The sequence below is a fragment of the Arthrobacter tecti genome (assembly GCF_054511355.1).
In genome coordinates this window covers 402,312-459,982 of sequence record NZ_JBTNCT010000001.1, presented here as the reverse complement: position 1 = coordinate 459,982, position 57,671 = coordinate 402,312, and the positions used below count along the sequence as shown (strand labels likewise).

Below are 57,671 nucleotides of genomic sequence, written 5' to 3'. Positions count from 1 at the left end.
CTGGTAGGAGAAAGCGAGGGCGAGGCTGGGATCAACGCCCATCTTGCGTGCGGTGTCCGCCACGATGGCTTTCATCTGCGACTGTGAGGGGACCGGCAACCCATTGAGGGTGTGCTTGTTCTTGTTCGCCTCAGCCACGACGGCGTCCGGGTAGGTGTAGTGGAGGAAAGTGTTCGGGACCAGGTCCGCGGGCTTCTCTTCGGGCTTCGCTTTGGTAGCACCGGGGATTGTGAGCTTCTTGCCGGGGTGGATGATCGTGGTGGCAGTGAGCTTGTTGGCCGAGAGCAAGGCGCTCAGGCTGATACCGTGCCGGGCAGCGATCGCACCGAGCGTGTCTCCTGCCTTGATTGTGTACTGGCCGCCGGATGGCTGGGCAGGCGCCGGCTTCTTGGCGGGTGGGGTGGACTGGACGGCTACGCTCGAGCCGCCTCCCAGCTTGATCTTCTGTCCGGGATGAATGATTGAGTTCATCGACAGCCCGTTGGCGGAGAGCACCGTGCCGAGGCTGACGCCGTGGCGTGCCGCGATTGCGCCAAGGGTGTCTCCCGGTTTGATGGTGTAGGTCTCTGCTGGGCTCCCTGTTGACGGCTTGGGCGTTGCAGGCTTGGGTGCAGCCGGCTTGGGTGCGGGCGTGGACGTAGCCACACCCCCGACCTTGATTTTCTGGCCGGGATGGATGATCGAGCTCATCGAGAGTCCGTTGGCCTGGAGCACCGAGCCCAGGCTCACGTTGTGCCGGGACGCAATGCCGCTGAGGGTGTCGCCGGGTTTCACCGCATAGGTGCCCGCGGGTGTGTTGGCTCCTGCGGACTCCTTCTTCGGAGCCGAGGGCGAGCTGGCCGATCCGCTGAGCTTGATTTTCTGGCCGGGATGGATGATCGAGTTGATATTCAGCCCGTTCAGCTTCAGCACGTCATGCATCTTCAGCCCGTGGCGGGTAGCGATACCGCTGATTGTGTCGCCGGAACGAACAACGTAGGCCGTGGGCGTGCTCTGCATCGGCATGACCCGAGGAACCTGGGAAGCGACAAGCGCTGCGGGTACGAGTGCTGCGTTCGGCCCCTTGATAACCGGGATGAATTTCAGCGGCTGGTAGGCGGTGTGGTTCGGCGCCGTAGCTGCGGCGGCCGGCGCAGCAGCGAGGGCTACCGATGACAGTACGACGGCGGGAATCGCCGCGGTCGAAACCGCGATGTTGATTCCGCGGTTCCTTGGTGGCTGATTGCAGGCGGCGGATGCGTTCAGCGGCGATGACGGGCGCTGGGCGGTCATGTCTGGTCCTCGTCTATGTTGGCGGGCTGGCCCGCGCGTGGGAGGGCAGGAGCGCCAGTCAATGCCGCCGTGATCCCCTTGCCCCATGGTGCAGTTGAGACACAAGTTGTTAGTGTTACTCATGTGACTTATGTGAATCTACACTATTTGTCGCATACCACAACAGTTACTTCTCGCCCGATATTTTGGCTTCTTCCGCGTGTTGGGGAAGTGGGTGGAGTCCCGCGTATCCGCGTGGCACGCTTAAGGGGTGGATAACCTTGAGAATCTAGTCCCCGACTGGCTCCCGCTGCCCGATGTCGCGGAGGCCCTGAACGTGTCTGTCACGAAGGTGCACGGATTGCTGAACGAGCGCGCCCTCGTTGCAGTGCGCGTCACTGAGCGGGGAATCCGGTCCGTTCCGGCTGAGTTCATCGCCGATGGTCACGTGCTGGATAGTCTCAAGGGAACCATTGCGGTGCTGGGCGACTCAGGTTTCACTGACGAGGACATCATTCGCTGGCTTTACACAGATGACGACTCCCTTCCGGGCAGGCCAATCGACGCCCTGAAGGAAGGGCGCAAGACGGAGATTCGCCGTCGTGCGCAGGCGCTCGCCTGGTAACGGTTCCTGCTGTCTGTCAGCGGGCGGGTGTCCTACGAAACCCGAACAATGGCAGCTGTAGCCAGTGATGCGAGCGCTGCGCGACACAATGGGTTGAGGTCCATACTTTCCAGGGCGCTGGAGCTGGTGGCGGCCCGTTCGGTGATGAGCGCCTCCACCTCGTCCCGCGCTCCCGACCGGTCAATGATCGTGCGCAGAGTCAGCACCTCAGCGTCAGTAAGTCCGGAGAGCCCGAGTCCCGCGTTGAGGGCAGCGCGATCGGCCGGGTCACAGTGCTGGAGCGCCTTGGCGATGAGCACGGTCCGCTTACCTTCCCGCAGGTCGTCGCCCGCGGGTTTTCCGGTCATCTCGGGATCGCCGTAAACCCCGAGGAGGTCATCCCGCAACTGGAACGCTTCCCCCAGCGGAAGGGCAAAGGCTGAATACGCGGCCAGAACTGACTCAGATGCCCCGGCCAGCGCTCCGCCGATGCGCAGCGGATGTTCGGTCGAGTACTTGGCGGACTTGAAGCGCACGATGGTGAGGGCGCGATCGACGGCGTCCCCAGCATCCCTGCCCGGCCCCACCGCCTCCTCAAGCAGGTCGAGATACTGGCCCGCCATCACTTCGGTTCTCATGAGGTTGAAGATGGAGCGTGCGCGGCCCGCTTCGCCGGACGCGCCCGGTGTGCCGGCGAATGCCTCTTCGCTGAGGGCGAGGCACAGGTCGCCGGCCAGGATGGCCGCAGCAGCGCCGAAACGCTCTGGGTCCAGGCGCCATTCGCCGTCGATATGGCGGGCCTCGAAGCGCCTGTGTACGCTTGGCGCGCCCCGCCTGAAGTCGGAGCGGTCAATGATGTCGTCGTGGATGAGCGCCGCCGCCTGGAACAACTCAAGCGCCATGCCTGCGGTGACGATGCCGGGGTCGTCATCTGCTCCTCCCGCACCCCGCCACCCCCAATAGCACAGCAACGGGCGCAGCTTCTTGCCGCCGGTTGTCAGGTCCTCGATCGCGTCGACCAGAGCGACGCTGTCCTGGGCGATCGAGCCGAGAATTGTGCGCTGAGTTGAGAAGAATTCGCGGCTGGCCGTGGCGAGATTCTGCCTGAACCGGTCCTGCTCCATCTGGACGGCTGATGGTGTCAAAGGCGTCCCGGCAGTCATGGCTCCAAGCCTAACGGTAGGGTCCCGGCGCGAGCGTCAGCGAGTGCTGGGGGGCCGTTAGGCGCTAACGGTAGGGTCCCGGCGCGAGCGTCAGCGAGTGCTGGGGGGGCCGTTAGGCGCTAACGGTAGGGTCCCCGGCGCGAGCGTCGGCCGGCGGCGCAGCATCGAGGCATAGGATGGGCTCATGCCCGCTCGTTCCGACCTCGCGGGAATCGAGGACGCGGACTGCGCCATCCTGCACGTGGATATGGACGCGTTTTACGTGTCTGTTGAGCTTCTGTCCCGTCCGGAGCTTCGGGGGAAGGCCGTCATTGCCGGATCGCCGTCCGGACGTTCCGTAGTGCTTTCGGCGTCCTACGAGGCGAGGCGTTTCGGTGTGCGCTCGGCCATGCCGATGTCGACCGCCATGCGCTTATGCCCGCACGCGGTCATCGTAGAGCCGCATCATAACCGGTACGCCGAAGTTTCCGCCGCGGTGATGGAGATTTTCGGAACCATCACGCCCCTGGTCGAGCAGCTCAGCGTCGATGAGGCCTTTCTCGACGTGGCGGGTTCGATCAGGCGGCTCGGCTCGCCGCGCACAATCGGTGAGGAGATCCGCGCGAGGATCAGCAGGGAGCTCGGCATTACGGCCAGCGTAGGAATCGCCTCGACCAAGTTCGTTGCCAAGATCGCTTCGACGCGTGCGAAGCCGGATGGACTGCTGCTCGTTCCCGCGGCCAGTACCGTGGAGTACCTGCATACGCTCCCGGTGTCTGCGCTCTGGGGCGTGGGGGTCAAGACGCAGGAGGTGCTGGCAAGGCTCGGTATCTCGACGGTGGAGGATGTCGCTCGCACGCCGGTATCTGTTCTTCAACGCCTCCTCGGGGTATCTGGAACGCACGTGCACCAGCTCGCCTGGGGCAAGGATCCGAGGCCGGTGACGGTCACCCGCCAGGAGAAGAGTATTGGCGCTGAGGAGACGTTTGCGGCGGATGTGGCCGACGACGACATCCTGCGGGCCGAGCTGCTTCGGCTCTCCCACCGCACCGCTTCCCGGCTGCGGGCAGCCCATCTCCGGACGGGCGGCATCTCCCTCAAACTGCGGTATGCCGACTTCTCCACGTTGACACGCTCACGCAGGCTGGCGGAACCGGTGGACAGTGCGCATGCGCTCTATGGTGCGGCATGCCTGCTCCTGGATTCCCTTGGCCCGCGGCCGATGAGTGTCCGGCTGATCGGCATTCGTGCCGAACGGCTGGAAACAGGGGACGACGGTGCGCACCAGCTCACGATCGATCGCAGGGATGACAACTGGCGCGTTGCGGAGGAGACACTCGATAAGGTGAAGGGAAAATTTGGGGCCTCGGTGATCATGCCCGCGCGGTTGTTGGACCGACGGATGCCGGAAACCGGTGAGGGCAGGAATCCGCGGTCACATCGTTGATTTCGCGCAGAAGTAAGGGTCTCCACTTCAAATCTCCGGCTTTCGCTGGACGGCATTGCAATCTATCCTTATTACAAGGGGGCGAACCAGGTGTTGGCCCACTCAGATCAGCAGGCCGGTGCCATTGGCTGCAGTTCAGCCGGGAACCAGTTCCCGGCAATGCGCGTTGTTGGGTTGAGGGATTCGGTATTAGTAGCAAGGAGGCAGTGATGGCACTCTCGGAGCACGAGCAGCGGCTGCTTGACCAGTTGGAACAACAGCTTCATGCCGATGATCCCAAATTTGCCCACTCCATGGCGTCGAGCACGCCCCGCTCCATGTCCACGCGGCGCATTGTGCTTGGGTCGCTGGTTACGGTGGCAGGCTTGGCAGTCTTGCTGCTGGGAATCACCAACCAGTTCATTCCTGTGGGGGTGGCCGGCTTCCTGATCATGGGAGCAGGGGTGTACTACGCCACCACAAAGTCCAAGTTGAGCGGGTCTGCCCCGGGTGGCGGCAAGGACACGAAGACGGCCAGCGCTTCCCGCGGTAACGGCTTTCTCAGCAGCCTCGAAGAGAAATGGGATGAGCGCAAACGGGATCAACCGTAGCTTCACCCATTTGCTGGTAGCCAGCGCCCTCCACTTTCAACCACCGGACCCGCTTAGATAGCGGGTCCGGTGGTTTTTTTTCGTCCTCAGGCGCCTCGGCGCTCCTGAAACTGCAGGCCAAGGGCACTGCTCCTCCAATGGCGTGCCAAAGGGCGCCCGTCTTCCTCACTTCCCACCACGGGTGTACTTCCGCGCGTTTATGCGGTCCCGAGATCACATCCGGGAGAGAAACGGGACGGAGTGGATTGACGGGGGAGGAATGTGGAGTAAAGTGGTGGCTATAAGAGCGTAGTGGTTGCGCTTAGCCCTCCCGGACGGACAGGCGGTGGCAGATGTTCCTCGGAACACACACTCCCCGCCTTGACGAGAAGGGTCGGTTGATCCTTCCGGCCAAGTTCCGCGATGAGCTGAGCGACGGCCTGGTATTGACCAGGGGGCAGGAGCGCTGCATCTACGTTTTTAGTCAGCGGGAGTTCGAAAAGGTTCACGAGCAGATGCGGGAAGCACCTATATCTTCGCGTCAGGCAAGGGACTACATCCGCGTCTTCCTGTCCGGCGCCTCAGATGAGGTTCCGGACAAGCAGGGCCGGGTAACTATTCCACCTACCCTGCGGAACTATGCAGGGCTGGACCGGGAGCTGGCAGTGATCGGTGCGGGAAGCCGCGCGGAGATCTGGGACGCATCCGCCTGGAACAGCTATCTCGAAGAGAAGGAAAACTCCTTCTCCGAAACTGACGAAGATGCGCTGCCGGGCATTATCTGACAGTCGCTGCCAACCACCACAACAGGACATTCGACAAGCAAGTACCCGGCAGGACACCAGCGAGATCTTCTCTTGCATGAGACCTCCAGCCGCTTGGGCCTTGAACTACCTGACTCAACTTCCCCTGAGTCAGGCAGGCAAGGGCCCGGAGCGGATGGGGATCTGATTCAAGAAGAGGCCGCAGCGGCCAGTTACCGGGTGCGCATCTGGAGGAACGGCAGGAAGGAGCGGGCAGATGGGCAGGGAACGTCCCACCGAGGACCGGCATATCCCGGTACTGCGCAATCGTTGCCTGGCCCTCCTGGCGCCCGCAATCGAAACAGCCGGCGACGGCGCCGTCGTCGTTGACGCCACCCTGGGTATGGGCGGCCATTCTGAAGCTCTCCTCGAACGGTTCCCCAAACTCCACCTTGTAGGCATCGACCGCGATCGCCAGGCGCTGCAGCTCGCGGGGGAACGTCTCTCCGCCTATGAGAACCGGTTGGATCTGGTTCACGCCGTCTATGACGAAATCCCGCCAGTTCTCGAAGACCTTGGGATCCCGCAAGTGCACGGCGTGCTGTTCGACCTCGGAGTCTCCTCTCTGCAGCTCGATGAGCGTGAAAGGGGCTTCGCCTATTCCTTCGACGCCCCGCTGGACATGCGCATGGACACCAGCACCGGACAGACCGCCGCAGATGTAGTGAACGCCTATTCGGAGAATGAATTGCTTCGGATCATCCGCACCTGGGGCGAAGAGAAGTTCGCGGGACGCATCGCGTCCGCAATTGTAGGAGCACGCCAGGAGAAGCCATTCGCAACCACCGGCGAGCTGGTGGACGCGATCCGCTCCGTTGTGCCCGCGGGTGCGGCCCGCACAGGAGGGCATCCCGCTAAACGGACGTTCCAGGCATTGCGCATCGAGGTCAACGAGGAACTCACCGTCCTGACGCGGGCCATTCCGTCCGCGATCGACGTTCTCGCGGTACAGGGCCGTGTGGTTGCCATGTCCTACCACTCGCTCGAGGACAAGATCGTGAAGGCTGCGTTCGCTGCAGGGACACGCTCCTCTGCCCCGCCGGGCTTCCCGGTGGAACTCGAAGAGCACAAGCCATACCTGAGCGCGCTCACCCGCGGGACCGAAGCCCCCACCGACCAGGAGATAGCGGATAATCCCCGCGCCGCCTCCGCGAAGCTTCGAGCAGTGGAACGCACCAGACCAAGCACGAGAGACAGGAACGCGCGATGAGCACTTCTCTGAAGTCGAGGCCGGGCGTGACGTCGCGCCCGCATTCGAACGCCGGTCCAAATAGGCTGCGGGCCCACAATGAAGCGATGGGCGCGGTCGCCGGTAACACTGCCCGGGCGTTGTCCCTTCCTGCGGTACAGCAGCCGGAGCGCATACGACGCCGGACCCCTCTCTCCGTTGTGCCGGCCCGGCCCACGCGGGGCCGGGTCCCATTCGCTGTTTTCAGCATGCTCGCCCTTGTTGCCGCGCTGGTGGTGGTACTGATGCTCAACATCTCCGTTTCGAGCAGCCAGTACCGGCTTGTGTCACTCCGCGGCGAGGAAGTGGCTTTGGCACAGGAGAATCAGGCGCTTACCCAGCAACTGGAAAACCTGCGCGCGCCACAGAATCTTGCCGTCGCGGCGGGTGAACTCGACATGGTCGCCTCCCCGACATTCGGCTCCATTGATATAGATTCGTTGGCAGTCACCGGCAGCCCGGAGCCAGCCAAGGAGTCCGATGCACCGCCCGTTCTCATACCGGCACCAGCCGTGAGTACAACCAACGACGTCGGTACAGCACCTCTGCCCGCGGAGCCTGCCGACGCCGCCGGCGAGTCAGAGCTCCCGGCGGAAGCGCCGGAAGCACCGCCGTCATCCTCGGATGAGCCCCCGGCGAATGAAGCGCAGGCCGCCGCGCCAACGGAGCCCGAACCGGCGGCGGGCGGCGGAACCATCCCGGCACCCCAGCAGGCCGCACCCGGACAGTAAGAACCCAACCGTCGAGCAATAGCGAGGATCCGACAGTGGCACGAGCGGAAACCCCCAATCACGAAGCGCTTCGGGTGGCACTCGGAGCCGCGCGTCTCAGGGTGGGTTTGGCCTTCGTGCTCATCCTGCTGTTGGTGCTCGGCGTCCGGCTTTTCCAGGTGCAGGGGCTCGACCTCGGAGGCATGGCGCAGGTGGGGCTCAACAAGCGGTTGGTGTCGCAACCGGTGCCGGCGATCCGGGGGAGCATCCTCGACGACGAAGGCAACGAACTGGCGCACACGGTGCAGCGCTTTGACATTGTGGTTGACCAGACACTGAGCGACGTCGAATCTTTCTACCGGTTTGAAGCCGAAACGGACGAGGAGCCCACTGAGATCCCGATGGAGCAGGGATTCCAGGAGCTTTCAGCGATCCTCGGCCAGGATGTCGGAACGCTTAAAGCCTCAATCCTGGGCGAAGACAAGTTTGCCCTTGTTGCGCGCTCGGTGACGCCCGATGTACGCAACAAGGTAATGGACATCAAGATGCCGGGGATATATGCGGACGAAACTACCCTCCGTACCTATCCCTCAGGAGCCGTCGCCGGTGAAATTGTCGGGTCATTGGGGACCGACGAACCGCTGAGCGGCATCGAGCTCACCCAGAAAGATCGGCTGACCGGGACGCCGGGAAGCCGTACCTTCGAAATCGGTGGCGACGGCATCCGCATCCCCTACGCAACCAATGAGGATGTGCCCGCCGAAGATGGACAGTCCGTCCGGCTCACGATCGACCGGGACCTGCAGTTCTTCGCACAGCAGACCATCGCCGCCCAGGTGCAGGACTACAACGCGCAGTGGGGCAGCATAGTGGTGATGGAGGCGGGAAGCGGCGCCATCAAGGCAATGGCTCAGTCCACGTCACCGGATCCCAACAACTTCACCGCGACGGACCCCGAGTTCCGGAAGGCACTTTCAGTGACGGCCTCGTTCGAGCCGGGCTCCACCACCAAGCTCATCACCATGGCGGCCGCCCTGGAAGAAGGCATAATTGAGCCCACAAGCCGGTTCGAGATCCCGCCGAGCTACACGGTTGACAACCAAACCTTCACGGATGCCTTCGAGCACGGTACCGAGCAGCGTACTGCTGCGGGAATCTTCGCCAAGTCGATGAACACGGGTACGGTGATGATCGGCGAACAACTCACACCCCAGCAGCGCTATGACTGGCTCCGCAAGTTCGGCGTCGGCGAGCCGCTCAACGTCGGCCTCAACGGTGAGACCTCCGGGATCCTGCCCACTCCCGACACCTGGGATCCCCGGCAGCAGTACACCGTCCTGTTCGGGCAGGGCCTCGCTCAGACCGCGCTCCACACAGCTTCGATCTACCAGACGATCGCGAACGACGGCGTGCGGCTGCAACCCCGCCTCATCGATGCCTACATCGACCCTGACGGTACGGAGCACAAGGTTCCGCAGGCGGAGGGCACGCGGGTTGTGTCTGAGGAGACTGTGGGCAAGCTGCACAACATGCTCGAGACGGTGACGGTGGAGGGATCGGGTGCCACAGGGGCGCTGGAGGAGTACCGCGTCGGCTCGAAGACCGGCACTGCCGAAGCCCCAAGCCCGCAGGGGGGCTACGACGGCTACACACTCTCCTATGCGGGAATGGCCCCGATGGAGGACCCCAAGTATGTGGTGGTCGTGACCCTGCAGCGGCCCCAGGGAGACCTGTACTATCTGCTTCCGGGGGATTCTTTCCAGAAGGTCATGAAGCACGTCCTCAATTCGAATAACGTTCCGCCTTCCACCGGTAAGCCCGAAACTTACCCGGTTGTGTACTGATTTATCGCGTAAGCAGGCTCCAGTGTCCATAAATGAACAGTCAGGCGCGGCTTCGCGCATGCGTCCCGACGTCGTCGTGCCCCGCTCCATGAGCCAGATCCTTGCTGCCCTTCCGGCCGGGCTCCCTCCGGTGCAGCTCGCGGACGGGGGAGACAACGACGACGACGGCGCCGCCTCGGTCACAGGTGTCACCATCGACTCGCGCGAAGTGCTTCGCGGGGACTTGTACGTCGCAGTGCCCGGCACCGGACGTCACGGTGCCGACTTCACGGCCCAGGCGGTTGCCGCAGGCGCCAGTGCGGTGCTGACCGATGACGCGGGGCTGGAAACCGCAGCGGCGGCGCTTCGCGGTACCGGCATTCCGCTGTACCGTGCGGCGCCGGTGCGGGACTATGTCGGGCCCCTTGCCGCCGTCGTCTTTGACAGCCAGCCGGCGCGGGAACGTCCGACTCTTTTCGGCGTCACCGGAACCAACGGGAAGACCACCACCACCTACTTCCTGAACGCGCTGAGTGCGTCGCTGGGTTTGAGCACCGGCCTGATTGGCACCATCGAGATTCGCGCCGGAGACTCAGCTATCCCGTCCGCACTGACAACACCCGAATCCCCCCAGGTTCATGGGATCCTCGCGCTCATGCGGGAGAGGGGTATCGAGGCGGCCGCCATGGAGGTGTCCTCCCATGCCGTGGAGTACCGCCGGATTGATGGCGTGCGGTTCGACGTCGTCGGCTTCACCAACCTCACCCAGGACCACCTCGACCTGCACGGCACCATGGACGAATACTTCGACGCCAAGGCCGCCCTCTTCAGCCGGAATCGGGCGGACCGGGCCGTCATCATCGTGGATGATGAATGGGGCCGGCGCCTGGCCAGGCAAACGGACCTGGAAACCGTCACGCTGTCCGTGGGCGGTGGATCGTCCGCGGAATGGACGGTATCCGGGATTTCCCGGGTCGGGCTGGGGCACGCATTCACACTCAGCGGGCCGGCCGGGGAGGAGCTTGTGCTCCGGTGTGGACTGCCCGGAACCTTCAACGTGGCGAACGCTGCGTTGGCGGCCGTCATGGTTCTCGCAACCGGTGTGTCCTATCAGGACCTGCAGCGCGCGGCCGAGCTCAACGATCCGTTCACCACCGAAGTCCCCGGCCGGATGCAACTGATCGGTGAAGACCCGGCGGCTATCGTCGATTTCGCCCACAATCCGGACGCCCTCGCGCTGACTCTCGAGTCGGTGCGCGTCCCTAGGGCGGATTCGCGACTGCTCATCGTTTTCGGTGCAACAGGGCAGCGCGACGTCTCAAAGCGCCCGGTGATGGGAGCTACCGCCGCTCGCCTCGCCGACGTGGTGATCGTCACTGACGATGATCCGCATGACGAGGACGAAGCGGTTATCCGCGCAGGTGTCCTGGAGGGCGCGCAAGGGGCTAAAGACGCCGAGAATCTTTCCTGCGAGATCCTTGAAATCTTCCCGCGGGCCGCTGCAATCGACCGGGCCGTGGCGCTGGCGCGGAAGGGCGACGTCGTCCTTGTCGCGGGCCGCGGACACGAGGTCTGGCAGGAGGTCAAGGGCGTGAATCTGCCGCTCGATGACCGGGCTGAACTGGCGGCGGCATTGACACGGCATGGATTCTCTGCGCTCTCCGGCAACAGGATAGAGTCCTAGATCGTCATGATTGAATTCAGCGCAGCCGAGATCGCGGCGATCACCGGCGGTAGGCTCTCCGAGGCGGCTCAGAAGGAGCCTTCGCTCGTTGTCAGCTCCGCGGCCACGGATTCCCGCGAGAGCCGACCGGGCGGTCTTTTCATCGCCAAACCGGGCGAGACTACCGACGGGCACAACTTCGTGTCCGCAGCCTTCGTGAACGGCGCGGTCCTTGCGCTGGCCGAGCGTGCAGTGGCCGACGACGACGGCGCCGATCTTCCCGCCGTCGTCGTACCCGATGCCGTGGAAGCGATGGGCAAGCTGGCCGCCGAAACGGTACGCCGGCTAAGGGAACGCTCCCCGCTGACTGTCATCGGCATCACCGGCTCGGCAGGCAAGACCACCACCAAGGACGTGCTTGCACAACTGCTCGGCGCCCAGGGGCCGACGGTCGCCCCGATCGGATCCTACAACGGCGAGATCGGCGTTCCGCTCACGGTTTTCTCCGCGGATTACGGCACTCGGTACCTTGTCGTTGAGATGGGCGCCACAGGAGCCGGGCACATCGACTACCTGTGCTCGATGGTCAAGCCGGACATCGGCGTCGTGCTCTGCGTCGGTTCGGCCCACGCAGGTGAGTTCGGCGGAGTGGAGCGGATCGCCGAGGCGAAATCGGAACTCCCGCGCTCGCTCGGTGAGAACGGACTTGCCATCCTGAACGCCGATGATCACCGGGTTCGTACGATGTCGAAGAGCACCCAGGCACCGGTCGTCTACTTCAGCGAGGATTCCACCTTCGAGAGCGCAGACAGCGAAGTCGTGCGCGCCGAAGAAGTCTTCCTCTCAGTTGAGGGAAACCCATGCTTCACGCTGGTCCTTCCGAACGATACGCGCCACGACGTGCGGCCCCTGCTGATCGGGCGGCACCATGTTGCCAACCTGCTGGCAGCGGCCGCGGCTGCGCATGCCGCGGGAGTGCCGGGGGAGAAGATCGCAGCCGGGCTGTGCGCGGCTCGGGCGGTGAGCCGCTGGAGAATGGAACGGACGGACCGTCCGGATGGCGTCACCGTGATTAACGATGCCTACAACGCCAACCCGGAGTCGATGCGCGCTGCCCTGGCCACTCTCGCTGAACTCGGGCGCGGACGCCGCACCTGGGCGGTGCTGGGCGAGATGCTCGAACTCGGCGAGGAATCGGTCACCGCTCACGATGCGATTGGGCGCGTGGTGGTCAGGCTGAACATATCCAAGCTGATCGTTGTTGGGGACGGAGCACGGGCTCTGCACGCCGGCGCTGTGCTGGAAGGTTCCTGGGGAGACGAGGCGCTGTTCGCCCGCGATGTCAGTGAGGCCGAGGAAATCCTTGACCGCGAACTTGTTCCCGGGGACCTCGTGCTCGTGAAATCCTCCAACGGCGCCGGACTGCGCCATCTAGGCGATCGGATAGCATTGGCCTCAGACTCTTCGCCGGCCGTGCCCGACGATCAACCGGGATCACAGGGTGGGCCGAACGGACCTTATCCGAAGAACCAGGGGGGCACCACGCCGTGATTGCGCTGCTGATAGCCTCCGCCTCGGCCCTCGTTCTTGCCCTGATCGGAACGCCGCTCTTCATCCGCCTCCTGGTGAATAAAAGCTACGGCCAGTTCATCCGGGATGACGGACCCACTGCTCACCACACCAAGCGCGGAACGCCGACCATGGGCGGTGCCGTGATCGTTGGGTCTGTGGTGCTCGCCTACTTCGGCACGCACCTGATCATGATGGCCGCCGGTGCAACAGATGGCCCCACAGCCTCAGGCATGCTGCTTTTGCTGGTGACGGTCGGGATGGGACTGGTCGGGTTCTTCGATGACTACATTAAGATCTCCAAACAGCGAAGCCTTGGGCTCAGCGCGCCCGCCAAGATCATCGGCCAGACGGTGGTGGGCGTTCTCTTCGCCATCCTTGCCCTGAACTTCCCGGACGCGAACGGGCGGACTCCGGCGTCGACCGCTATCTCCTTTGTTCGCGACACAGCGTTCGATCTCGCATTCGCGGGCTCTCTCATCGGAGCAATCCTCTTCGTCATCTGGTCGAACCTGATCATCACGGCGGCCTCCAACGGAGTAAATCTCGCGGACGGACTGGACGGGCTCGCCAGCGGAGCGTCCGTTTTCGTTTTCGGGGCTTACATGCTCCTTGGAATCTGGCAGTTCAACCAGCGCTGCGCGGACCCTTCAGTTCCGGCGAACATCTGCTATGAAGTGCGCGATCCACTGGATCTCGCGCTGATCGCGGGAGCCATGTGCGGAGCCCTTGTCGGATTCCTGTGGTGGAATACCTCACCCGCCAAGATCTTCATGGGTGACACCGGATCGCTCGCAATCGGCGGCGCGATCGCCGGGTTTGCGATCCTTTCGCGCACCCAGCTCCTTCTGGTGATTATGGCCGGCCTGTTTGTCATGATCACCCTGTCCGTCATCATCCAGGTGGGATTCTTCAAGCTCTCGGGCGGCAAGCGCGTCTTCAAAATGGCGCCCCTGCAGCACCATTTCGAGCTGAAGGGTTGGCAGGAGGTCACGGTGGTGGTGCGCTTCTGGATCCTGGCGGGACTCTTCGTCGCCGTCGCCCTGGGTATCTTCTACGCTGAATGGGTTGTACTGCTGTGACTTTCGACGGTGCCACGGACCGGCTGGATCATCTCAAGACGTGGGACGCCGACTGGGCCGGACTCCGTGTGGTGGTGGCAGGAATAGGTCTTTCGGGGTTCTCAGCCGCCGACACCCTGATCGAACTCGGCGCCCGGGTCGTGGTGTGCGACGCCACGGACTCAGAGGAAAACCGGGCCAAAGCCGACACACTGCGAATCGTGGGTGCCGTAGACGTTCTGCTGGGAGCAGAGGCCGCGCAATCGCTCCCCGACGTCGAGGGATCGGCACCGGAGCTCATTGTCACCTCACCCGGTTGGCGTCCTGACCAACCTCTGCTCGCGGCCGCCGCGGGCTCGGGTATTCCGATTTGGGGGGACGTTGAACTCGCCTGGCGTGTTCGCGTCCGCGAGGGAAGGCCCACGGCCGAGTGGTTGACCATCACCGGCACAAACGGCAAGACCACCACGGTGACCCTCGCAGAGTCCATGCTGCGGGCAGCGGGCCTGCGCGCAGTTGCGGCAGGCAATGTCGGTACGCCGTTGCTCGACGCCATCCGCGACCCGCAGGGCTACGACGTGATCGCCGTCGAACTTTCAAGCTTCCAGCTCCACTGGAGTTCCAGCATTGCTCCGCTGGCCAGCGTCTGCCTTAATCTCGCCGAAGACCATGTGGACTGGCACGGAGGCTTCGAGGCCTACCGGGCGGACAAGGCCAAAATCTACGAGAACACGCAGATTGCCTGTATCTACAATGTCGAGGACCCCGCCACCGAACGGATGGTCGAGGAAGCCGATGTCCAGGAGGGTTGCCGGGCCATAGGCTTCACCACGGACACGCCGGCCATCAGCATGATGGGCGTTGTGGACGGCCTGCTGGTTGACAGGGCGTTCATCGAGCAGCGGAAGGACTCCGCGGCTGAACTTGCCTCCGTAACGGATCTCGGCGAGGTCGTACCCCGGCATCTGGTGGCTAACGCGCTGGCCGCCGCCGCGCTGGTGCGGGCGGCAGGAGTACCGGCGGTGGCCGTGCGGGACGGGCTCCGAAACTTCTCTCCGTCCGGCCACCGCATAGAACTGGTGGCAGCACGGGACGGAGTGCTGTGGATCAACGATTCCAAGGCAACGAATCCACACGCGGCGGATGCCTCGCTGTCCTCCTTCCACTCGGTCGTCTGGATCGCGGGCGGGCTTTCCAAGGGCGTCGACTACACGGATTTGGTCCGCAGGAACGTGACGCGTTTCAAGGCCGTGGTCCTGATCGGAAAGGACAGTTCGGACCTCGCGTCCGCTCTGGCCCGACACGCACCGGATGTTCCGCTGATCCGTCCGGCACCGGGTCACACTGGTAAGGACGGGTTGCCGGTCGAAAACTCGAATTCCGACGGCGTCCTGGCCATGCGGGCGGCAGTTTCTGAGTCGCTACGGATAGCCGAGGACGGCGACACGGTGCTCATGGCGCCGGCGGCCGCGTCAATGGACCAGTTCCCTTCCTACGCTCACCGTGGCGACGCCTTCATCGAGGCGGTTCGCGGGATTGTGGAGGGACAGGGATTCACCGCTAAGGAGTTGTAATGGTCAGCACGCCCACCCGGCATCCCCGCCGGAAACCGGCGTTGCGGCCGCACCCCGTGGCCAAGCGGTCCACACCGACAACGCAATCGGAAAGCTCACCGGGCCCCGCCGTCGTCGAACCCCCTCCGGAAAGAACCGGTTTGATCGGAAAGTTTGTTCGCCTTTGGCGCTTCCTCGAGGGATCGGACAAACAAACCAGCGGTTCCAGTTACTACATGATTCTCGGCGCCACTCTCGCGCTGACTGCCATCGGGCTCATGATGGTCCTTTCGGCGTCGTCCGTGGAGTCGATTGCCAAGGCCGCGGCAAGCGTCGAACCCACTGACGAGGGCGCGATCGTCTTCGACTTCTTCTTCAAGCAGAGTATGTACGCCGTGCTCGGTGTTGTCATGATGCTTGTCCTCTCACGCTTTGGGCCCCGAATGTTCAAGATCCTGGCGTGGCCGGGACTCGGCGTCGCGGTGGTTCTGTTGGTTCTCGTGCTCATCATTGGTGAAAGCATCAACGGGAACCAGAACTGGATCCGCATCGGCAACCAATCGCTACAGCCATCCGAACCCGCCAAACTGGCGCTCGCACTCTGGTGCGCCACCGTTCTGGAGAGGAAGCGCGGGCTCGTCAGGGACTGGAAGCATGCGCTCGTTCCTGTGCTGCCTCTCGGCGGAGTCATCCTTCTGCTAGTGATGCTCGGCGGGGACCTCGGGACCGCGATCATCCTTGGAATGATCATCGCGGCCGCGCTCTTCTTCTCCGGCGCGCCAATGAGGATGTTCATCATTCTCGGGGCTGTTGGGATCGCTGCGGCTTTCGGCGCCACGTTACTGAACGCCACCCGGAGTACACGCATCGAAGCCTGGCTGCGCCTCAATTGTGAGAGCGCCCTGGACCCGTGCTTTCAGTCGAACCAAGGCCTTTTCGCCCTTGCCTCCGGAGGTTGGTGGGGCGTGGGAATCGGGCAGAGCCGCCAGAAATGGAACTGGATCCCGGAAGCGCACAACGACTTCATCTTCGCCATCATTGGCGAGGAGTTCGGTCTGGTCGGAACGCTCGTGGTCATCATCCTGTTCGGCATTCTGGCCGTAGCCACCCTTCGGGTAGCCCGTCGCTACACCGATCCCTTCGTCCGGATCCTGATGGGGTCGATCATGGTCTGGCTGATTGGGCAGGCGTTCGTCAATATCGGTATGGTCACGGGTGTGCTGCCCGTCATCGGTGTACCTTTGCCGTTCATCTCCTACGGTGGTTCGGCGCTGACCTTCACCCTCGCGGCCGTTGGCGTACTCCTGGCGTTCGCGCGCCGGATGCCCCCTGCCGTCCCCGATCCCGCCCAGACCGCAAGCAGCATGGAAAAGAGCAAGAGAACACCTTGAGCGAGTCCACAAACCTGTCAGTTGTCCTCGCCGGCGGTGGTACGGCAGGGCATATCAGTCCGCTGCTGGCCATCGCACGCGCCCTGGACGAAGCCCAGCCCGGCGTTTCCATCGTCGCGGTCGGTACTGCAGCCGGAATGGAGACCCGCCTGGTGCCCGCGGCCGGTTACAGGCTGGAGACTATCGAACGCGTGCCCATGCCCCGCAGGCCATCGATTGACCTGATCAAGTTGCCTGTGCGGCTCCTTCGCGCAGTGCGGCAGGCCGTCCGGATCATCGACGCGGCGTCAGCGGACGTCGTCGTCGGCGTTGGCGGCTACGTGTCGACGCCGCTCTACCTCGCCGCCTGGCTTCGCCGTGTTCCGGTGGTCATCCATGAGGCGAACGCGCGGCCGGGCCTGGCGAACCGCCTCGGCTCCCGGATAGCGAAGACAGTCGCGGTCGCCTTCCGCGGAACCGGGCTGCCGGACGAGCAGTGGGTGGGTATGCCTATGCGCAAGGAGATTTCAAGCCTCGACCGGGCAAGCGGCCGTGCTCCCGCACGGGAACGCCTCGGGCTGGACCCGCAGTTGCCTACCCTCATAGTCACCGGTGGTTCCTCCGGGGCTGCCAGCATCAATCGCGCGGTGGCCGAAGCTGCGGCGGGGTTCGGCTCGGAGGGGCCAGGCGTACAGGTTCTGCACATCACGGGCCGGGACAAGCAGGTCACCGGGCCACACGGTCAACTGCTTACCGCGCCGGGATACCGCCAGATCGAGTTCGTGGACGGCATGGAAGATGTCTACGCAGCGGCGGACCTCCTGCTCGCGCGTGCCGGCGCGGCGACGGTCAGCGAGGTCGCGGCGGTGGGTTTGCCCGCCATCCTGGTGCCCCTGCCGCACGGCAACGGCGAGCAGCGCCGAAACGCCGCCGAGCTCGTCGCGGCAGGTGGTGCAGTACTGGTTGAGGACGAGCGTCTTTCGGGGAACTGGCTCACCGCCGAGGCACTCCCGCTCACGCAGGACACCGCGCGGCTGGCACGGATGTCCGTTGCCGCCGCACCCCTGGGCGTGCGCGACGCCGACACCAGGATGGCCGGCCTGATCCTCGACGCAGCTGGAGTTCGCCCATGAGCGTTGTAGTAGCAGAGCTGGGTGCGGTCCACTTCATCGGGCTTGGCGGTGCGGGAATGTCCGCCGTCGCAAGGGTGCTGCTCGGGAGATCGGTACCGGTCTCCGGGTCGGATGCCGCGGATTCAAAAGGACTACAGGCCCTTGCTGCACTCGGCGCTCGCGTGCACGTCGGGCATGATGCGGCAAACCTTGGCTCTGCGGACACGGTCGTCGTCTCGAGCGCTATCCGCGAGAGCAACCCGGAACTTCTCGAGGCTAAAGCGCGCGGCCTGCGGGTACTTCACCGCTCGGAGGCACTGGCGGCAGCGATGGATGGGCGAACCGTGGTCGCGGTAGCCGGAACCCATGGCAAAACCACTACCACATCCATGATCACGGTCATGCTGCAGGCTGCAGGCAGGGCGCCGTCGTTCGCCATCGGCGGGGACGTTGCGGCACTGGGGGTGAACGCCGCCTGGGAAGAAGGCGAGGTCTTCGTGGCCGAGGCGGATGAATCCGATGGCTCCTTCCTCAACTACCGGCCGCGGATCGGTGTCGTAACCAATGTCGAGGCCGATCACCTGGACCACTACGGTTCGGCGGCGGCGGTGTTCGATTCGTTCGACCGTTTCGCGGCGCTCCTGCCCGATGACGACGGCGTTCTGATTGCGTGCCGCGATGACGAGGGCGCCGCGGCTCTCGCCGAGCGTACGACCGGCTCGCGTCGCGTGCGCACCTACGGGTACGGCGAGGACGCCGATGTGCGAGTCAGCGCCACCCGGGCTGTGGGGAGCACCTCCAACAGTCTCCTGTCCTTCACGCTGGACGGTCTGGACAGCCAGCAGGAACTTCAGCTGGGCGTACCCGGACGGCACAACGTACTGAACGCTGCAGCCGCCTTCGCGGTGGGACTCGAGCTGGGAGTGGATCCAGCGGCCGCGGCCGCAGGCCTTGCAGCTTTCTCCGGCGCCGCCCGTCGGTTCGAAGCAAAGGGCGAGAGCCGCGGTGTGCGGGTTTTCGATGAGTACGCGCACCACCCGACAGAGGTTGCCGCAGCGATGGCCGCTGCGCGTACGGTTGCAGGTGATCACAGGGTGCACGTACTCTTCCAGCCGCATCTCTTCTCCCGCACGCGCGAGTTCGCGGTGGAGTTCGCCGCTGCGCTGTCCCTGGCCGACTCGGTCCGGGTGCTCGACATCTATGCCGCGCGTGAAGATCCTGTGCCGGGAGTGACCAGCCGGCTGATCACCGACCGCCTGACTGTTCCCGGCGGTCATTTCCCTGACGCCGACAATGCCGTGCGCGAGATAGTGCACACGGTGCAGGCCGGAGACATCGTCCTGACGGTCGGGGCAGGCGACGTTACCCGGTTCGGCCCCGTGCTGGTCGAACTGCTTGCCGAAGATGGAGGAGGTTCGTCATGAGCCCCCGCGCTCCACGCCGGCCGAACAATGGCAGACCCCCGGCGTCGTCGTCCGCTTCTGACACCATCAGCGCACAGAAAAGCATTCCCGAGGCGGCTGCGGAGCACAGGGGACAAGCGCCCCAGGAAGCCATTACTGCTCGGAAAGACGCCCCGGTTGCCCTGATTGACCGGGGCGGGGATTCGGGCACCGTCGTCGCGTTCCCCGAACCGCCGGCCCGACGACGACGGCGGTGGTGGCTGATCGGCATCTCCGCCGTGATACTGGCGATTGCCGGGTTGCTCGCCTACCTCGTTCTCTCGCCTGCCCTGGCAGTGCGGAACCTGGACATCCAGGGCAACCGGCTGGTGCCCACCGAACAGGTGTCGGCTGCCCTGGCACCGCTCGTAGGGAGGTCCCTCACCCAGATCAGCGACGACGATGTGCGTGCGCTGCTGGCTGACTTCCCGCCTGTCCAGGATGTTTCCGTGGCTGCCTCTCCGCCCTCGACCCTGAACGTCACCATCGTCGAGCGCGTGCCTGTCGCCATTTTGGAAAGCGGCGGGAAATTTCTCCTCATCGATTCCGAGGGCCGCGAGCTGGCCACCGTGGCTGAGCGCGAGTCCGTGGCGCTGCCCCTGATCGACGGCGGCGAGAACGCCGTGAACAGCGACGTGTTCTCTTCGATCACAGCGGTGCTGGCCTCGCTGCCGGCCGACATTCTGGAACGGTTGGTGCATGCTTCCGCGAACTCCATCGACTCGGTGGAACTGAAGTTGACGGACGGCAAGACGATCTTCTGGGGGAGCGCGGAGGAGAACGCTGCCAAGTCGCGGGTTCTTGCGGCGCTGCTCACCCTCGGAGAGCAGGATCCGCCGGTCTCGGTGTACGACGTGAGCACGCCTTCGCGTCCGGTAACCCGATGAAGTTTTCCGACACGCTGCGGTGGTCATTGCATGGCAGTGCCACTGCCCCTAGCGTCTCAGTAAGAAGTTACTTGACATAACATTAACCCTCAAGTTGAGAGTGAACGTTATCCAGGTTGAAGGTTGGGCACTCAGCTTTCAATATCCCAATACAGCGCACAGATCGAACAAGGGACACAGGACGTGGCAGCACCGCAGAATTACTTGGCCGTCATCAAGGTCGTCGGCATCGGCGGCGGTGGCGTGAACGCCGTTAACCGAATGATTGAGGTCGGGCTGCGCGGCGTGGAATTCATCGCCATCAATACCGATGCGCAGGCGTTGCTGATGAGCGACGCTGACGTAAAACTTGACGTCGGACGTGAACTCACAAGGGGTCTGGGCGCAGGCGCGGATCCCGAGGTTGGACGCAAGGCGGCTGAAGACCATGCCGAGGAGATCGAAGAGGTAATTCGCGGCGCCGACATGGTCTTTGTCACTGCAGGAGAAGGCGGCGGCACGGGCACGGGCGGCGCTCCCGTCGTTGCGCGCATCGCACGTTCGCTTGGAGCGCTGACCATCGGCGTTGTGACGCGCCCGTTCACTTTCGAAGGGCGCCGTCGATCGAATCAGGCCGAGACCGGCATTGACACTTTGCGGGACGAGGTTGACACGCTGATTGTCATCCCGAATGACAGGCTGCTTTCGATCAGCGACCGAAACGTCTCAATGCTCGATGCGTTCCGGTCCGCAGACCAGGTGCTGCTTTCCGGTGTTCAGGGCATCACCGATCTCATCACCACGCCGGGCCTTATCAACCTCGACTTCGCCGACGTCAAGTCGGTCATGCAGGGTGCAGGATCAGCGCTCATGGGCATTGGCTCGGCACGTGGAGAGGACCGTGCGGTCAAGGCAGCAGAACTGGCTATCGCTTCGCCGCTGCTCGAGGCGTCCATTGACGGTGCGCACGGTGTCCTGCTCTCGATTCAGGGCGGCTCGGACCTCGGTCTCTTCGAGATCAACGAGGCCGCGCGCCTGGTGCAGGAAGTTGCGCACCCGGAGGCGAACATCATCTTTGGTGCCGTTATCGACGACGCCCTGGGCGATGAAGCGCGTGTGACGGTTATCGCTGCCGGCTTCGACCAGGTGGACGCAACGTCCCAGCCAGCGACACCGGCGTCGAAGCCGGCTTCGGCGCCCGCCGTCGGCAGGGAGGCCGCCCCCGTTCCGCAGACTGTTGCCGCAGGCGTGGGAGGCGGCTGGGCCCATAACTCCTCCAACGGCAGCCGCAACGACGTGCCTGGAGATGCAGGCTTTGATGTTGACCTCCCCGCCGTCGTCGAACCTGACTACTCGGCAGGCCGCTCGGATGACCTGGACGTTCCCGACTTCCTGAAGTAAACGGGTGTTCTTCTGGACGTCGTCGGCCGTTCCCGGTGTTCGGATCGGCTTCACGAGTCGGGCGGCCGGTAACCTTGCAACGCATGTCGGCGATGATCCGGAAGGATCAGCACGCAACAGGTCCGTCCTGGAATCGGGGATGGGGATCGCGCCCGGATCGCTGCGGTTCATGAACCAGACCCACTCGACCATCGTTGCGCAGGTTTCAGCTGGTGTTCCTGACGCTGATGCTCTGGTCAGCCCGGCTGGATCGGAAGCGTTGGCCGTGCTGGTTGCGGACTGCGTGCCGGTGGTCCTCGTTGGCATTGATTCCCGTGGTGCCGCTTCCACCGCGGTGGTGCATGCAGGCAGAAAAGGGGTGGAAGGCAACATCGCAGGCAGAGCTGTCAGCAGTCTTCGGGAAACCGGAGCGGACAGGGTCAACGCCTGGATTGGGCCGTCCGTTTGTGGTGCGTGTTACGAGGTCCCCGCGGAATTGCGGGCGCGCGTTGCAGAGGCAGTGCCCTCGACCTTCAGCACCACGAGCTCGGGAACGCCGGCGCTGGACCTTCCCGCCGGCGTCCGTACCCAGCTGGGTGCGGCCGGGGCGCTGGTTCAGGAACTCGGTCCGGCCTCCAGTCATCTCTGCAGCCTCGAGAACGATGAACTGTTCTCGCATCGTGCCGTGGGCAGGGGACGTCCGGTAGGACGTATGGCGGGATTGGTTTGGCCGGCATGACCGACCCCGACAGGCGCGCCGAACTAGCGGTCAACCTCGGCCGGGTCAGCGCGCGCATAGATGAAGCGTTGGCCGCTACGGACCGTGCCGGCCGGCCCACCCTCATCGTGGTCACCAAGTTCTTCCCCGCATCGGATGTTGGCTTACTGACTTCGCTTGGCGTGAAGGATGTAGGGGAGAACCGCGATCAGGAAGCTGCCGCGAAGGCGGCAGAGGCGGATCCGCGCCTACGGTGGCATTTCATTGGGCAGCTTCAAACAAACAAGGCGCGATCCGTGGTTGCCTATGCGCACTCCGTGCACTCCGTGGACCGGATTTCACTCGTCAATGCCCTCGAGAAGGCCGTAGCGAAAGAGCAGGAGCGTCGGGCGGAGACCGGTAAGCCTGCGCGCATCCCGCTTGAGTGCTACGTGCAGGTGAACCTGGCGGACAACCCGACCGGCGGCCGGGGCGGTGCCGTCCCATCGGAGGTGCCCGAGCTCGCGGACCGAATTGACGACGCCGGCCACCTGCGGCTGGCGGGGGTGATGGCCGTCGCCCCGCTGGGAGCAGACCCCCGCGGGGCGTTCGAGCGGCTGGCCGCGATCTCGGCCGACGTCGTCGCCCGTCACCCCGAAGCCCGGGCTATCTCGGCCGGCATGAGCGGTGATCTGGAGCATGCGATCGCAGCGGGCGCGACACACCTGCGCGTAGGCTCAGATGTCCTCGGCGCGCGACCGCCCTTGGGGTAGCGTCAACGCTGTAACCGCGGGCGTTTCGCACCACCGGTGCATGACGAAGGAATGACAGGAGCTACCATGGCTGGCGCACTGCGCAAGACAATGATCTACCTTGGGCTCGCCGACGGTGACGAGCACTACGAGCCCGAGCCCAAGACATCCAACAGCAGGAATGAGGACTACTCCGTGGACTACGACCGTGACGAGCGCCATGTTGATTCTGCGCCCGTGACCAAGGCCGCCCCGGAGGAATACCGAGCGCCGGTTACCCCGATCAAGCGTGCGCAGTCGGCCCGTGAGGACGCTTCTTCCCTACGCCAGATCACCACAGTGCATCCCCGTTCCTACAATGATGCGAAGCTCATCGGCGAAAGCTTCCGGGACGGTATTCCAGTCATCATGAACGTGACGGATATGGGCGAGGCAGACGCCAAGCGCCTCGTCGACTTCTCTGCCGGGCTTGTCTTCGGGTTGCACGGGTCGATTGAACGTGTCACGAACAAGGTTTTCCTGCTGTCCCCGTCCTACATCGAAGTATTGGGCGAGGACCAGAAGGCCAGTGACGGCCAGGCCAGTTTCTTCAATCAGAGCTGACACGGTTTACTGTTTACAGACAATTATTCCGTTTCATGCCAGAGGACTGTGACTGACACGTGAGCTTGGTGTTCGCTCTGATCTACCTGGTGCTGATGCTTTTCCAGCTCGCGCTGATCATCCGCATCGTGTATGACGCGGTGCAGATGTTCGCGCGGGGATGGCGGCCGCGCAGGCTTGCCCTGGTTCTCGCATCAGCGATCTATTCGGTCACTGACCCGCCCATCCGGCTGTTCCGACGGCTCATCCCGCCGCTGCGGCTTGGGGGCGTTTCCCTGGATCTTGCGTTCCTTGTTGTCTTCCTCGGAGCGACAATCCTGAAGACCGTAGCCCGTGTGCTGGCCGAGGCCTGAGCCGGTTAGTTTTCGAGACCTAAAAGATATACGCTGAATCACATATTGGTGTGAAGCAGGAGTTTTTCCTCCACAAGCACGTCCACAATTCGGTACCGTTGTCAGGTCTGCTCGACAGGCGGCTTCGACTAAATCCACTATGAGGTGACCAGATGGCCCTGACGCCAGAAGATGTTGTCAACAAGCGGTTTCAGCCCACCAAGTTCCGTGAGGGGTATGACCAGGACGAGGTAGATGACTTCCTCGATGAGATCGTCGTGGAGCTTCGTCGCCTGAACCAGGAGAACGACGACCTCCGTCGTCAGCTGTCGGAGGCCTCCACCGGCACCTCGCAGAATGCCGCAGTGCCCGCACCCGTGGCTGCCAGCGCACAGACCGAAGAGGTCCGCGAGGAAAAGAAGCCTGAAGAGCCGAAGGTCGAAGCGCCCAAGGTGGAGGAGCGTCCCGCTCCCGCACCCGTCCAGCAGTCCGGCGGCGCAGAGTCAGCCGCTGGTGTGCTTGCGATGGCTCAGAAGCTGCACGACGAATACGTCAATGCCGGAGTTGAGCAGCGCGACAAGATCATCGCGGAGGCCCAGATCGAGGCAAGCGGCCTCGTCAACGATGCCCAGGAGAAGAGCCGCAAGACCCTCGGCGCCCTCGAGCAGCAGAAAGCTGTCCTGGAGCGCAAAGTGGAGCAGCTTCGCAGCTTCGAGCGGGACTACCGCTCACGCCTGAAGGCCTACATCGAGGGCCAGTTACGCGACCTCGATTCCCGCGGATCCGTGGCTTCGGAAACCGCAGACGCCTAAAGGGCTGTTGGATTAGAGGGCCGGCTGCCGGGTTCACCCGGCAGTCGGCCCTTGCCGTACGCTGGATGGCGAGCTAAGCGTCCAAGCGCCGCAGCCAGGCGCGCACTATCGAAAGCATCAATGACCGAGCAACCTTCTGTTCCGAATCCAGAGTCCGGCCGCAACCACGCAAAGCATGGCAAGCGGATCGGAGCCCGCTATGCGCTGCTGCTCGTCGCGTGCACACTGATTGCTTATATCTTCGACCAACTGACGAAGATCTGGGTGGTCTCGACCATGGTTGAAGGCCAGATCACCGAAGTTCTCCCTCCGGTGCTGAGCTGGCATTTCATCCGAAACTCCGGCGCGGCCTTCTCTATCGGCACGGAAATCACCTGGGTATTCACGATCATCCAGGCTCTGGTATCGGTGGCAATTATCACCCAGATCCGCAAGGTCGCTTCCTGGGGATGGGCTGTTGCCCTCGGACTCGTCCTTGGTGGCGCGCTGGGTAACCTCACTGACCGTCTCTTCCGGGAACCGGCATTCGGCCAGGGACATGTTGTCGATTTCATCGCGCTCCCGAACTTCGCCATCTTCAACATCGCTGACAGCGCGGTGGTGAGCGGCGTCGTGCTGATCTGTCTGCTTACCCTCCGCGGCATCGGGCTCGACGGGCGCCGAAGCAACGAAACGGACAACAAGGAAGCAGACAACCAGGAGCGAAAAGAAGCTCCGGACGCCGGGGTGAACGATGACGAGCGGCCCTAGCAGTTACGCCATACCCGACTCGGCGGCCGGCCAGCGTATCGATGCCGCGCTGGCCGCGTTGACGGGAGAGTCCCGCTCGACAGTCGCCGCATGGTGTGCGGCGGGCGCTGTCATGATCGAAGGTGTTGCGGTGCAGAAATCCGCCAAGGCTGTGGCTGGGACTACCCTCACCGTCGTCGTGCCCGTCGAACGGAACCCACTCGAAGTGGTGCCGGAAGCAGTTGAGGGGATGAAAATCCTCCTCGACGATGATGACTTCGTGGTTATAGACAAGCCGGTGGGCGTGGCCGCGCACCCTTCTCCCGGTTGGGTGGGCCCAACGGTAGTCGGCGCACTGGCCGCGGCAGGCTATCGAATCTCCACCTCGGGCGCCCCCGAGCGGGCAGGCATAGTTCACCGCCTTGATGTAGGCACGTCCGGGGCCATGGCGGTAGCGAAGTCGGAGCACGCCTACACCCTGTTGAAGCGTGCCTTCAAAGACCGGACGGTAGGCAAGCAGTACCACGCGCTCGTCCAGGGTCTGCCCGATCCGCTCGAAGGCACCATTGACGCACCCATTGGACGCCATCCCGCCCACGACTGGAAGTTCGCCGTCATGGAGGACGGACGTCCTTCGATCACCCATTATTCGGTGGAGGAGGCGTTCGGCAGGGCCAGCCTGCTCAGGGTACGCCTGGAGACCGGCCGTACCCACCAGATCCGCGTCCATTTTTCGGCGATACATCACCCGTGTGCAGGGGACCTCACCTACGGTGCTGATCCACGGCTCGCAGCAGAGCTGGGCCTCACACGCCAGTGGCTGCACGCCAGCCAACTTTCGTTCGAGCATCCCCGCAGCGGCGAGCGGGTTGTGATTGACAGCAAGTTCCCGATGGACCTGCGGTATGCCCTGGACGCGTTGGCCGGCGGGACTATCTGAATCCGACACCCGCCCGGTGCGCCCCGGATGCCTGGTCGGTGCTCGCTAGAATGAGTTGGTGGTTTCTTCAGCTCCGTCCTCCCGAGTCGCCAATGACTCCTTCGTCCACCTTCACAATCACACCGAGTACTCCATGCTGGACGGTGCGGCGCGACTGAGCGACCTGTTCAGCCACACCGCCGAACTCGGTATGAATGCGCTGGCCACCACGGACCACGGGTTCGTCTTCGGAGCCTTCGACTTCTGGAACAAGGCGCGCAATGCCGGCGTGAAGCCGATCGTCGGGGTGGAGGCGTATCTCACCCCGGGAACGGCACGTGCCGATAAGACGCGCGTGAAGTGGGGCGGAGGAGGACGCGACGACGTATCGGGCGCCGGTGCCTACACTCACATGACACTCTGGTCGGAAACAACCGAGGGTATGCACAACCTTTTCCGGATGTCTTCCCTCGCTTCACTGGAGGGATATCTCTACAAGCCACGTATGGACCGCGATCTGCTGCAGACCTACGGCAAGGGACTGATTGCAACCACGGGGTGCCCCTCCGGGGAGGTGCAGACCAAACTGCGGCTGGGCCTGTACCGGGAAGCGATGCAGGCAGCTTCAGATTTCCGGGACATCTTCGGCCCCGAGAACTTCTTCTGTGAACTGATGGACCATGGGCTGGATATCGAACGGAACGTGCAGGCGGACCTGATCAAGCTGGCACGGGAGCTGGGCCTTCCGCTGGTTGCCACGAACGACCTCCACTACACCCACGCCGAAGACTCGAAAGCGCACGCTGCACTGCTGTGCGTCCAGTCGGGGTCCACTATGGCTGACCCCAAGCGCTTTAAGTTCGACGCCGATGAGTTCTACCTGAAGTCGCCGGCAGAAATGCGGTCCATCTTCCGTGACTACCCGGATGCTTGCGACAACACCCTGCTCATCGCCGAGCGGTGCAACGTCGAGTTCAACACGAACGCAAACTACATGCCGCGCTTCCCCGTGCCTGAAGGGGAAAACGAGCAGTCGTGGTTTGTGAAGGAGGTCGAGACGGGGCTTCATTACCGGTATCCGGAAGGGATCCCGGATGATGTCCGCAAGCAGGCGGAGTTCGAAGTTGGAGTTATCGCTCAGATGGGGTTCCCCGGCTACTTCCTCGTGGTGGCCGACTTCATCAATTGGGCCAAGAGCCAGGGGATCCGTGTGGGTCCTGGCCGCGGATCGGGTGCTGGGTCCATGGTGGCCTATGCCATGCGGATCACGGACCTTGATCCGCTGCGCCACGGACTCATCTTCGAGCGCTTCCTCAACCCGGAGCGGGTTTCCATGCCCGACTTCGACGTCGACTTTGACGATCGTCGCCGCCCCGAGGTGATCCGTTACGTCACCGAGAAGTACGGTGACGAGCGCGTGGCCATGATCGTCACATACGGCACCATCAAGGGCAAGCAGGCGCTCAAGGACTCCTCACGCGTCATGGGTTACCCGTTCTCCATGGGGGAGCGGCTGACCAAGGCTATGCCGCCGGACGTCATGGGCAAGGGTGTGGCCCTCGCGGATGTGCACAACAAGGAAGCCAAGCGCTACTCGGAGGCAGAGGAACTGCGTGAACTGCTGAAAGCGGACGCCGACGCGCAGAAGGTCTTCGAAACCGCTCTCGGCCTTGAGGGCTTGAAGCGGCAGTGGGGTGTGCACGCCGCCGGTGTGATCATGTCGAGCGAACCGCTCATCGACATCATCCCCATCATGCGCCGCGACCAGGACGGCCAGATCATCACGCAGTTCGACTACCCCACCTGCGAGGGTCTCGGCCTGATCAAGATGGATTTCCTCGGGTTGAGGAACCTCACGATCATCACCGACGCGGTGGAAAACATCAAGCTCACCCAGGATATGGATCTGATCCTGGAAGATCTGCAGTTGGATGACAAGCTCACGTACGAACTCCTTGCGCGCGGCGACACCCTGGGCGTGTTTCAGCTCGACGGCGGTCCGATGCGTTCGCTCTTGAAGCTCATGCGTCCCGACAACTTCGAAGACATTTCGGCCGTAGGCGCCCTGTACCGGCCGGGGCCGATGGGTGCCAACTCACACACCAATTACGCCCTCCGAAAGACCGGCCTGCAGGAAGTCACACCGATCCACCCGGAGCTTGCGGAACCTCTGTCCGAGATCCTGGGACAGACGTACGGACTGATCGTCTATCAGGAGCAGGTTATGGCCATTGCGCAGAAGCTGGCCGGCTATTCCTTGGGCCAGGCGGACATTCTTCGGCGTGCCATGGGCAAGAAGAAGAAGGCTGAACTGGACAAGCAGTTCGAGGGCTTCTCCCAGGGTATGCATGACAATGGATATTCGGATGCAGCGGTAAAGACCCTGTGGGACATCTTGCTTCCCTTCTCCGATTATGCGTTCAATAAGGCGCACTCCGCCGCCTATGGATTGGTGTCTTACTGGACCGCCTATCTGAAGGCGCACTATCCAGCCGAATACATGGCAGCGCTCCTGACCAGCGTGGGCGATGACAAGGACAAGCTGGCCATTTACCTGAACGAGTGCCGGCGGCTTGGAATTACGGTCCTGCCGCCCGACGTCAATGAGTCGAGCGTCAACTTCACTCCTGTGGGCACCGATATCCGGTTCGGCATGGGGGCAATCCGCAACGTCGGGGCAAACGTCGTGGGCGCCATGGTTGCTGCCCGGGAAGAGAAGGGCGCCTTCGAATCCTTCTCGGATTTCCTGCAGAAAGTCCCGGCCGTTGTCTGCAACAAACGCACCATCGAATCCCTGATCAAGGCTGGAGCATTCGATTCGCTCGGACACCCCCGCCGTGCCCTGGCGATGATTCATGAGGAAGCCGTGGACTCCGTCGTCGTCCTCAAACGCAATGAGGCGGCGAACCAGTTCGACCTATTCAGCGCGTTCGATGATCCCAGCGCCGGAACCGGGCTTACGGTCGATGTGCCCGATCTCCCCGAGTGGGCAAAGAAGGACAAGCTTGCGTTCGAGCGCGACATGCTCGGACTGTATGTGTCGGATCACCCGTTGCAGGGTCTCGAGGGCCTTCTGAGCCAGCACGCCGATTCCGCGATCACCTCCGTCATAGGCGAAGATGGCCCGGCCGACGGCGCCATCGTCACTATCGCAGGCATGATCACCTCGCTGCAGCGCAGGATCGCGAAGAACAGCGGAAACGCGTACGCGCGGGCCGAGATCGAGGACCTCGGGGGCTCGATGGAGGTCATGTTCTTCGGTCAGGTGTACGGACCGATCGCATCCGTGCTGGCGGAAGACCTGATCGTGGTGGTCCGCGGGCGCCTGCAGAGGCGTGACGACGGCACAGTCACCCTGAATGCGCAGGAGCTCTCGGTTCCGGACCTCACCGAGGGGCACTCCGGGCCGGTGGTCATCTCACTCCTGCACCACCGGGCAACCGAACCCGTGATCAACGAACTCGGGTCCGTACTGCGCCAGCACCGGGGTACTTCCGAAGTTCGGCTGCATGTGAGGCAGGAACGCCAACTCTCAGTGCTTTCGCTTCCCGTGGACCTGAGGGTCAATCCCACGCCTGCGCTGTTTGGCGATCTCAAGGTGCTGCTCGGGCCAGCGTGCCTTGATGCGTGAATTGGGTGAGATGCGAGGGTTAGGGTAGACAGATGCAGGAATCAGCCGCCAGGCCCGGGGCCTACCCGCCGCCGGTCTATGCCGGTCCCGCCGAAGAGACTCCGGTGCCGCCGTCGTCGCTCGTGTGGTGGGCGGCAGCAACTACCATCCTCGGCCCGTTGCTCGGCATCATCTGGTGGTTGGCGTCGCCGGGAGGTGCACTGTACGGGGACCGGGCCTTTGCGGAGAGCTGGCTCGCGCGCGATCTTGTGCTCGGCGGGCTTGAGTTGGCGGCCGGCGTCGTCGTTGGGTGGCTGCTGACCAACCGTGTTGACCTTCCCGGCGCCTGGCAGCGGGTTTTTGCTGCTGTCGCGGGAGGACTCCTGGGCTCCGTGCTTGCCGTCGTCGTGGGTCAATGGCTTGGCTCGCTCTTTGGCGGACCAGTCGGTGAGGAGTTTCCCTTTGTACTGCGTTCGCTCGGTGTGGCGCTGATCTGGCCTGCAGCCACGGCGTTGGTTGTGTTCATTGCTTCGCTGCTTGGGCTGCTCTTGATGCGTCCTCGTCGTTAGGTTCGAACTGCCATCCGTCATGAAAGGTTCTGGCTCTTCTTCGTCCCCGTAGAATTGGGCTCGTGACTTCCCAGACCGCACCAGTATCTTTCGACGCTTTTCGGACTATTGACCTTCGCGGAGCGAAGTTGTCTGCGGCCGAGTTGCGAGCGGCAATGCCTCGGAGCTCCGCGGCTTCCTTTGAGTCAGTCGCAGGTCGCGTCGAGGAAATACTGGATAGCGTCCGTACTCGCGGGTTCGCCGCGCTAAGCGAGCTTGCCGAGCGGTTCGACGGCGTCGAGCAGTCTCACCCGCGAGTACCGGTAGCCGCTCTGAAGCAGGCGCTCAAAGCACTTGCACCGGAGGTCCGGGCAGCACTGGAGGAGTCAATCGAGCGCGCCCGCACCTTCGCACAGGCGCAGAAGCCCGAAGATGTCACGGTGGACATCCGACCCGGTGCAGCTCTCACCCACCGTTGGGTGCCTGTTGGGCGGGCGGGTCTGTACGTGCCCGGAGGGCTGGCAGTGTTGGCATCATCCGTGGTCATGAATGTGGTGCCGGCCCAGGCAGCCGGTGTTGAGTCAATTGCCCTTGCCTCACCGCCGCAGAAGGAGTTCGGCGGGCAGCCACATCCGGTGATCCTCGCCGCTGCGGCGCTGCTCGGCATCGACGAGGTCTATGCCATCGGCGGTGCGCAGGCCATCGCCGCGTTTGCCTACGGCGTGCACGGGGATGCGGACAGAGCTCCGATAGAGCCGGTCAACGTGGTTACCGGACCCGGCAACATCTATGTCGCAACAGCCAAGCGCCTGGTCCGGGGTGTGGTGGGGATCGACGCTGAGGCGGGTACTACCGAAATAGCGGTGCTCGCGGATGACACCGCCCAGCCGCGGTTGGTCGCCGCTGATCTCATCAGCCAGGCCGAACACGATCCGAATGCCGCGTCCGTTCTCGTGACGCCATCGGAAGCATTGGCGTCCGCTGTCCGCGGCGAATTGTGGGCCCAAGTTGCTTCAACAAGCCATCGGGAACGGGTGGAGACGGCGCTGTCCGGACCGCAGTCGGGCATCATCCTGGTCGATGACATTGAACAGGGAATCGCTGTTTGTGATGCGTACGCCGCCGAGCACCTCGAAATCCACACCGTCGAAGCAGCTACCGTGGCCGCGCGCATCCGCAACGCCGGTGCGGTGTTTGTCGGTGAGTACAGTCCCGTCAGCCTGGGAGACTACTGCGCCGGATCGAATCACGTCCTGCCCACAGCCGGGACCCCCGCGTTCGCTTCGGGGCTGGGGGTGCACACATTCCTGCGGTCTATGCAGGTGATCGACTACAGCGCCAATGCGCTGCGCGAGGTTGCCCAGCACGTGGTCAGCCTGGCTGAGGCAGAGGACCTACCCGGCCACGGGGACGCGGTCAAAGTGCGGTTCGACGGGCACTGAACCACCACATGTAGTAATCACACTGTTGTAGTTTCACTACATCTAGTTCTAGAATGGACACACGAGGAGCATCCAGTAGCGTAACCGAGCCAACGTCGAATCGAGGGTGGAATGTATTGTCCGTTCTGCCGTAGTTCCGATTCACGGGTTGTGGACAGCCGTTTGGCTGATGACGGTTCGGCGATTCGCAGGCGGCGCCAATGCCCGGAGTGCGGCAAACGCTTCACCACGGTAGAGACAACCAGCCTTTCCGTGATCAAACGCTCCGGTGTTGGTGAGCCGTTCAGCCGCGGCAAGGTGGTAAGCGGTGTGCGTAAGGCATGTCAGGGCCGCCCTGTCACTGAAGACGACCTCGCATTGCTCGCGCAGGAAGTTGAGGAGTCCATTCGTGCCAGCGGCGTAGCTGAGATCGATGCGCACGAGGTAGGTCTGGCCATCCTTGGGCCGCTGCAGAATCTCGACCAGGTCGCGTATCTCCGGTTCGCGAGCGTCTACCAGGGATTCGACTCGCTCGAAGACTTCGAGAAGGCCATTGAGAAACTGCGTCGCGAGGCAGATAGTTCATCCCAGAAGGCTCCGTCGGGAGCCCAACGGCCGCTGACGGCCACCTAAGCTCCGGTGGTGGCAGCGGAGGGGAAGCCGCAGCCACCACCGGCACCAACAAACCGGACACACGCGCAGGTGCGTGCAAGATTACGCGAGGCCGCGCCGTCGTCCTGGTACTCTCAGCGTCCGCCGCTGACGGGAAGAATCACACCGGTGATGTAAGCTGCCTCATCCGACAGTAGCCAGGACACCGCATTAGCCACTTCGTCGGGCTCCGCAGCCCGTCCCATGGGGATCGTGTGATTGAGGCGTTGCACGCGGTCGGGCACGCCCGCAGCTGCATGCAGTCCGGTGTTGGTGCTCCCGGGCGCGACCCCGTTGACCCGGATACCGCGGGCGGCCACCTCGGACGCGAGACCGACGGTAAGCACGTCGACCGCCCCTTTGGTGGCTGCGTAATGAACCCACGTGTTCGGCGAACCCTGTTTGGTGGCCGTCGACGAGATATTGACGATCTGGCCTCCTTCACCACCAGCGTCCAGCGCCATGCAACGGATCGCTGCCTGGCACACGAGCAGGGGTCCCAACACGTTTACGGAGGCAACCCGCGACAGCACCTCGGCCGGCACGTCAACCAGCGGACCAATGAGGTCGCCAGTGATGCCGGCGTTATTGATGACCGCCTTCAACGGGCCAAGGTGTCCGGCGGCAGCAAAGATGCGGTCGACCGCCGCCGGATCGCTGACATCGCCCTGTGCGGCGACCGCAGTCCCGCCCTGGCTGCGGATGTCCGCGACAACACGGGCAGCCCCTGCTTCGTCCTGCGAATAATTCACCACAACCGCGTAACCGTACCGCGCGCAGCGCAGGGCGATCGCGGCTCCTATCCCGCGGCTGGCGCCGGTGACGACCGCCGCGGCTCTCACTGGGCTTCGACGGGTTCGCTCTTGAAATGCAGCGCTGCCTGAAGGGCAGCTCCAACGATGCCCGCGTGGTTACGCAGCTCTGCCGGGATGATGGGTGTGCGCAGTGAGAGGTTGGGTAGGAAGTCCTTGCTGCGCTTGGAGATCCCGCCGCCGACAATGAAAAGTTCCGGGGAGAACAGGAACTCTACATGGGAGAAGTATCGCTGCAACTTGACGGAGTACTCTTCCCAGTTCAGCCCCAACCGTTCCCGGGCTACAGCCGAAGCCTGGGTCTCGGCGTCGTGCCCGTCGATCTCCAGGTGGCCAAGCTCGGCGTTGGGCACAAGCTTGCCGTCGAAGATGAACGCGGAACCGATGCCCGTCCCCAGCGTGATGACGAGCACCGTTCCGTTGACGCCCTTGCCTGCGCCGTACTGAACCTCGGCGAGGCCGGCGGCGTCGGCGTCGTTGATGACATGGACGTCGCGGCTGAGGACCTTTGTGAAGAGCGCATCCACATCGGTGTCGATCCAGCTCTCGTCAACGTTGGCTGCCGAGCGTGCAACGCCGTGCTGGATGATTGCGGGAAACGTGACGCCGATCGGCAGGGTCTGTGCGGGAGCGCCTTCGCGGGTGGAAAGCTCAGCAACGATGTCCGCCACGACTACGGCCACAGCCTCGGGTGTGGCTGGCTGGGGAGTTTCCACCCGGAACCTTTCGCCGATGATCGCACCCTCGGCAAGGTCCACGATGCCGCCCTTGATACCGGTTCCGCCGATGTCGATGCCGATGATCGTGGCTGGCAGGTTCCTGTCGTGCTTGTTGCTGTTGCTGCTCTTGCCCATGATTCTCCAGGGATCGTGTGTTGATTGTCGGTTCTGCAGTGAGGGGCTGCGTCGATGGTGCTGGTGTTGCCGGATGCTGTTACGGCACGGTCAGAACTTCGGCACCAGTGTCCGTGACTACAAGCGTGTGCTCGAACTGGGCGGTTCTCCTGCGGTCCTTCGTCACTACGGTCCAGTTATCAGGCCACATGTCCCAATCGATGGAGCCCAGGGTAAGCATGGGCTCGATTGTGAACACCATGCCCGGCTTGATGAGCTGGTTGTATGCCGGTGCGGCGTCATAGTGGGGGATGATCAGGCCGGTGTGGAAGGCTTCGCCGACGCCGTGGCCGGTGAAGTCTCGGACAACGCCGTAACCGAATCTCCTGGCATAGGCTTCAATCGCGCGTCCGATGATGTTGATCTCCCGGCCGGGGGCGACCGCTTTGATGGCGCGGTTGAGGGCTTCCTGGGTTCGCTCGACCAACAGGCGGGACTCCTCGTCCACGTCGCCTACCGGGAAGGTGTAGTTCGTGTCTCCGTGCATGCCGTCGAGGTACGCCGTGATGTCGATGTTGATGATGTCGCCGTCCTGCAGCACCGTGGAGTCGGGTATTCCATGGCAGATCACCTCGTTCAGCGAGGAGCACAGCGACTTCGGGAATCCGCGGTAACCCAGCGTCGACGGATAGGCGCCGTGGTCGATCAGGAACTGATGACCCAGGGCGTCCAGGTAATCGGTGGTGACGCCCGGCTCAATGTGGCGTCCCACCTCCTGGATTGCCTGTGCGGCCAGCTTCCCGGCACGGCGGATCTTCTCGATTTGTTCCGCTGACTTAACTTCTGATCCTTCGAACTTCGCCGGACCCGCCTTGCCGACATACTCCGGTCGCATAATCGATGACGGCACTGCGCGCGGAGGGCTCAGCGTCCCCGGCTCAAGCGTGCCGACGGGTGCGATAGAGGAATGATGGGGCATACCCTTGATCCTATCGGTGGAGAACTTTGGCGCCGAAAAGCGTGAGCGAAGACTAAGGAGGCCGTCCATGGTGCAGTACTGGTACAACGTCCAAACCCACGAGGTCGAAGAAGACGCCCAGTCGGACTGGAGCCAGCTCATCGGGCCCTACCAAACCAGAATTGAAGCGGAGCGCGCGCTCGAGAAAGTCCAGGAGCGTAACAGGGCCTGGGAAGCGCAGGACGAGGACTGAGCAGTCCGCTAGAAGCTGTGCTCCGGCCCCGGGAAAGTGCCTTCGCGTACCTCTTCCCCATAGGTCCGGGCGGCGTCTGCCAGGACCGAACGGACATCAGCGAACTGCTTCACGAACTTCGCCTGTTTTCCGTGACGTAATCCGGCCATGTCCTGCCACACGAGCACCTGACCGGTAGTTGCTGACCCTGCACCGATTCCGATCGTGGGCACAGGGATGGAGCGGTCCACTTCGGCCGCGATGTCCGCGGGAACCATTTCCATCAGCACGCAGAAGGCGCCCGCCTCGGCCAGTGCAACGGCGTCGTCGACCACGTGCCGGCCGGCCTCACCACGGCCCTGTACCCGGTAGCCGCCGAGGGAATGCTCGCTCTGGGGAGTGAAACCGATATGTGCCATGACGGGAATTCCGGCGCGGACAATCGCGCGCACTGTTTCGGCATGGTCCTTTCCGCCCTCCATCTTCACGGCGTGCACCAACCCCTCCTTCATGAGCCGGATGGATGATTCCACCGCCTGGGTGGCAGAGACCTCGTAGCTGCCGAACGGGAGATCCGCGACTACCAAAGCCCGCGATGCGCCCCGGGTTACTGCGCGGGAAAACAGAATCATGTCGTCAAGGGTGATCGGGAGCGTGGTGGCGTGGCCCAGCACGTTGTTCGCTGCCGAGTCGCCGACCAGAAGCACCTCGATTCCGGCGCCATCGAATATTTCGGCCGAGTACTGGTCATACGCCGTCAGCATGGCGAAGCGTCGGCCCTCATCCTTCGCCGCCTGTAGATGGTGCGTCCGGATCCGGGCAGGAAGCGAGGACGACGCCGGACTGGCCTCAGGCGAACCGCTTCCGTAAGGGGCAGGAATCTCCGCGGAATTCATGCACCTAAGCCTACTGGCAGGGGCCCGTGCCGAGCGCAGCGAGGTGTGGGGGGCCAGTGGGCGCTACTGGCTTAGGGCCCGTGCCGAGCGCAGCGAGGTGCGGGGGGCCAGTGGGCGCTACTGGCGCTACGACACCAGGTAACCCAGCCGTAACACAATGCAGACATACTGGGCACGAACCTGTCCTCAGCGCTTGAGTTGGCGCGGTGGCTGGCCGATATCAGTAGAGTGAGCAACGGGCCGCAGGGCCGGAACGCGCGGGTCGCTTGCGGCCTGCAGGTGGATCGAGTCATCCGCGAAGGGAAAGAGGGCAGGAATGGATCGGCAGCAGGAGTTCGTCCTACGAACCATTGAGGAACGCGACGTCCGCTTCGTCCGCCTGTGGTTCACCGACGTCGTCGGCTCGCTGAAGTCGGTGGCGCTGGCGCCTGCCGAGGTGGAGGGCGCATTCGAGGAGGGCCTGGGGTTCGACGGCTCTTCCATCGAGGGGCTCGCCCGGGTTTTCGAATCGGACATGCTGGCGCAGCCGGACCCGTCAACTTTCCAGATCCTGCCGTGGCGGGGAGAGAAGGAGCAGACGTCCCGCATGTTCTGCGACATTCTCACTCCGGACGGTCAGCCCTCCGCGGCCGATCCCCGAGGTGTGCTCAAGCGGACCCTCGCCAAGGCCGCGGACATGGGTTTCACCTGCTACACCCACCCGGAGATCGAGTTCTACCTCCTGAAATCGGACGAACTGGGACCGGACGGGCAACCCGTCCCTGTGGATCAGGCGGGGTATTTCGATCATGTGCCGGGAGGCGTGGCGCAGGATTTCCGTCGGACGGCCGTGGCAATGCTGGAATCGGTAGGGATTTCCGTGGAGTTCAGCCACCACGAGGCCGGCCCGGGCCAGAACGAGATAGACCTGCGGTATGCCGACGCTCTCCAGACCGCCGACAACATCATGACTTTCAGAACGGTCATCAAAGAAGTGGCGCTCACCCAGAACAGCTATGCCACCTTCATGCCAAAGCCTTTTTCGGACTATCCCGGATCCGGCATGCACACGCACTTTTCTCTGTTCGAGGGTGACACCAACGCCTTCTTTGAGGCCGGCGCCGAGTTCCAGCTATCCAGGACTGCGCGGCAGTTCATTGCGGGCATCCTGCATCATGCGCCTGAATTCACTGCCGTAACAAATCAGTTCGTCAATTCCTACAAGCGGCTATGGGGCGGCGGGGAAGCTCCGAGTTATTTGTCCTGGGGCCACAACAACCGGTCGGCCCTGGTAAGGGTCCCTCTGTACAAGCCGAACAAGGGGCAGTCCGCCCGAATCGAGTACCGGGGAATCGACTCCGCGACGAACCCGTACCTCGCCTACTCTGTCCTGTTGGGAGCCGGGCTCAAGGGTATTGAAGAGGGTTATGAGCTGCCGCCCGGCGCTGAGGACGATGTGTGGAGCCTGACGGCGGCCGAACGGCGCGCGATGGGACATGATCCGCTGCCGGCAAGCCTGCACGATGCAGTACGGGCAATGGAGGACTCCGAACTGGTTGCTGAAATCCTCGGTGAACAGGTTTACGAGAACTTCCTGCGTAACAAGCGCGCCGAATGGCATGACTACCGTATCCAGGTGACGCCGTATGAGCTGAGGCGCAACCTCGGCATCCTGTGATCGAAAGGCGTGCAATGAGCCTGAATAGGGATCTGATCACCAGGGGCTTCACCGATCTGGAGAAGAGCAGCAGGTTCCTCGCTGCCGGGGAGCTCCGTGATGTCCCCGAGGACAGCTTGTTCAGCGGGTTGTCCTATGCAGCGAATCCTGACCTCGCCCTGCAGTCGCTGGTGCGTCTGCTCGCGGTCCAGCCCGAACTTTCGTCGCTGGTCAGCGCGGGAGGCTCCGATTCCGAGGCCCTGTTCAGACTCCTCGGCGCCTCGGAAGCACTCGCGGAGTTCCTGATGCGACACCCGGAACACACCGACGTGGTGCGGACGCGACCCAGCGCCGAACCGGGACGGGCAGATGCCGGCGCGTTGCGGACCGCCCTTCTGCACTCAGTCGGAGCGGAGCCCGGGGATCATCAACCGGTGGCGAAGCTGACCGGAGAGGAGGCGTACCGCGCGCTGCGCACCCGCTATCGACGGCATCTCACCGAACTTGCGATCCGCGACCTTGGTGCTGCGTCCCCCACAGACTTCATGCCTTTGGTGGGGCTTGAGTTGGCGGACCTCGCGGCTGCGGCGCTCGAGGCAGCCCTGGCTGTATCGCGGGCCGAACTCGCGTCCTCGTTCTCCGCCGCGGACGTGGCCGCGGTTGCCCTGTCCATCATCGGGATGGGCAAGTGTGGCGCGGGTGAACTCAACTACATCTCCGACGTCGACGTCATCTACGTCATCGACGCGGACGGACTTGACGAAGACCTGGCCGTTCGAATTGGGACTGCCCTGGCATCGGGCATCTCCCGCGCCATCACTTCGGCTGGACGTGAACCCGCTCTGTGGGAAGTAGACGCGAACCTCCGGCCCGAGGGCAAGGACGGTCCGCTGGTGCGCACACTGGATTCCCACCTCACCTATTACGGCCGATGGGCGAAAAGTTGGGAGTTCCAGGCTCTGCTGAAGGCACGGCCAATCGCCGGAGACGCGATTCTCGGCGCGCGCTACGCCGAGGCGGTAGCGGAACTGGTGTGGGCGTCCTCGGAGCGCGAAGGCTTCGTCGAATCGGTGCAGTCGATGAGGCGGCGCGTAACGGAGAACATTCCGACGCACGAAGTCAACCGCCAGCTCAAGCTGGGCTCCGGCGGACTACGCGACGTGGAATTCACGGTTCAACTGCTGCAGCTGGTGCATGGTAAGGCGGATGAGTCGCTGCGCACCCAGGCAACTACGTCGGCAATCGCAGCCCTGAGCTCCGGCGGCTATATCGGCCGACGGGACGCGCAGGCATTCGACCTGGCATACCGTTATCTGCGCGTGCTGGAGCACCGCATACAGCTGGTGCACATGCGTAGGACACATCTGATGCCCGAGGACGAGGCGAGCCTGAAGGCACTCGCCAAGTCATCGTCCAGCTCGCTGCTGGAGACCCGTCCGGCGGCCGCTGGCCTAATGGATCAGTGGCAGCAGACCAAACGGCTGGTGCGTCGGTTGCATGAGTCGATCTTCTACCGCCCGCTGCTGAATGCTGCAGCCAACCTGAGCGTCGACGAGGTCAAGCTCACGGCGGAAGCTGCGCAGGCCCGTCTCGCCGCGCTCGGGTACCTCGATCCGCGTGGCGCGTTGCGCCACATCGAGGCGCTGACCATCGGAATCAGCCGCCGGTCCGCCCTCCAACGCCAGTTATTGCCGGTACTGCTCGACTGGTTGGCAGACGGAGTGGATCCCGATGCCGGCCTGCTGGGGTTCCGGCGGTTGAGCGAGTCGCTGGGGGAGACCCACTGGTATCTGGGCATGCTTCGTGACTCCAAGGCAGCCGCCGAACGCCTGTGCCACATTCTCTCCTCCAGCCGATTCATCACGGATCTGCTGGAGGTCTCCTCGGAATCTACGAAATGGCTGGGCTCCGACAAGGAACTGGTTCCAGCGAACTTCAACACGCAGTGGCAGGAAATCCAGTCGAAGATGTCCCGCCACCCGGAACCGCGGGAAGCCATGCGTCTGATTCGTCTGATCCGAAGGCGCGAGACACTCCGCATAGCCATCGCTGACAGCTCCGGTCTTCTTAATCAGGAGGAGGTTGGCTGTGCGCTCGCTGATACGGACCGTGCGGCCATCCTGGGTGCGCTGAACGTGGCCGAGGGCGTGGTGCACGCTGCTGAGGCGCCGCTTACCGACGTCGTCGTCGTGGCGATGGGACGGCAAGGCGGCCGTGAGATTACCTATGGCTCGGATGCCGACGTCATGTACGTACACCGGCCGCGGAACGGAGCTGATTCCGGGGAAGCTCAAGCCCAGGCCGAGCGCATCGTCAGCCAGCTCCGGCAGCTCCTCCAGCAGTCTTGCGCCCCTGCCATCCTCGCCGAGAGGGTTTTGGAGGTTGACGCCGATCTTCGTCCGGAAGGCAAGAAGGGCCCGCTGGTGCGCTCCCTTGAGTCTTTCCGGGAGTACTACCGGCGCTGGTCGTTGGTCTGGGAAACCCAAGCGCTGCTGCGCGCACTCCCGATCGCAGGCAACGACGACCTTGCCGGAGCTTTCGTCGAGCTCATCGACCCCATCCGCTATGCAGGAGGGCTTACTGACACGGACATCCGTGAGATTCGCCGGCTCAAGGCGCGCATGGAGTCCGAACGGCTTCCGCGCGGCGCTGACCCCTCGCGCCATCTGAAGCTGGGACGTGGCGGGTTATCGGACGTTGAGTGGCTTATCCAGCTCATCCAGCTGCAGCACGCGGATTCCGTGGCGGAGTTACGCACCACCTCCACCCTCGGTGCGATGGATGCGGTACTGGAGCATGGTCTCCTACCAGCCGACGACGTCGCGACCTTGCGTAGCAGCTGGCGCCTTACTTCGCGGATCCGCGCGGCGAACATGGTTTGGAGCGGGAAGACTTCCGATCTCTTGCCCTCCTCGAGGCGTGATCTCGAGGCGGTGGCGCGCTGGTGCGCTTACGGCCCGGGCAAGGGAGCGGAGCTGGAGGAGGATTACCTGCGCCTGACCCGCCGTAGCCGCGCGATTTTTGAGCGCTACTTCTACGGTTACGGTGACTGACGCAGGATTCCACCGTGGACGCAGAAGGGCCGCACCGTTTGGTGCGGCCCTTCCGGCGGTTACGACGACTTAGACGCCGTAGTACAGCTCGAATTCATAGGGGTTGGGGCGGGCGGCAAGCGGCGTGATTTCCACTTCGCGCTTGTAGGCGATCCAGGTGTCGATCAGGTCCTGGGTGAATACACCGCCGGCCTGGAGGAACTCGTTGTCGGCTTCGAGGGCAAGCAGTGCTTCCTCCAACGAGCCGGGAGCCTTCTGAATGTCCTTGGCTTCCTCGGCAGGCAGCTCGTAAAGGTCCTTGTCGATCGGATCTGCAGGCTCGATGCGGTTCTTGATTCCGTCGAGGCCGGCCATGAGCTGCGCGGCAAAGGCGAGGTACGGGTTGGAGGAGGGATCCGGTGCGCGGAACTCGATGCGCTTGGCCTTCGGGTTGGAACCTGTGATCGGGATGCGGATGCCCGCCGAGCGGTTACCCTGCGAGTAGACCATGTTCACGGGGGCCTCGAAGCCCTTGACCAGCCGGCGGTAGGAGTTCACCGTCGGGTTGGTGAACGCCAGTACCGCTGACGCATGCTTCAAAACGCCGCCGATGTACCAGCGGGCAAGATCGGACAGCCCGGCGTAACCGCGCTCGTCGTAGAACAAGGGTTCACCGTTGCTCCACAGCGACTGGTGGCAGTGCATGCCGGAACCGTTATCGCCGAAGATCGGCTTGGGCATGAACGTTGCCGACTTGCCCCACGCGTTTGCAACGTTCTTGACGATGTACTTGAACTTCTGCAGGTCATCGGCTGCGTGCACCATAGTGGTGAACTTGTAGTTGATCTCAGCCTGCCCGGCACCGCCCACCTCATGGTGGGAACGCTCTACCTCGAGACCCACGTTGTCGAGTTCGATGCAGATTGCGTCGCGCAGGTCAGCCTGCTTGTCCACGGGGGAGACCGGGAAGTAACCGCCCTTGAAAGGCGTCTTGTTGCCAAGGTTTCCGCCGACTTCCTCGCGGCCGGTGTTCCAGGGAGCCTCGATCGAATCGAGCTTGTAGAAGCTGGATTCAGGCTTGGACTCGTACCGGACGTCCTCGAAGATGTAGAACTCGGCCTCGGGAGCGAAGAAGGCGGTGTCTGCGATGCCTGTGGAGGCTAGGTACGCTTCAGCGCGCTCAGCAACGCCTCGCGGATCGCGGTGGTAAGGGTCGCCGGTGCGGGGATTCACGATGGAGAAGTTGAGGGCCAGTGTCTTCTCGATGCGGAACGGATCGATGAACGCGGTGGTGACGTCCGGGATCAGCTGCATGTCCGATTCTGCGATGCCCTGGAATCCGCGGATCGACGACCCGTCGAACAACTGGCCGTCCACGAAGAAGTCGGCGTCGACGGACTTCGCGGGAACGTTGAAGTGCTGCTGCACCCCAGGGAGGTCGGTGAACCGGACGTCAACGAATTTCACATCTTCGTCAGCGATGTACTTGAGGACTTCGTCCGCATTCTTGAACATCGGATTATGCTCCTTACGCATATTCGGGGAGGGCGACCGGGGCCGGTAGCACAACTGGAACCGCCGCATGGCATCACCTGATGTGGCCGCAACAGTGTCAACACTAGGAATTCGCAGTTACCCACTGGTGTCGCGATTGTTTCCGGCATGTAACTTAACCGGCGCTCAGTTTCGGGCGCCTTGGTGACCAGCCTATCGAACGCTGCTCAAGCCGGCACCGTCCTGTCCGCGAAGTGGGCATTCGCCGCCCTGAAACGCGTCCCGACCGCGCGATAGAGTGAGCGGGTGGTTGATCGCAGAGACATAAGCTCCTGGCTTGAGGGCCCGCCCTCCCGCGGAGAAGGGCATTGGCCCGGCAAGCGACTCGGGCGCACCCGGGAGGGTGGAGGCTCCATTGCCCGCCCGGGACGGCGGTTGGGTGCCCTGGCCGTGGACTGGGCTCTCTGTAGCCTTATCTCTGCTGCTTTCTTCAACTACGACGGCCTGGCCACCCTCGGCATCTTCGCGCTGGAACAAATGCTTCTTGTCGGGACGCTCGGCTACAGCGTTGGCCATCGGCTGTTCGGGATGCAGGTCCAAGGTGTCAACGGGCGCGCTGCCGGCCTTGGCGCGGCGATTGTCCGTACCGTGCTGATCTGCCTGGTGATTCCCGCTGTCGTCTTCGATGAAGACCAGCGCGGGCTACACGACCGCGCGGCCCGCACTGTTTTGGTGCGCATCCGGTAAGCCGGGAAAGTAGCGGACTGCGGCGAAGATGGGCGGTAAAACGCGAAGGCCCGAGCCGCCTAGCGTCCGCGCATTGCCTTGCGGTCGGGACGCGCCTTGAAGGGGTCGACACCCTTCGGGATGGGCATCCGGGTACCGAGCGCATTGAGCCGCTTATCCACCGCAGCAACTTCCTGACGCGTCAGGCTCTTTTTCATCTTCTGCATTTTTTTGGCTACCCGCTGCAAGGGAACCTGCCCTTCACCGCGCCCGGCGTGGATGACGTGCACGGGAACACCGGGAACAATCCGGCTCATTTTTCGCCGCTCGGCGTCAACGAGTTGTTTTACCCTGGTGACGGGTCCCTCGGCAACGAGCACGACGCCGGGACGGCCAATTGCGCGGAATACCGCATCCTGGGAGCGTGGATTCACGGCCACCGGCTCATCCTTCAGAATCCAGCCTCGGCGGAGCACGCTCATTGCGGCGCCGGCAGCACCCGGCTTGCCCTCGATCTGGGCGAACGCCGCTCGCTCAGCGCGCCTCGACAGGATGAACAGGGCCGCGAGGAATGCGAGCGGCACTGCGATGATGACCATCGTCACCACATTGCGGATCAGGAAACCGATCAGGAGGCCAACCGCGATGATGGCAAGGAATGCCAGCACCATGATCCAGATGACGTTGGGATCATTCCGCCGGGTCATGTTGAAGACCTCGGCGACGCGCTTCATTGTTCCCGGCTTCTTCGGGGGCTTGTCTGCCTTTGGTTTACGCGAGAAAAAGCGACGCTTTGGGCTGGATCCGTCTGTGTCAGTGCTGTTGGCCATAGTGATCCAAGTCTACGTGATTCAGTGCCTGCGACGTCCGCCGGAGGGAACGTCCGTTGCAGGTGGAGCTGTCTTAAGGTCTGCGGGCTCAGCCTGCAATCAGGCTTGATGCTTCCTGAAGGGTACTTCCGGAATCCTCGATGTGCGCAAGCTCTGGAGGCAGCTCAAGTCCCTTTTTTCGCATCGCGCGGGCCCAAAGGCGCCCTGCACGGTACGAGGAACGCACCAAGGGGCCGCTCATCACGCCGAGGAACCCGATCTCATCGGCCTCCTGCTGCAACTCGACGAACTCCTGCGGCTTGACCCAGCGATCCACCGGAAGATGCCGCTCGCTGGGGCGCAAGTACTGAGTGATGGTGATGAGGTCGCAGCCTGCCGCATGCAGGTCCCGCAAAGCTTCGGAAATTTCCTCGCGGGTCTCGCCCATGCCCAGGATCAGGTTTGATTTGGTCACCATGCCGCGATCCCGGCCCTGCGTGATGACGTCCAGGGAGCGTTCGTACCGGAAGGCGGGACGAATCCGCTTGAAGATGCGTGGAACGGTCTCGACGTTGTGTGCGAAAACCTCCGGACTGGCGTCGCAAATGCCGGCGATGTGTTCCGGGTTGCCCGAGAAGTCCGGGATGAGAATTTCGACGCCGGTTCCCGGATTCAGCGCGTGAATCTGCCTGATGGTTTCGGCGTACAACCAGACGCCCTCATCCTCCAGGTCGTCGCGGGCGACGCCGGTGACCGTTGCATAGCGAAGGTTCATGGACTGCACAGACTGGGCAACCTTGAAGGGTTCGCTGCGGTCGAGGGGTGCGGGACGTCCGGTGTCGATCTGGCAGAAGTCGCAGCGACGGGTGCATTCCGAGCCACCGATCAGGAAGGTTGCCTCCTTATCCTCCCAGCATTCGAAGATGTTGGGGCAGCCTGCTTCTTCGCAGACCGTGTGGAGTCCTTCCTTCTTGACCAAATTCTTCATACCGACGAACTCAGGTCCAATATTCACTTTGGCCTTGATCCAGTCCGGCTTGCGTTCGACGGGAATGGCCGCGTTGCGCGCTTCGACGCGTAGGAGGCGCCGTCCCTCAGGGGCAAGGCTCACAGTAAAGCTCCTTCCGGCCGGTCGTTACCGGCGGCTTGTGCTGCTTCGGTTCCGCGGGGTTCGCCCGTCCGGCCGAGGACCAGTGACTTTTCATTCTTGCGCAGTTCTTCCTCGATCCGCGAAACGATGTCTGTCGGTGAAACCCTGCGGCCTACTTCGGCCGAGATGCTTGTGACGCCGGCGTCCGTAATACCGCAGGGAACTATCTGCGCGTAGGGCGCCAGGTCATTGCTGCAGTTGATGGCGAAGCCGTGCATAGTGACACGCCGGTTGATCCGGATTCCGATCGCGCCGATCTTGCGTGCTGGTCCACGCTCATCCGCATCGAGCCAAACGCCGGATCTGCCTTCGATCCGGATGCCTTTGATGGCGTAATCCGACAGGACAGCGATGATAACTTCCTCAAGGATCGCAACGTAGTCGGCAACCCGTGTCGGTTCGGGAAGTGCCAGGATCGGGTAGCCAACCAGTTGACCTGGGCCGTGCCAGGTTAACTTTCCGCCGCGGTCCACCGGCACCACCGGTGTGCCGTCGAAAGGCTTTTCGTGCTCCTCCGTACGTTTCCCCGCAGTGTATACGGGTGAATGTTCGAGCAGGAGGACCGTACTGGGGGACGTTCCGGCCACGACCGCTTCGTGCAGTGCACGTTGCCGGTCCCAACCTTCGAGGTAATCGACGAAATGAGGGTCGAATCCGATTCGTGAGAACTCCAGCGTCATCTTTCAAGCCTAAGCCTGAGCGCGGGGGATCTCACATTCACGCGACGTATCTCACATGTTGGGAGCCCCAAGCAGCCTGTGGATAAGTTCTGCACGAGGAACGGAACTATTCCAGACTGGTATACATGGATAACTTCCTCCGACAGACTGCCGCCGGGACGGTGGGCGAATCGTCCGCATGTCTTCCCCCGCGGGTCAGTGGTTACCGTACCGAAAGACTGCTCGGTGTGGGAGGCACTGCGGCCGCATGGCTGGTGATGGACGAACGCTCAGCTCAGCCGTGGGCGCTGAAGGTATTTCCCGCTGGCGAGGCGAGCCAGTCCGAGTTGGGTGAGCTTCGAAGGGAAGTAGCCATACTCGGCAGATTGTCCCACCCGCACGTGCTTTCCGTTCGGGAAGTGATTCCGACAGACCAGGGTCCGGGGCTGTTGATGTCCTACGCAGGCGGCGGTTCATTGCTCAGTCTTCTTGCCGCGCGGGGGCGGCTCGGCGTGGGCGAGACAGTGACGGTCCTCGCTCCGATCGCGCAGGCGCTGGCGTACCTTCACGCTGAAGCTGTCCTGCACGGCGATGTTTCCCCCGGCAACGTGCTCTTCAGCGCGGAAGGAAAACCACTGCTCGGCGATCTCGGTGTCGGGAGGCTGCTCGGCGAAGGAAGCGGTGGAATGGGCGGCACGCCCGGCTTCTGCGATCCCGCGGAGCGGCAAGATGCACGGCTGAATACGTCGGCAGATGTGTATTCGCTGGCATCGCTCGGGTGGTACTGCCTGACGGGACAATCAGCCGGTCCAGCGCTGCAGCGGCCGCCGCTGACGCTGATCGTGCCGGACGTTCCCGCCGAACTGCTCGAAGTCCTGGAGGCAGGCCTCGATGAGGATCCGGTACGCAGGCCCTCTGCGAGGGAATTCTCGCTCGCAGTGCTTCGTTCGGCTGCTCCACAGCCGCTGGACCTTGTCGGATCCGTTCATCCCTCAGTGCTGCCACAGTTGCTGACACGCCGCGCAGCCCGGAACATGCCGGAGGCGCCGAAGCGAAGATTCCCGGTCCGCGCAAAGGCGAAGGACAGGGGGTTGCGGCGGAAAGCCGGCGCACGGCGGCGTCAGGTACCTGCGGGCCGTTCGGAGCCGCGCGCCGGACGCGGAGGGGGACCGTTCGCCGTCGTTCTCGGCGTGGTCGCGGCGGTGCTTGTAATCTGCGGGGCTTTCGTGGCCGGCCCCGGCCTCGTCGAAGCAGCACATCGAGATAGTGGTTCCGAACCCACGCCCCTCGGAGCGGCACAAGGATCCGGTACATCCGAGAGTCTGCTTTCGCCGGAACTGCGTGCCAGGCTCGCCGCTGATGACCCCGTCGAGGTGCTGACGGCCCTGGCCGCCGTGCGCGCCCGGGCCCTCGCCACCGCGGATCCGGGACTGCTCGCGCATGTGAACGTGGCCGACTCGGAAACGATGGCAGCCGACCGGGAAGTCGTTACTGGGTTGCAGGCTGAGGACCAGGTGTTCCAAGGACTGAGCGTGCGGCTCACGGAGGTTCGTAATGCTCAGCTTGAGAACGCAGACAAGGACAGCGCGGCGGTTGCCGCCACGGCGGTGACCTCGGCCTATACGGTTGTTGACGCAGACGGCACAACAGTGCGAACTGTTCCGAAAGCAACTTCCCAGAATCTTATATTCGTGCTGAAGCGGGAGGAGGGCCTCTGGAGGATAGCGGCCGTCCACGAACCTGACGCTGCCTGAGAAGCAGTATTCGGTGTGACTATGATCGGACAATGGGTTCTTCTCACTACCTGCGCTATCCACACCTGTCCGGTGACCTCATCACCTTCGCGGCTGAAAACGACGTCTGGGTCGCTCCGCTCACGGGAGGGAGGGCATGGCGGATCTCGGCGCTTCAGCAGCCCGTCCGGAATCCGCGATTCTCACCCGACGGCTCGGTGATCGCGTGGACCGTCGTGCAGGGCTCGGCACCCGAGGTCGTTGCAGCCGACTCCGGCGGTGGGAACTTCCGGCGGCTCACCTACTGGGGCCATCAAAGCACAAAGGTGAAAGGGTTCACCGCCGACGGACAGGTCCTTGCGACCAGTGCCTTCCGCCACGAGGATCCCCGCCATGCGTGGGCCTATCGGGTGCCGTTGGACGGTTCTGCCCAGGAAGTTATCCCTTACGGTCCAGTTGAAGCGATCGTCTACGGCGAGGAAGTCGGTGACGAGCGCCCTGTGGTGATCGCAAGCGTCATGACCCGCGAACAGGCCTGGTGGAAACGCTACCGGGGCGGCACAGCGGGCAAGCTGTGGATGGACCCGGACGGATCGGGCGACTTCACGCGGTTCCTCCCGGATCTGGACGGCAACCTCACGGACCCGATGTGGGTAGGCGGCCGGCTCGCTTTCCTCTCTGACCATGAAGGGTACGGCAATCTTTACTCGGTAACGCCGAACGGCGAGGACCTGCGGCGCCACACAGACCATGAAGAGTTCTACGTCCGCCATGCCGCGACCGACGGCAACCGGGTTGTCTTCGAATCGGCAGGCGCCCTGTGGTTGCTCGATGGCCTCGATGCAGACCCGAAGGAACTGGACATCACCCTCGGTTCAGCTTCGGTCGGCCGCAGGCCGCAGGCACTCGATGTCTCGCGGCATCTGGCAGTGGCGGTCCCGGTCGAGGACGGACGCGCAAGCATCATCGAAGCGCACGGCACGCTGCATCTGCTGACGCACCGTGACGGACCATCGCGGGTGGTGGATGCCACTTCGGGCGTGCGGTCCCGGCTCGGCAGACCGCTCGGACATAACCGTGTCGCCTATATTTCCGATCACGAGGGAGAGGAATCCCTCTATATCCGCAACATCTTCGACACTGACGTGCCCGCACCGCCTTCTGCGGCCCGGCGGGAGGCGCCCAGCGCCGGTGTCGGCCTGCCGGCTCCGGTTCCGGCGGCATTGCCCGCTGACGCCGCGGAAAGTGGGGACCCGAACCAGGACGACGACGCCGGGGCGGAGAAGGCTGTACTCGCTGCCCAGGACAGTGCCGCTAGCCCTTCCGTCATCCGAGTCCCGTTCGAAGGGAGGTTTCGTGCCAGCAACCTCGCGGTGAGCCCGGACGGCCGGTATGTGGCGCTGGCAGGCGAGATGGGGGAGATCCTCATTCATGAGGTGGGCCAACATGGCACATTCACGCTCTCAACCACGCCTCATGGCGCAATAGACGACCTCGCGTTTTCGCCGGATTCTGCCTGGCTGGTCTGGGCTGAGCCGGTCACCGGAGAAGGTGCACGCACACGCATAAGGCTCGCGCGCGTCACCCGGGATGCCAACATCCTGGACCTGACAGACGGGCGTTTCCGTGATCATGCACCATCCTTCACACGGGACTGCCGCTTCATCGCGTTCCTCTCAGACCGCAGCTTCGATCCGGTTTACGACACCCACCGGTTCGACCTCAGCTTTCCTGCATCGACCAAGCCCTTCCTCGTTGCGCTGTCGGATCACACGGCGTCCCCATTCGGGCCCGCCGTGCACGACCTGCCTGCGGAGGTTGCTGACGACGACGACGCGAAATTGTCCGTCCACGTGGACCCGGAGCGCCTGACTGAACGGATCATTTCGGTTCCGGTGCCGCAGGGCTCCTACGAAGGGCTGCGCGCAGTCGAGAGTGGGCTCCTGTGGCTTGCTGCCGAAACTGCCGGCATCACGGGTGACGGCCGCGCTACGACCGATGCCAAGGAGCCTGCGAAGCGGCTTGAGCGTTTCGACACGGTGAAGCGCGACGTCACAACTCTTCTGCAGGAAGCGGACTCGTTCGAGGTCAGCGGCGATGGTAAGCGCGCTGTCGTCATCCGAGATGGAGCATTGACTGCTATCCCGACGTCAGGTTCGGTCGAGGCAGATTCGCAGGAGCGGATAACCGTGGAACTGAACCGGATCCGGGTGTTGCTCGACCCGCCAAGTGTCTGGCGGCAGGGGTTCGAGGATGCCTGGCGCCTGCAGCGGGACTTCTTTTGGGCAGAGGATATGGGCGGACTCGACTGGGCGGCTGTGCGCGATCGCTATCGACCCCTCCTGGACCGGATTGGTTCGCATGATGATTTGGTGGATGTCCTCTGGGAGCTGCACGGCGAGTTGGGTACCTCCCATGCCTACGTCACGCCCGCACCCGCCTCCGAGCCGGGCGCCGGTGCACAGGGGTTCCTCGGTGCGGAGTTGAGCCGCTCGGACCGCGGATGGCAGGTGGACCGGATCTTCGCCGGTGAGTCCTCGGATCCGCAGGCCGCCTCTCCCTTGAGCGCACCGGGCGTGGGCGTGCGCCCCGGTGATATCGTCCAGGCCGTGGACGGGATTCCGGTACCTCCTGAACTCGGCCCGTCCGTGCTGCTGACCGGAGCGGGCGGACGCACCGTCGAGCTGACGATTGCCAGGGCTGACGACGACGGCGGCCAGCCTGCCGTACGGCGCGTGGCGGTGATACCACTGCGCAGTGAGGAGCGCCTGCGCTACCAGAACTGGGTCAGTGCCAATCGCGCAATTGTCCATGAGGCGTCGGAGAACCGGTTTGGCTATCTCCATATTCCAGACATGGTTGCCAGGGGCTGGGCACAGTTGCATAGGGACCTGGACCGTGAAACCGAGCGAGATGGCGTCATCATCGACGTGCGTCGGAACCGTGGAGGACATACTTCCCAGTTGGTCGCTGAACTCATCGGGAGGAAGGTGACAGCTTGGTCGCTGCCTCGGGGGGAGCAGCCGGGAACCTATCCGGCGCACGCGCCGCGCGGCCCTGTTGTGATCCTGACTGACGAATTCGCGGGATCAGACGGGGACATCATCACCCAGGTATCGAAACTACGCGGTATTGGACCGGTGATCGGCACCCGGACGTGGGGCGGCGTCGTCGGAATCGACGGGCGCTTCAACCTTGCCGACGGGACGGGAGTGACGCAGCCCCGCTACGCCTTCTGGATGACAGGCGGCGTGGAATGGGGTGTTGAGAACTATGGCGTTGAGCCGGACATTGAAGTGCCGTTCCCGCCGCATGCCTACGCGGCCCAGGAAGACCCGCAACTTGAGCACGGAGTCGGAATTCTTCGGGAAATGATTGCGGAGTTGCCCACGGACGTTCCCCCCGTTCGGCAGAATCACCCCCGCCTCGCGCCTGAGCCGCTGCCGCCGCGCACGTGATTGCCCTGTTTATCTAGGGCTGCAGCACGTAAATCGCCCCGGACACCATTGGTGGTGTCCGGGGCGACTTGCGTAGTTGCGGGCGATCAGGACTCGAGGGTAGCGTCCAGCGAAATATCCTTTACTCCTGCGAGTGCCTGGGAGACGGGACAACCCGTCTTCGCGTCCTCGGCAATGCGCTGGAAATCCTCCTCGCTCAGGCCGGGAACGGACGCCTTCAGCGTCAAACGGATCGCAGTGATGCCGACACCGGCTTCGAAATCCACTTCGGCGTTGGTCTTGACCCGGTCAGGCGTCTTGCCCTCGCCGCCCAGCGCATGACTGAAAGCCATTGAAAAGCAGGCTGAATGGGCGGCGGCGATCAGCTCTTCCGGGCTGGTCTTCCCCCCGGCTTCTTCGGCGCGTGCCTTCCACGTAACGTCGTAGGTTCCGAGTCCCGAGGTGTCGAGTGACACCTGGCCCGAACCTGACGGCAGGTCGCCTGTCCAGACTGTGTGTGCTGAGCGTACGGTAGCCATGAGTTCTCCTGTTCACTGGTTGAATCATGCAGCCAGGCATTTGCCGGGCTCTTTCCTCGTCCGCAGAGGAGGAAGACTGTGCGGTTGTGGCGTATGGCGAAAGGCAGTATCCAAGGCGCCCTGGATACTGCCTTTCCTGCAACTGTCGGCAATTACAACCTACAGACTGAAGACTCGAGTCTAAAGCCCGAGGTCCGCTTCAAACGCCCCGTCTTCCAACCGGGTCTTGAGAGTCTGCAGGAACCGGCCGGCATCCGCGCCATCGACCAGGCGGTGATCGTAGGTCAGGCAGAGGTACATCATTGACCGGATGGCGATGGTGTCTTCGCCATCGGCGTCCGTGACCACGACGGGGCGCTTGACGATCGCGCCAGTGCCGAGGATGCCCACCTGCGGCTGGTTGATGATCGGAGTGTCGAACAGTGCGCCGACCGACCCGATGTTGGTGATGGTGAACGTTCCACCGGAAAGTTCATCCGGACCGATCTGGCCGCTGCGGGTGCGGGCACCCACGTCCGCGATCTTCTTGGCGAGACCCGCAAGGTTGAGATTTCCGGCGTCGCTGATGACCGGGACGAGAAGTCCCTTTTCGGTGTCCACCGCGATCGCCAGGTGCTCGGCGTCGTGGTAGGTGACCTCCTTGGCTTCCTCATCGAACGAAGCGTTCAGCTTGGGGTGCTGCTTCAGCGCCTCCGTGACGGCCTTCGCAATGAACGGCAGGAACGTGAGCTTGGCGCCGTTCTGCGACTGGAAGGTTTCCTTGGCATTCGAACGCAGGCGGGCAACCCTGGTCATGTCGACCTCGATCACCTGCGTAAGCTGCGCTGATGCTTCCAGCGACTCACGCATGCGCCGGGCGATGGTCTGTCGGATGCGTGGCGCCTTCTCGACAGTGCCGCGCAGCTTCGACGGCGCGGGTGCTGCCGGGGCTGCAGGTGCCGTTCCGGCCGACTGCGGAGCAGCCGCTTCCGATGCGGTTGATTTGGCTGCTTCGGCTGCCTCGAGGACGTCCTGCTTGCGGATGCGTCCGCCGACGCCGGTGCCCTTGAGCCCCGCCAGGTCAACGCCGTGCTGGTTCGCGAGCTTACGCACCAGTGGGGTGACATAGACCGAATCGGAGCCCGAGGCGGCTTCACTTTCCTCACCGCGGGCGGGAGCGGGAGCAGGCTCGTCCTTGGAAGGCTCAGGCGGAGCTTTCTCTTCAGTTGCGGGTTCGGCAGACTGTGGTTCGGCTTCGCCGCCCTGATCGGGTTCGGCAGCTGGCTCTTCGCGGTCACCTGACGGCGCGGCGGCAACGGGCTCGGCTTCCTTCGGCTCCGCCTGCGCAGGAGCGGCGCTGCCGGAACCGATCACCGCGAGTACTGAGCCAACCTCAGCCGTCTCGTCCTCATTGACCCGAATCTCCTGCAGGGTACCGGCAACGGGCGAGGGTATCTCAGTGTCCACCTTGTCGGTCGATACCTCGAGCAGCGGCTCGTCGACCTCGACCTCGTCGCCGACAGCCTTGAGCCAGCGTGTCACTGTACCTTCGGTAACACTCTCACCAAGTGCAGGGAGTGTGACCTCGGTGCCGTCTCCACCGCCGCCGTCTGACTCCGGTGCAGGGGCTGCTTCGGGCTCCTCGCTGTTCTCTGGGGCCTCGGCCTCGGCGTCCGCCTCATCGCTCGAATCCTGCGCAGGATCCTCCGACCCGGAATCTGTCGACTCGGTACCCTCGGTACCCGAATTGTCCGAGCCGTCGGCACCATCACCGATTCGTACCAGGGGAGCACCCACCTCTGCGGTCTCGTCCTCGGCAACAAGGATCTCCTCGATCACGCCGGCAACCGGGGACGGGATCTCGGTGTCTACCTTGTCGGTCGAGACTTCGAGCAGCGGCTCATCCACTTCGACGCGGTCACCGACCTGCTTGAGCCAACGGGTGACGGTACCCTCAGTGACGCTCTCGCCCAGGGCCGGTAAGTTCACGGATTCAGACATGTTGTCCGTTTCTCCTTGTTCGTTCTACCTCCGGCCGCCAGTATTGAGGACCAGCGGCGTCGGTTTGAGGTTGCCAGTGATGCTTTGGTTGGAGTCTTGTGCGACCGGATGGTGCAGAGCCGCAGTTCCGGGAGTGCTCTATCAGCCGTGCAGGGGCTTGCCTGCCAGGGCGAGGTGGGCCTCGCCGAGCGACTCGTTCTGGGTGGGATGGGCGTGGACCAGTTGGGCCAAATCCTCCGGGTAGGCCTCCCAGTTCACGATGAGTTGTGCCTCGCCGATTTGCTCGCCCATCCGCGTGCCGATCATGTGCACGCCGACCACCGGCCCGTCCTTCTCACGAACCAGCTTCACGATGCCACCGGTGCCGAGAATCGAGCTCTTGCCGTTGCCCGCGAGGTTGTACTCCTGCGTTTCGACCCTGTCAGCCCCCAGCTTTTCCTTCGCGGCCTTCTCGGTGAGGCCGACCGAGGCGATTTCAGGCTCGCAGTACGTGACCTTCGGAATGTTGACGTCCTCGACGATGACGGGCTTGAGACCGGCGATTTCTTCAGCGACGAAGATGCCCTGCTGGTAGCCGCGGTGTGCGAGCTGAAGGCCCGGCACGATGTCGCCGACTGCGTAGATGTTTCCCACACCCGTATGCAGGCGCTCGTTCGTGATGACGAATCCGCGGTCAAGGGTAACTCCGGCATCCTCATAGCCCAGGCCGTCAGTAACGGGCCCGCGGCCTACCGCGACGAGCAGGAGGTCTGCTTCGAAGGTCTTGCCGTCAACGAGGGTGACCTTGACGCCGTCGTCGTTCTGCTCGACCTTGTCGAAGAAGGTGCCGGTGTTGAACTTGATGCCCCGCTTCTTGAAAGCGCGCTCCAGGTTCTTGACGATCGATGCGTCCTCGTTGGGGACGAGCGAAGGCAGGCCCTCAATGATCGTGACGTCGACGCCGAACGATTTCCAGACCGATGCGAACTCGCAGCCGATTACGCCGCCCCCGAGCACGATCGCGCTCGATGGGATGGTGTCCATGGTGAGGGCCTGATCGGAGGTTATGACCTTCCCGCCGATCTCCAGTCCGGGTAGCGACCGGGAGTAGGAGCCGGTCGCAAGCACGATGTTCTTGCCCGTGTATGTGGTGCCGTCCACTTCAACGGTGTTCTCGGCGGTCAGCTTGCCCGCGCCTTCGATGACGGTGATTCCCTTGGACTTGATGAGTCCCTGAAGTCCCTTGAATTTTCCGGCGACGACGCCGTCTTTGTAGGCGTTCACTGCCGACATGTCGATGGATTCAAACGTGGCCCTGATGCCGTATTTCTCGGCGGACCGGGCGCTGTCGGCTACCTCTGCCGAGTGCAGGAGGGCCTTGGTGGGAATGCAGCCGTTGTGCAGGCAGGTGCCTCCCAACTTGCCCTTTTCGATGAGCCCGACAGTGAAACCCAGTTGGACGGCACGGAGAGCGGCTGCATAGCCTCCGCTGCCTCCGCCCAGTACCAGGATGTCGAATTCTTGCGCAGTTGCCGTTTCGGCCACTTGGACGCTCCCTCGCGTAATCTGTGACGCACTTAGGTTCGCGCGTCAATTGATGTTTGGCGGAATGCTTTGGTGTGATCTGGGTTCACCCTATCTCCAGATCACACCATCAGCCACTTGATGAAGGCTTAACCACACCCCTATGTGTCCAGTCTCACCACCAGTTTCGAAAGTGATTCAGGAAGGGTTCTTCGTTGCCCGCTCGACGACGTCCTCAACATAGGCGAGGATGGTGCGCAGCCCGACTCCGGTGGCACCCTTGGGCGTGTAACCGTAGGAGCCGCCTTCGTTGAATGCCGGTCCGGCGATGTCCAGATGGGCCCACGGGATCTTCTCGCCGTTCGCCTCACCCACGAACTCCCGGAGGAAAACGGCGGCGGTCATCATGCCGCCGAACTTCTCGCCGATGTTGGCTATATCCGCGACCGTCGAATCGAGGCTGGGCCGCAATTCTTCGGGAAGCGGCATGGCCCAGAACTGTTCACCCGCGCGGTCCGCAGCCGCCTTCACGGCGTCGCGGACTCCGTCGTCGCCCATCACACCTGATACCCGTTTGCCGAGCGCGACCATCTGCGCACCGGTCAGCGTCGCGATGTCGAGAATGGCGTCCGGGAAGTCGCGGCTGGCGGCGGCCAGCGCATCGGCCATGACCAGACGTCCCTCAGCATCGGTGTTGAGGACTTCGACCGTGCGGCCGCCGAAGGTGGTGAGCACATCTGAGGGGCGTTGCGCGGTTCCGGAGGGCATGTTCTCGGCGAGGCAGAGCCAACCGGTTACGCTGACCGGCAGGCCCAGTTGGGCGACGGCGGTCACTGCAGCGAGGACAACGGCTGCACCCGCCATATCCAGTTTCATGGTCTGCATCCCTGCGCCGGGCTTCAGCGAGAGACCGCCGGAGTCGAAGGTGATTCCCTTTCCGACCAGGGCGAGGTTGATCTTGGACTTGGCGGGGGAGTACTCAAGTTTCACCAGGCGGGGCGGACGCGAGGAACCCTTGCCGACGCCCAGAATTCCGCCGTAGCCGTCCTTTTCGAGCTTCTTCTCATCCAGCACCGTCACCTTGACCGGAAGCCCCTTGACATAATCCCGCGCGAACTGCGCAAAGGATTCGGGGTAGAGGTGGCTCGGCGGCTGGTTCACAAGGGTGCGGGTCGCGTTGACGCCCTGTCCAATTGCCTTGGCGCGTTCGAGTGCACCCTTGAGCCCGCCGCCGTTCGCGGCTGGGGTGAGGATAGTGACGCGGGATAGCGTCTTTGCCGACGGCCGCGGGGCTTTGCCCCCGACGGCCGAGAAATGCTCGGTGTAGCTGTAACTGCCCATCAGCACGCCTTCCGCAACGGCTGCTACCTCGGCCACCGTAGCTGCCGGCAGCGCGACTGCGATGCTTTCCACTCCGCTGAGCTGGCGCACAGCCGACCCGGCGGCACGCCGCAGCGTTTCCTCGGAGAGGGGACGGCCGGGCGAGACCCGGCCCGTGCCCGTGAGCACTAAAACGTCCGCGCCGATTTCGGGCAGGCCAGGAAAGCGTTTCGCTTCATCTGCCGCGCCGGTGACGCCGAGCGAAGGAAGGCTGTCGCTCAGAGCACGCGCTGATTTGGCAGACAACGGATTATCGAGGAGGACCGGGCCGTCGGGGGACTGGCCGGTGCCGATCACAAGGACCTCGCACCCGGCCTTCTTGATGTCTTTGGAGACTGCGGTCAGTTGGATTTCGCTGGTATTGCTCACGAAGGTTTTCCTCGCTTCCAGTTCTGGATGTGTGCTCGATACCGCAGGTTGCGCGGTAATCAACTGCTACCGATCGTAGCCGTCCCCTGTGACATGCGTCCTACCGGGGGCTCTGACGGGAATGCCGAGGACTTCGCCCGACGTTATGCAGACAGAAGAAAAAGATCCACATGACTTACGGTGTAAGTGCGAGCCCTGCGGGTCCGCGAATGCACCATCCGGTCGGCCGAATGGCCGGGAGCCCAGCTGAGGAGGAAGCATTGTTGGAGCCACGAAGCCTTTATAACGTCAACGATTCCTACATCGACGACCCCTCCATTCGTGGACTGCCGCTCGTCGCGGGATTCACGGGTTTCGTCGACGCCGGACACGTCGTCGCGCAGGTTCGCTCCGAGTTGCTGGACTCCTTGAGCCATGACCTCCTGGCGGTCTTCGACACCGACCAACTGATCGACTACCGCAGCCGTCGTCCACGCATCACTTTCGAGCAGGATCACCTCACCGACTACCGGCCGCCCAGCCTCGAACTGCAGATTCTCGAGGACGGGTTAGGCGAACGGTTCCTGCTCCTGAGCGGAATGGAACCGGATTTGCAGTGGGAGCGCTTCAGCGCTGCCGTCATGCAGCTCGTCGAGCGGCTCGACGTACCGCTGGTCGCGTGGATCCACTCACTGCCCATGCCCGTTCCCCACACGCGTCCACTGGGCGTAACCGTGCACGGCAACCGCAGGGATCTTATCGAAGGCATGGGGTCGGCCTGGAAGCCGACGGCGGAACTGCAGGCGTCCATCGGTCACCTGCTTGAATTGCGGCTTGCCCAGACCGG

Annotated in this window: 48 protein-coding genes (2 of these 48 cut by a window edge); 34 read left to right on the top strand and 14 right to left on the bottom strand. The window is 63.3% G+C overall.

The window, feature by feature from the left end:
• A protein-coding gene (locus ACX80C_RS02080; RefSeq protein ID WP_459324557.1) for a LysM peptidoglycan-binding domain-containing protein crosses the window boundary here: on the bottom strand, nt 1-1,272 show its 5' portion. The gene continues 303 nt to the left of window position 1, outside the view; 1,272 of the gene's 1,575 nt are visible here — the first part of the coding sequence; the start codon lies at nt 1,270-1,272; the stop codon falls past the left edge of the window.
• Nucleotides 1,273-1,522: 250 nt separating this feature from the next.
• Here ACX80C_RS02080 and ACX80C_RS02075 point away from each other — a divergent pair, with 250 nt between their 5' ends.
• Entirely contained in the window at nt 1,523-1,876 is a 354-nt protein-coding gene (locus tag ACX80C_RS02075; protein ID WP_459324556.1) for an Rv2175c family DNA-binding protein, read from the top strand.
• A 32-nt stretch (nt 1,877-1,908) separates the two neighbouring features.
• Here the strand turns inward: ACX80C_RS02075 and ACX80C_RS02070 are convergent, their stop codons facing one another.
• Entirely contained in the window at nt 1,909-3,018 is a 1,110-nt protein-coding gene (locus ACX80C_RS02070; protein WP_459324555.1) for a polyprenyl synthetase family protein, read from the bottom strand.
• A gap of 184 nt (nt 3,019-3,202) precedes the next feature.
• Here ACX80C_RS02070 and dinB point away from each other — a divergent pair, with 184 nt between their 5' ends.
• The 26 genes from dinB to nrdR all read left to right on the top strand — a co-directional run bounded on the left by dinB (nt 3,203) and on the right by nrdR (nt 32,649).
• Nucleotides 3,203-4,444: a DNA polymerase IV gene (dinB, locus tag ACX80C_RS02065; protein WP_459324554.1), complete on the top strand. Its 1,242-nt coding sequence runs from the start codon at nt 3,203-3,205 to the stop codon at nt 4,442-4,444.
• 209 nt (nt 4,445-4,653) lie between these two features.
• Nucleotides 4,654-5,034, top strand: a complete 381-nt coding sequence (locus ACX80C_RS02060; RefSeq protein ID WP_459324553.1) for a DUF3040 domain-containing protein — start codon at nt 4,654-4,656, stop codon at nt 5,032-5,034.
• A 332-nt stretch (nt 5,035-5,366) separates the two neighbouring features.
• Nucleotides 5,367-5,798: a division/cell wall cluster transcriptional repressor MraZ gene (gene mraZ, locus ACX80C_RS02055; protein WP_459324552.1), complete on the top strand. Its 432-nt coding sequence runs from the start codon at nt 5,367-5,369 to the stop codon at nt 5,796-5,798.
• A 235-nt stretch (nt 5,799-6,033) separates the two neighbouring features.
• The gene (gene rsmH, locus ACX80C_RS02050; protein WP_459324551.1) at nt 6,034-7,026 is read left to right on the top strand and encodes a 16S rRNA (cytosine(1402)-N(4))-methyltransferase RsmH; all 993 of its coding nucleotides are present in this window, start codon (nt 6,034-6,036) and stop codon (nt 7,024-7,026) included.
• A complete protein-coding gene (locus tag ACX80C_RS02045) occupies nt 7,023-7,775 on the top strand; it encodes a hypothetical protein (RefSeq protein ID WP_459324550.1) in 753 nt (250 codons plus the stop codon). The genes rsmH and ACX80C_RS02045 overlap by 4 nt, the downstream gene beginning before the upstream one ends.
• Before the next feature lie 35 nt (nt 7,776-7,810).
• On the top strand, nt 7,811-9,598 hold the full coding sequence (locus ACX80C_RS02040) for a peptidoglycan D,D-transpeptidase FtsI family protein (protein WP_459324549.1): 1,788 nt from the start codon (nt 7,811-7,813) through the stop codon (nt 9,596-9,598).
• 58 nt (nt 9,599-9,656) lie between these two features.
• Nucleotides 9,657-11,261, top strand: coding sequence for a UDP-N-acetylmuramoyl-L-alanyl-D-glutamate--2,6-diaminopimelate ligase (locus ACX80C_RS02035; protein WP_459324627.1), 1,605 nt, complete (start codon nt 9,657-9,659; stop codon nt 11,259-11,261).
• A gap of 6 nt (nt 11,262-11,267) precedes the next feature.
• Nucleotides 11,268-12,791 (top strand): UDP-N-acetylmuramoyl-tripeptide--D-alanyl-D-alanine ligase, encoded by a 1,524-nt coding sequence (locus ACX80C_RS02030; RefSeq protein WP_459324548.1) that lies wholly within the window; start codon nt 11,268-11,270, stop codon nt 12,789-12,791.
• Complete coding sequence (mraY, locus tag ACX80C_RS02025; protein ID WP_459324547.1) at nt 12,788-13,891, top strand: phospho-N-acetylmuramoyl-pentapeptide-transferase; 1,104 nt, start codon at nt 12,788-12,790, stop codon at nt 13,889-13,891. The genes ACX80C_RS02030 and mraY overlap by 4 nt, the downstream gene beginning before the upstream one ends.
• On the top strand, nt 13,873-15,444 hold the full coding sequence (gene murD, locus ACX80C_RS02020; protein WP_459324546.1) for a UDP-N-acetylmuramoyl-L-alanine--D-glutamate ligase: 1,572 nt from the start codon (nt 13,873-13,875) through the stop codon (nt 15,442-15,444). The genes mraY and murD overlap by 19 nt, the downstream gene beginning before the upstream one ends.
• Nucleotides 15,444-16,814, top strand: a complete 1,371-nt coding sequence (gene ftsW, locus ACX80C_RS02015; RefSeq protein ID WP_459324545.1) for a putative lipid II flippase FtsW — start codon at nt 15,444-15,446, stop codon at nt 16,812-16,814. The genes murD and ftsW overlap by 1 nt, the downstream gene beginning before the upstream one ends.
• A complete protein-coding gene (gene murG, locus ACX80C_RS02010) occupies nt 16,811-17,926 on the top strand; it encodes an undecaprenyldiphospho-muramoylpentapeptide beta-N-acetylglucosaminyltransferase (RefSeq protein WP_459324544.1) in 1,116 nt (371 codons plus the stop codon). The genes ftsW and murG overlap by 4 nt, the downstream gene beginning before the upstream one ends.
• Nucleotides 17,923-19,329, top strand: coding sequence for a UDP-N-acetylmuramate--L-alanine ligase (gene murC, locus ACX80C_RS02005; protein WP_459324543.1), 1,407 nt, complete (start codon nt 17,923-17,925; stop codon nt 19,327-19,329). Before murG ends, murC begins: the two co-directional genes overlap by 4 nt.
• Nucleotides 19,326-20,234, top strand: coding sequence for a cell division protein FtsQ/DivIB (locus ACX80C_RS02000; RefSeq protein WP_459324542.1), 909 nt, complete (start codon nt 19,326-19,328; stop codon nt 20,232-20,234). Before murC ends, ACX80C_RS02000 begins: the two co-directional genes overlap by 4 nt.
• A 183-nt stretch (nt 20,235-20,417) precedes the next feature.
• Nucleotides 20,418-21,614 carry a cell division protein FtsZ gene (gene ftsZ / locus ACX80C_RS01995; RefSeq protein WP_459324541.1) on the top strand — a complete coding sequence of 399 codons (1,197 nt, stop codon included), beginning with the start codon at nt 20,418-20,420 and terminating at the stop codon, nt 21,612-21,614.
• Between the two features lie 4 nt (nt 21,615-21,618).
• Nucleotides 21,619-22,332, top strand: coding sequence for a polyphenol oxidase family protein (locus ACX80C_RS01990; RefSeq protein WP_459324540.1), 714 nt, complete (start codon nt 21,619-21,621; stop codon nt 22,330-22,332).
• Nucleotides 22,329-23,063 (top strand): YggS family pyridoxal phosphate-dependent enzyme, encoded by a 735-nt coding sequence (locus tag ACX80C_RS01985; protein WP_459324539.1) that lies wholly within the window; start codon nt 22,329-22,331, stop codon nt 23,061-23,063. The genes ACX80C_RS01990 and ACX80C_RS01985 overlap by 4 nt, the downstream gene beginning before the upstream one ends.
• A 66-nt stretch (nt 23,064-23,129) precedes the next feature.
• A complete protein-coding gene (locus tag ACX80C_RS01980; protein WP_459324538.1) occupies nt 23,130-23,645 on the top strand; it encodes a cell division protein SepF in 516 nt (171 codons plus the stop codon).
• Nucleotides 23,646-23,704: 59 nt separating this feature from the next.
• Complete coding sequence (locus ACX80C_RS01975) at nt 23,705-23,998, top strand: YggT family protein (RefSeq protein ID WP_167992441.1); 294 nt, start codon at nt 23,705-23,707, stop codon at nt 23,996-23,998.
• Between the two features lie 152 nt (nt 23,999-24,150).
• Nucleotides 24,151-24,789, top strand: coding sequence for a DivIVA domain-containing protein (locus tag ACX80C_RS01970; protein WP_459324537.1), 639 nt, complete (start codon nt 24,151-24,153; stop codon nt 24,787-24,789).
• A gap of 120 nt (nt 24,790-24,909) precedes the next feature.
• Nucleotides 24,910-25,539, top strand: a complete 630-nt coding sequence (lspA, locus tag ACX80C_RS01965) for a signal peptidase II (RefSeq protein WP_459324536.1) — start codon at nt 24,910-24,912, stop codon at nt 25,537-25,539.
• On the top strand, nt 25,523-26,458 hold the full coding sequence (locus ACX80C_RS01960) for an RluA family pseudouridine synthase (protein WP_459324535.1): 936 nt from the start codon (nt 25,523-25,525) through the stop codon (nt 26,456-26,458). The genes lspA and ACX80C_RS01960 overlap by 17 nt, the downstream gene beginning before the upstream one ends.
• A gap of 58 nt (nt 26,459-26,516) precedes the next feature.
• Nucleotides 26,517-30,068 (top strand): DNA polymerase III subunit alpha, encoded by a 3,552-nt coding sequence (dnaE, locus tag ACX80C_RS01955; RefSeq protein ID WP_459324534.1) that lies wholly within the window; start codon nt 26,517-26,519, stop codon nt 30,066-30,068.
• A 32-nt stretch (nt 30,069-30,100) separates the two neighbouring features.
• On the top strand, nt 30,101-30,616 hold the full coding sequence (locus ACX80C_RS01950; protein ID WP_459324533.1) for a hypothetical protein: 516 nt from the start codon (nt 30,101-30,103) through the stop codon (nt 30,614-30,616).
• Nucleotides 30,617-30,678: 62 nt separating this feature from the next.
• The gene (gene hisD, locus ACX80C_RS01945) at nt 30,679-32,037 is read left to right on the top strand and encodes a histidinol dehydrogenase (RefSeq protein WP_459324532.1); all 1,359 of its coding nucleotides are present in this window, start codon (nt 30,679-30,681) and stop codon (nt 32,035-32,037) included.
• 111 nt (nt 32,038-32,148) lie between these two features.
• Nucleotides 32,149-32,649 (top strand): transcriptional regulator NrdR, encoded by a 501-nt coding sequence (gene nrdR / locus ACX80C_RS01940; protein WP_167995882.1) that lies wholly within the window; start codon nt 32,149-32,151, stop codon nt 32,647-32,649.
• A 113-nt stretch (nt 32,650-32,762) separates the two neighbouring features.
• Here the strand turns inward: nrdR and ACX80C_RS01935 are convergent, their stop codons facing one another.
• The 3 genes from ACX80C_RS01935 to map all read right to left on the bottom strand — a co-directional run bounded on the left by ACX80C_RS01935 (nt 32,763) and on the right by map (nt 35,291).
• Nucleotides 32,763-33,509: an SDR family oxidoreductase gene (locus tag ACX80C_RS01935; protein WP_459324531.1), complete on the bottom strand. Its 747-nt coding sequence runs from the start codon at nt 33,507-33,509 to the stop codon at nt 32,763-32,765.
• Nucleotides 33,506-34,333, bottom strand: coding sequence for a polyphosphate--glucose phosphotransferase (gene ppgK, locus ACX80C_RS01930; protein ID WP_459324530.1), 828 nt, complete (start codon nt 34,331-34,333; stop codon nt 33,506-33,508). Before ppgK ends, ACX80C_RS01935 begins: the two co-directional genes overlap by 4 nt.
• Before the next feature lie 79 nt (nt 34,334-34,412).
• Entirely contained in the window at nt 34,413-35,291 is an 879-nt protein-coding gene (map, locus tag ACX80C_RS01925; protein ID WP_459324529.1) for a type I methionyl aminopeptidase, read from the bottom strand.
• 67 nt (nt 35,292-35,358) lie between these two features.
• On the opposite strand from map, the gene ACX80C_RS01920 reads away from it, so the two are divergent.
• A complete protein-coding gene (locus ACX80C_RS01920; protein ID WP_459324528.1) occupies nt 35,359-35,523 on the top strand; it encodes an SPOR domain-containing protein in 165 nt (54 codons plus the stop codon).
• Between the two features lie 8 nt (nt 35,524-35,531).
• On the opposite strand, the gene panB is transcribed toward ACX80C_RS01920, so the two are convergent.
• On the bottom strand, nt 35,532-36,398 hold the full coding sequence (gene panB, locus ACX80C_RS01915) for a 3-methyl-2-oxobutanoate hydroxymethyltransferase (RefSeq protein WP_459324527.1): 867 nt from the start codon (nt 36,396-36,398) through the stop codon (nt 35,532-35,534).
• Between the two features lie 316 nt (nt 36,399-36,714).
• Here panB and glnA (ACX80C_RS01910) point away from each other — a divergent pair, with 316 nt between their 5' ends.
• Both glnA (ACX80C_RS01910) and ACX80C_RS01905 read left to right on the top strand, forming a co-directional pair.
• Nucleotides 36,715-38,055 (top strand): type I glutamate--ammonia ligase, encoded by a 1,341-nt coding sequence (glnA, locus tag ACX80C_RS01910; RefSeq protein ID WP_459324526.1) that lies wholly within the window; start codon nt 36,715-36,717, stop codon nt 38,053-38,055.
• 14 nt (nt 38,056-38,069) lie between these two features.
• On the top strand, nt 38,070-41,087 hold the full coding sequence (locus ACX80C_RS01905) for a bifunctional [glutamine synthetase] adenylyltransferase/[glutamine synthetase]-adenylyl-L-tyrosine phosphorylase (protein ID WP_459324525.1): 3,018 nt from the start codon (nt 38,070-38,072) through the stop codon (nt 41,085-41,087).
• Nucleotides 41,088-41,156: 69 nt separating this feature from the next.
• On the opposite strand, the gene glnA (ACX80C_RS01900) is transcribed toward ACX80C_RS01905, so the two are convergent.
• The gene (gene glnA, locus ACX80C_RS01900) at nt 41,157-42,581 is read right to left on the bottom strand and encodes a type I glutamate--ammonia ligase (protein WP_459324524.1); all 1,425 of its coding nucleotides are present in this window, start codon (nt 42,579-42,581) and stop codon (nt 41,157-41,159) included.
• A 285-nt stretch (nt 42,582-42,866) separates the two neighbouring features.
• Here glnA (ACX80C_RS01900) and ACX80C_RS01895 point away from each other — a divergent pair, with 285 nt between their 5' ends.
• Nucleotides 42,867-43,307 (top strand): RDD family protein, encoded by a 441-nt coding sequence (locus ACX80C_RS01895; RefSeq protein ID WP_459324523.1) that lies wholly within the window; start codon nt 42,867-42,869, stop codon nt 43,305-43,307.
• 59 nt (nt 43,308-43,366) lie between these two features.
• Here ACX80C_RS01895 and ACX80C_RS01890 read toward each other — a convergent pair whose 3' ends face one another.
• The 3 genes from ACX80C_RS01890 to lipB all read right to left on the bottom strand — a co-directional run bounded on the left by ACX80C_RS01890 (nt 43,367) and on the right by lipB (nt 45,925).
• Nucleotides 43,367-44,116: a DUF4191 domain-containing protein gene (locus ACX80C_RS01890; RefSeq protein ID WP_459324522.1), complete on the bottom strand. Its 750-nt coding sequence runs from the start codon at nt 44,114-44,116 to the stop codon at nt 43,367-43,369.
• Nucleotides 44,117-44,204: 88 nt separating this feature from the next.
• Entirely contained in the window at nt 44,205-45,206 is a 1,002-nt protein-coding gene (lipA, locus tag ACX80C_RS01885) for a lipoyl synthase (protein ID WP_459324521.1), read from the bottom strand.
• Nucleotides 45,203-45,925, bottom strand: coding sequence for a lipoyl(octanoyl) transferase LipB (gene lipB, locus ACX80C_RS01880; protein ID WP_459324520.1), 723 nt, complete (start codon nt 45,923-45,925; stop codon nt 45,203-45,205). Before lipB ends, lipA begins: the two co-directional genes overlap by 4 nt.
• Nucleotides 45,926-46,050: 125 nt before the next feature.
• Here lipB and ACX80C_RS01875 point away from each other — a divergent pair, with 125 nt between their 5' ends.
• Both ACX80C_RS01875 and ACX80C_RS01870 read left to right on the top strand, forming a co-directional pair.
• Nucleotides 46,051-47,658: a serine/threonine protein kinase gene (locus tag ACX80C_RS01875; protein ID WP_459324519.1), complete on the top strand. Its 1,608-nt coding sequence runs from the start codon at nt 46,051-46,053 to the stop codon at nt 47,656-47,658.
• 32 nt (nt 47,659-47,690) lie between these two features.
• Nucleotides 47,691-51,095, top strand: a complete 3,405-nt coding sequence (locus tag ACX80C_RS01870) for a S41 family peptidase (protein WP_459324518.1) — start codon at nt 47,691-47,693, stop codon at nt 51,093-51,095.
• Between the two features lie 86 nt (nt 51,096-51,181).
• On the opposite strand, the gene ACX80C_RS01865 is transcribed toward ACX80C_RS01870, so the two are convergent.
• The 4 genes from ACX80C_RS01865 to ACX80C_RS01850 all read right to left on the bottom strand — a co-directional run bounded on the left by ACX80C_RS01865 (nt 51,182) and on the right by ACX80C_RS01850 (nt 56,845).
• Nucleotides 51,182-51,613 (bottom strand): OsmC family protein, encoded by a 432-nt coding sequence (locus ACX80C_RS01865; protein ID WP_459324517.1) that lies wholly within the window; start codon nt 51,611-51,613, stop codon nt 51,182-51,184.
• A 180-nt stretch (nt 51,614-51,793) separates the two neighbouring features.
• The gene (gene sucB, locus ACX80C_RS01860) at nt 51,794-53,593 is read right to left on the bottom strand and encodes a 2-oxoglutarate dehydrogenase, E2 component, dihydrolipoamide succinyltransferase (protein ID WP_459324516.1); all 1,800 of its coding nucleotides are present in this window, start codon (nt 53,591-53,593) and stop codon (nt 51,794-51,796) included.
• Nucleotides 53,594-53,734: 141 nt separating this feature from the next.
• Entirely contained in the window at nt 53,735-55,117 is a 1,383-nt protein-coding gene (gene lpdA, locus ACX80C_RS01855; protein ID WP_459324515.1) for a dihydrolipoyl dehydrogenase, read from the bottom strand.
• Nucleotides 55,118-55,294: 177 nt separating this feature from the next.
• Nucleotides 55,295-56,845, bottom strand: coding sequence for a leucyl aminopeptidase (locus ACX80C_RS01850; RefSeq protein WP_459324514.1), 1,551 nt, complete (start codon nt 56,843-56,845; stop codon nt 55,295-55,297).
• Nucleotides 56,846-57,075: 230 nt separating this feature from the next.
• Here ACX80C_RS01850 and ACX80C_RS01845 point away from each other — a divergent pair, with 230 nt between their 5' ends.
• A protein-coding gene (locus tag ACX80C_RS01845; RefSeq protein WP_459324513.1) for a proteasome assembly chaperone family protein crosses the window boundary here: on the top strand, nt 57,076-57,671 show its 5' portion. 481 nt of this gene lie beyond the right edge of the window; the window shows 596 of its 1,077 coding nt (coding positions 1-596); its start codon is at nt 57,076-57,078; the stop codon falls past the right edge of the window.

Coding starts and splice junctions, on each gene's coding strand:
- dinB (WP_459324554.1), top strand. CDS start 3,203: ATGCCCGCTCGTTCCGACCTCGCGGGAATCGAGGACGCGGACTGCGCC.
- lspA (WP_459324536.1), top strand. CDS start 24,910: ATGACCGAGCAACCTTCTGTTCCGAATCCAGAGTCCGGCCGCAACCAC.
- ACX80C_RS01905 (WP_459324525.1), top strand. CDS start 38,070: ATGAGCCTGAATAGGGATCTGATCACCAGGGGCTTCACCGATCTGGAG.
- ACX80C_RS01980 (WP_459324538.1), top strand. CDS start 23,130: ATGGCTGGCGCACTGCGCAAGACAATGATCTACCTTGGGCTCGCCGAC.
- ACX80C_RS01870 (WP_459324518.1), top strand. CDS start 47,691: ATGGGTTCTTCTCACTACCTGCGCTATCCACACCTGTCCGGTGACCTC.
- ACX80C_RS01970 (WP_459324537.1), top strand. CDS start 24,151: ATGGCCCTGACGCCAGAAGATGTTGTCAACAAGCGGTTTCAGCCCACC.
- ACX80C_RS01960 (WP_459324535.1), top strand. CDS start 25,523: ATGACGAGCGGCCCTAGCAGTTACGCCATACCCGACTCGGCGGCCGGC.
- ftsW (WP_459324545.1), top strand. CDS start 15,444: ATGGTCAGCACGCCCACCCGGCATCCCCGCCGGAAACCGGCGTTGCGG.
- nrdR (WP_167995882.1), top strand. CDS start 32,149: ATGTATTGTCCGTTCTGCCGTAGTTCCGATTCACGGGTTGTGGACAGC.
- sucB (WP_459324516.1), bottom strand. CDS start 53,593: ATGTCTGAATCCGTGAACTTACCGGCCCTGGGCGAGAGCGTCACTGAG.
- rsmH (WP_459324551.1), top strand. CDS start 6,034: ATGGGCAGGGAACGTCCCACCGAGGACCGGCATATCCCGGTACTGCGC.
- glnA (WP_459324526.1), top strand. CDS start 36,715: ATGGATCGGCAGCAGGAGTTCGTCCTACGAACCATTGAGGAACGCGAC.
- panB (WP_459324527.1), bottom strand. CDS start 36,398: ATGAATTCCGCGGAGATTCCTGCCCCTTACGGAAGCGGTTCGCCTGAG.
- ACX80C_RS02070 (WP_459324555.1), bottom strand. CDS start 3,018: ATGACTGCCGGGACGCCTTTGACACCATCAGCCGTCCAGATGGAGCAG.
- ACX80C_RS01985 (WP_459324539.1), top strand. CDS start 22,329: ATGACCGACCCCGACAGGCGCGCCGAACTAGCGGTCAACCTCGGCCGG.
- ACX80C_RS02000 (WP_459324542.1), top strand. CDS start 19,326: ATGAGCCCCCGCGCTCCACGCCGGCCGAACAATGGCAGACCCCCGGCG.
- ACX80C_RS01875 (WP_459324519.1), top strand. CDS start 46,051: ATGGATAACTTCCTCCGACAGACTGCCGCCGGGACGGTGGGCGAATCG.
- ACX80C_RS02045 (WP_459324550.1), top strand. CDS start 7,023: ATGAGCACTTCTCTGAAGTCGAGGCCGGGCGTGACGTCGCGCCCGCAT.
- ACX80C_RS02030 (WP_459324548.1), top strand. CDS start 11,268: ATGATTGAATTCAGCGCAGCCGAGATCGCGGCGATCACCGGCGGTAGG.
- ppgK (WP_459324530.1), bottom strand. CDS start 34,333: ATGGGCAAGAGCAGCAACAGCAACAAGCACGACAGGAACCTGCCAGCC.
- glnA (WP_459324524.1), bottom strand. CDS start 42,581: ATGTTCAAGAATGCGGACGAAGTCCTCAAGTACATCGCTGACGAAGAT.
- ACX80C_RS02035 (WP_459324627.1), top strand. CDS start 9,657: ATGCGTCCCGACGTCGTCGTGCCCCGCTCCATGAGCCAGATCCTTGCT.
- murD (WP_459324546.1), top strand. CDS start 13,873: ATGGGTTGTACTGCTGTGACTTTCGACGGTGCCACGGACCGGCTGGAT.
- map (WP_459324529.1), bottom strand. CDS start 35,291: ATGCCCCATCATTCCTCTATCGCACCCGTCGGCACGCTTGAGCCGGGG.
- ACX80C_RS01950 (WP_459324533.1), top strand. CDS start 30,101: ATGCAGGAATCAGCCGCCAGGCCCGGGGCCTACCCGCCGCCGGTCTAT.
- mraZ (WP_459324552.1), top strand. CDS start 5,367: ATGTTCCTCGGAACACACACTCCCCGCCTTGACGAGAAGGGTCGGTTG.
- ACX80C_RS02060 (WP_459324553.1), top strand. CDS start 4,654: ATGGCACTCTCGGAGCACGAGCAGCGGCTGCTTGACCAGTTGGAACAA.
- ACX80C_RS01865 (WP_459324517.1), bottom strand. CDS start 51,613: ATGGCTACCGTACGCTCAGCACACACAGTCTGGACAGGCGACCTGCCG.
- murC (WP_459324543.1), top strand. CDS start 17,923: ATGAGCGTTGTAGTAGCAGAGCTGGGTGCGGTCCACTTCATCGGGCTT.
- lipB (WP_459324520.1), bottom strand. CDS start 45,925: ATGACGCTGGAGTTCTCACGAATCGGATTCGACCCTCATTTCGTCGAT.
- ACX80C_RS01920 (WP_459324528.1), top strand. CDS start 35,359: ATGGTGCAGTACTGGTACAACGTCCAAACCCACGAGGTCGAAGAAGAC.
- ACX80C_RS01890 (WP_459324522.1), bottom strand. CDS start 44,116: ATGGCCAACAGCACTGACACAGACGGATCCAGCCCAAAGCGTCGCTTT.